General features: G+C 56.2%; 54 protein-coding genes, 2 tRNA genes and 1 other RNA gene (2 of these 57 cut by a window edge). 33 read left to right on the top strand and 24 right to left on the bottom strand.

What is annotated here, in order from left to right:
- Both aroH and ppsR read right to left on the bottom strand, forming a co-directional pair.
- A protein-coding gene (gene aroH, locus ACJBF3_RS06900) for a 3-deoxy-7-phosphoheptulonate synthase AroH (RefSeq protein ID WP_045327067.1) crosses the window boundary here: on the bottom strand, positions 1-840 show its 5' portion. It extends 207 nt beyond the left edge of the window; the window shows 840 of its 1047 coding nt (coding positions 1-840); it begins with the start codon at positions 838-840; the stop codon falls past the left edge of the window.
- A gap of 151 nt (positions 841-991) precedes the next feature.
- A complete protein-coding gene (ppsR, locus tag ACJBF3_RS06895) occupies positions 992-1825 on the bottom strand; it encodes a posphoenolpyruvate synthetase regulatory kinase/phosphorylase PpsR (protein ID WP_045327068.1) in 834 nt (277 codons plus the stop codon).
- Positions 1826-2160: 335 nt separating this feature from the next.
- Between ppsR and ppsA the strand changes: the two genes are divergently transcribed.
- From ppsA to ACJBF3_RS06880, 3 genes are all read left to right on the top strand, one after another.
- A complete protein-coding gene (gene ppsA, locus ACJBF3_RS06890) occupies positions 2161-4539 on the top strand; it encodes a phosphoenolpyruvate synthase (protein WP_045327069.1) in 2379 nt (792 codons plus the stop codon).
- A gap of 234 nt (positions 4540-4773) precedes the next feature.
- The gene (locus ACJBF3_RS06885) at positions 4774-6174 is read left to right on the top strand and encodes an MFS transporter (RefSeq protein WP_045327070.1); all 1401 of its coding nucleotides are present in this window, start codon (positions 4774-4776) and stop codon (positions 6172-6174) included.
- A 3-nt stretch (positions 6175-6177) separates the two neighbouring features.
- Positions 6178-8553: a glycoside hydrolase family 3 N-terminal domain-containing protein gene (locus tag ACJBF3_RS06880; protein ID WP_045327072.1), complete on the top strand. Its 2376-nt coding sequence runs from the start codon at positions 6178-6180 to the stop codon at positions 8551-8553.
- 5 nt (positions 8554-8558) lie between these two features.
- Here the strand turns inward: ACJBF3_RS06880 and rprA are convergent.
- Both rprA and ydiK read right to left on the bottom strand, forming a co-directional pair.
- Positions 8559-8666: antisense sRNA RprA (rprA, locus tag ACJBF3_RS06875), an RNA gene on the bottom strand.
- Positions 8667-8874: 208 nt separating this feature from the next.
- Entirely contained in the window at positions 8875-9990 is a 1116-nt protein-coding gene (gene ydiK / locus ACJBF3_RS06870; RefSeq protein ID WP_045327073.1) for an AI-2E family transporter YdiK, read from the bottom strand.
- A gap of 199 nt (positions 9991-10189) precedes the next feature.
- On the opposite strand from ydiK, the gene ACJBF3_RS06865 reads away from it, so the two are divergent.
- The 3 genes from ACJBF3_RS06865 (at position 10190) to ACJBF3_RS06855 (ending at position 13933) form a co-directional block, all read left to right on the top strand.
- Complete coding sequence (locus ACJBF3_RS06865) at positions 10190-13246, top strand: FAD-binding and (Fe-S)-binding domain-containing protein (protein WP_045327074.1); 3057 nt, start codon at positions 10190-10192, stop codon at positions 13244-13246.
- Positions 13243-13653 (top strand): 1,4-dihydroxy-2-naphthoyl-CoA hydrolase, encoded by a 411-nt coding sequence (gene menI / locus ACJBF3_RS06860; protein ID WP_045327075.1) that lies wholly within the window; start codon positions 13243-13245, stop codon positions 13651-13653. Before ACJBF3_RS06865 ends, menI begins: the two co-directional genes overlap by 4 nt.
- 85 nt (positions 13654-13738) lie before the next feature.
- Positions 13739-13933, top strand: a complete 195-nt coding sequence (locus tag ACJBF3_RS06855; protein WP_003857766.1) for a YdiH family protein — start codon at positions 13739-13741, stop codon at positions 13931-13933.
- 50 nt (positions 13934-13983) lie between these two features.
- On the opposite strand, the gene ACJBF3_RS06850 is transcribed toward ACJBF3_RS06855, so the two are convergent.
- Positions 13984-14613 carry a helix-turn-helix domain-containing protein gene (locus ACJBF3_RS06850; RefSeq protein WP_045327076.1) on the bottom strand — a complete coding sequence of 210 codons (630 nt, stop codon included), beginning with the start codon at positions 14611-14613 and terminating at the stop codon, positions 13984-13986.
- 69 nt (positions 14614-14682) lie between these two features.
- Entirely contained in the window at positions 14683-15342 is a 660-nt protein-coding gene (locus ACJBF3_RS06845; RefSeq protein ID WP_045327077.1) for a helix-turn-helix domain-containing protein, read from the bottom strand.
- A 412-nt stretch (positions 15343-15754) separates the two neighbouring features.
- On the opposite strand from ACJBF3_RS06845, the gene ACJBF3_RS06840 reads away from it, so the two are divergent.
- From ACJBF3_RS06840 to ACJBF3_RS06805, 8 genes are all read left to right on the top strand, one after another.
- Complete coding sequence (locus ACJBF3_RS06840; protein WP_045327131.1) at positions 15755-16285, top strand: fimbrial protein; 531 nt, start codon at positions 15755-15757, stop codon at positions 16283-16285.
- A gap of 79 nt (positions 16286-16364) precedes the next feature.
- Complete coding sequence (locus ACJBF3_RS06835; RefSeq protein WP_045327078.1) at positions 16365-17042, top strand: molecular chaperone; 678 nt, start codon at positions 16365-16367, stop codon at positions 17040-17042.
- A 44-nt stretch (positions 17043-17086) separates the two neighbouring features.
- The gene (locus ACJBF3_RS06830; RefSeq protein WP_406544855.1) at positions 17087-19615 is read left to right on the top strand and encodes a fimbria/pilus outer membrane usher protein; all 2529 of its coding nucleotides are present in this window, start codon (positions 17087-17089) and stop codon (positions 19613-19615) included.
- Between the two features lie 10 nt (positions 19616-19625).
- Positions 19626-20573 carry a fimbrial protein gene (locus ACJBF3_RS06825; RefSeq protein WP_045327080.1) on the top strand — a complete coding sequence of 316 codons (948 nt, stop codon included), beginning with the start codon at positions 19626-19628 and terminating at the stop codon, positions 20571-20573.
- A gap of 11 nt (positions 20574-20584) precedes the next feature.
- Positions 20585-21097: a fimbrial protein gene (locus ACJBF3_RS06820; protein WP_075210018.1), complete on the top strand. Its 513-nt coding sequence runs from the start codon at positions 20585-20587 to the stop codon at positions 21095-21097.
- Positions 21098-21122: 25 nt separating this feature from the next.
- Complete coding sequence (locus ACJBF3_RS06815; RefSeq protein WP_153247015.1) at positions 21123-21281, top strand: hypothetical protein; 159 nt, start codon at positions 21123-21125, stop codon at positions 21279-21281.
- A gap of 54 nt (positions 21282-21335) precedes the next feature.
- On the top strand, positions 21336-21968 hold the full coding sequence (locus ACJBF3_RS06810) for a LuxR C-terminal-related transcriptional regulator (RefSeq protein WP_045327082.1): 633 nt from the start codon (positions 21336-21338) through the stop codon (positions 21966-21968).
- 14 nt (positions 21969-21982) lie between these two features.
- Entirely contained in the window at positions 21983-23419 is a 1437-nt protein-coding gene (locus ACJBF3_RS06805) for a capsule assembly Wzi family protein (RefSeq protein WP_048994331.1), read from the top strand.
- Positions 23420-23476: 57 nt separating this feature from the next.
- Here ACJBF3_RS06805 and fdhF read toward each other — a convergent pair whose 3' ends face one another.
- From fdhF to ycgZ, 4 genes are all read right to left on the bottom strand, one after another.
- The gene (gene fdhF / locus ACJBF3_RS06800; RefSeq protein WP_045327083.1) at positions 23477-25627 is read right to left on the bottom strand and encodes a formate dehydrogenase subunit alpha; all 2151 of its coding nucleotides are present in this window, start codon (positions 25625-25627) and stop codon (positions 23477-23479) included.
- Between the two features lie 189 nt (positions 25628-25816).
- Positions 25817-26095, bottom strand: a complete 279-nt coding sequence (locus tag ACJBF3_RS06795; RefSeq protein ID WP_045327084.1) for a biofilm/acid-resistance regulator YmgB/AriR — start codon at positions 26093-26095, stop codon at positions 25817-25819.
- Between the two features lie 29 nt (positions 26096-26124).
- Positions 26125-26445 carry a hypothetical protein gene (locus ACJBF3_RS06790; protein ID WP_045327085.1) on the bottom strand — a complete coding sequence of 107 codons (321 nt, stop codon included), beginning with the start codon at positions 26443-26445 and terminating at the stop codon, positions 26125-26127.
- Between the two features lie 4 nt (positions 26446-26449).
- Entirely contained in the window at positions 26450-26689 is a 240-nt protein-coding gene (gene ycgZ, locus ACJBF3_RS06785) for a regulatory protein YcgZ (protein ID WP_045327086.1), read from the bottom strand.
- Positions 26690-27026: 337 nt separating this feature from the next.
- On the opposite strand from ycgZ, the gene ACJBF3_RS06780 reads away from it, so the two are divergent.
- From ACJBF3_RS06780 to ACJBF3_RS06730, 11 genes are all read left to right on the top strand, one after another.
- Positions 27027-28241, top strand: a complete 1215-nt coding sequence (locus tag ACJBF3_RS06780) for a diguanylate phosphodiesterase (RefSeq protein WP_045327087.1) — start codon at positions 27027-27029, stop codon at positions 28239-28241.
- A gap of 187 nt (positions 28242-28428) precedes the next feature.
- Positions 28429-29157 carry a MerR family transcriptional regulator gene (locus ACJBF3_RS06775; RefSeq protein ID WP_045327088.1) on the top strand — a complete coding sequence of 243 codons (729 nt, stop codon included), beginning with the start codon at positions 28429-28431 and terminating at the stop codon, positions 29155-29157.
- 197 nt (positions 29158-29354) lie between these two features.
- Positions 29355-29723, top strand: a complete 369-nt coding sequence (locus ACJBF3_RS06770; RefSeq protein WP_045327089.1) for an NlpC/P60 family protein — start codon at positions 29355-29357, stop codon at positions 29721-29723.
- The gene (locus ACJBF3_RS06765) at positions 29723-30220 is read left to right on the top strand and encodes a YbjP/YqhG family protein (protein ID WP_045327090.1); all 498 of its coding nucleotides are present in this window, start codon (positions 29723-29725) and stop codon (positions 30218-30220) included. Before ACJBF3_RS06770 ends, ACJBF3_RS06765 begins: the two co-directional genes overlap by 1 nt.
- 499 nt (positions 30221-30719) lie before the next feature.
- Positions 30720-31088 (top strand): Fe-S cluster assembly scaffold SufA, encoded by a 369-nt coding sequence (gene sufA, locus ACJBF3_RS06760; protein WP_008500631.1) that lies wholly within the window; start codon positions 30720-30722, stop codon positions 31086-31088.
- Between the two features lie 8 nt (positions 31089-31096).
- Positions 31097-32587: a Fe-S cluster assembly protein SufB gene (sufB, locus tag ACJBF3_RS06755; protein ID WP_045327091.1), complete on the top strand. Its 1491-nt coding sequence runs from the start codon at positions 31097-31099 to the stop codon at positions 32585-32587.
- Positions 32588-32596: 9 nt separating this feature from the next.
- The gene (gene sufC / locus ACJBF3_RS06750) at positions 32597-33343 is read left to right on the top strand and encodes a Fe-S cluster assembly ATPase SufC (protein ID WP_045327092.1); all 747 of its coding nucleotides are present in this window, start codon (positions 32597-32599) and stop codon (positions 33341-33343) included.
- The gene (gene sufD, locus ACJBF3_RS06745; RefSeq protein ID WP_045327093.1) at positions 33318-34589 is read left to right on the top strand and encodes a Fe-S cluster assembly protein SufD; all 1272 of its coding nucleotides are present in this window, start codon (positions 33318-33320) and stop codon (positions 34587-34589) included. The genes sufC and sufD overlap by 26 nt, the downstream gene beginning before the upstream one ends.
- The gene (gene sufS / locus ACJBF3_RS06740; RefSeq protein WP_045327094.1) at positions 34586-35806 is read left to right on the top strand and encodes a cysteine desulfurase SufS; all 1221 of its coding nucleotides are present in this window, start codon (positions 34586-34588) and stop codon (positions 35804-35806) included. Before sufD ends, sufS begins: the two co-directional genes overlap by 4 nt.
- A gap of 14 nt (positions 35807-35820) precedes the next feature.
- A complete protein-coding gene (sufE, locus tag ACJBF3_RS06735) occupies positions 35821-36237 on the top strand; it encodes a cysteine desulfuration protein SufE (protein ID WP_045327095.1) in 417 nt (138 codons plus the stop codon).
- A 97-nt stretch (positions 36238-36334) separates the two neighbouring features.
- Positions 36335-37348 (top strand): L,D-transpeptidase family protein, encoded by a 1014-nt coding sequence (locus ACJBF3_RS06730; RefSeq protein ID WP_045327096.1) that lies wholly within the window; start codon positions 36335-36337, stop codon positions 37346-37348.
- Positions 37349-37409: 61 nt separating this feature from the next.
- On the opposite strand, the gene lpp is transcribed toward ACJBF3_RS06730, so the two are convergent.
- The 4 genes from lpp to ACJBF3_RS06710 all read right to left on the bottom strand — a co-directional run bounded on the left by lpp (position 37410) and on the right by ACJBF3_RS06710 (position 42273).
- On the bottom strand, positions 37410-37646 hold the full coding sequence (lpp, locus tag ACJBF3_RS06725; protein ID WP_010430241.1) for a murein lipoprotein Lpp: 237 nt from the start codon (positions 37644-37646) through the stop codon (positions 37410-37412).
- Between the two features lie 309 nt (positions 37647-37955).
- Positions 37956-39368 carry a pyruvate kinase PykF gene (gene pykF, locus ACJBF3_RS06720; protein ID WP_045284943.1) on the bottom strand — a complete coding sequence of 471 codons (1413 nt, stop codon included), beginning with the start codon at positions 39366-39368 and terminating at the stop codon, positions 37956-37958.
- Positions 39369-39745: 377 nt separating this feature from the next.
- Positions 39746-40891 (bottom strand): PLP-dependent aspartate aminotransferase family protein, encoded by a 1146-nt coding sequence (locus ACJBF3_RS06715; RefSeq protein ID WP_045327097.1) that lies wholly within the window; start codon positions 40889-40891, stop codon positions 39746-39748.
- An 11-nt stretch (positions 40892-40902) separates the two neighbouring features.
- Positions 40903-42273: a cystathionine beta-synthase gene (locus tag ACJBF3_RS06710; RefSeq protein ID WP_045327098.1), complete on the bottom strand. Its 1371-nt coding sequence runs from the start codon at positions 42271-42273 to the stop codon at positions 40903-40905.
- A gap of 400 nt (positions 42274-42673) precedes the next feature.
- Here ACJBF3_RS06710 and ACJBF3_RS06705 point away from each other — a divergent pair, with 400 nt between their 5' ends.
- The 4 genes from ACJBF3_RS06705 (at position 42674) to fumD (ending at position 45517) form a co-directional block, all read left to right on the top strand.
- Positions 42674-43696: a methionine ABC transporter ATP-binding protein gene (locus tag ACJBF3_RS06705; RefSeq protein ID WP_045327099.1), complete on the top strand. Its 1023-nt coding sequence runs from the start codon at positions 42674-42676 to the stop codon at positions 43694-43696.
- Positions 43689-44357 carry a methionine ABC transporter permease gene (locus ACJBF3_RS06700; RefSeq protein WP_045327100.1) on the top strand — a complete coding sequence of 223 codons (669 nt, stop codon included), beginning with the start codon at positions 43689-43691 and terminating at the stop codon, positions 44355-44357. The genes ACJBF3_RS06705 and ACJBF3_RS06700 overlap by 8 nt, the downstream gene beginning before the upstream one ends.
- A gap of 27 nt (positions 44358-44384) precedes the next feature.
- Positions 44385-45197: a MetQ/NlpA family ABC transporter substrate-binding protein gene (locus tag ACJBF3_RS06695; protein WP_045327101.1), complete on the top strand. Its 813-nt coding sequence runs from the start codon at positions 44385-44387 to the stop codon at positions 45195-45197.
- A gap of 110 nt (positions 45198-45307) precedes the next feature.
- Positions 45308-45517 carry a fumarate hydratase FumD gene (gene fumD / locus ACJBF3_RS06690; RefSeq protein WP_023343959.1) on the top strand — a complete coding sequence of 70 codons (210 nt, stop codon included), beginning with the start codon at positions 45308-45310 and terminating at the stop codon, positions 45515-45517.
- On the opposite strand, the gene ACJBF3_RS06685 is transcribed toward fumD, so the two are convergent.
- From ACJBF3_RS06685 to ACJBF3_RS06670, 4 genes are read right to left on the bottom strand one after another with little or no spacing between them, the layout of a single operon-like run.
- Positions 45498-46184 (bottom strand): amino acid ABC transporter permease, encoded by a 687-nt coding sequence (locus tag ACJBF3_RS06685; RefSeq protein ID WP_045327102.1) that lies wholly within the window; start codon positions 46182-46184, stop codon positions 45498-45500. The genes fumD and ACJBF3_RS06685 overlap by 20 nt on opposite strands.
- On the bottom strand, positions 46168-46944 hold the full coding sequence (locus tag ACJBF3_RS06680; protein ID WP_045327103.1) for an amino acid ABC transporter permease: 777 nt from the start codon (positions 46942-46944) through the stop codon (positions 46168-46170). The genes ACJBF3_RS06685 and ACJBF3_RS06680 overlap by 17 nt, the downstream gene beginning before the upstream one ends.
- On the bottom strand, positions 46944-47759 hold the full coding sequence (locus ACJBF3_RS06675) for an amino acid ABC transporter ATP-binding protein (protein ID WP_032639958.1): 816 nt from the start codon (positions 47757-47759) through the stop codon (positions 46944-46946). Before ACJBF3_RS06675 ends, ACJBF3_RS06680 begins: the two co-directional genes overlap by 1 nt.
- Before the next feature lie 2 nt (positions 47760-47761).
- On the bottom strand, positions 47762-48592 hold the full coding sequence (locus ACJBF3_RS06670) for an ABC transporter substrate-binding protein (RefSeq protein WP_161799251.1): 831 nt from the start codon (positions 48590-48592) through the stop codon (positions 47762-47764).
- Positions 48593-48838: 246 nt separating this feature from the next.
- Here ACJBF3_RS06670 and ACJBF3_RS06665 point away from each other — a divergent pair, with 246 nt between their 5' ends.
- Positions 48839-49006 (top strand): hypothetical protein, encoded by a 168-nt coding sequence (locus ACJBF3_RS06665; protein WP_014831607.1) that lies wholly within the window; start codon positions 48839-48841, stop codon positions 49004-49006.
- 92 nt (positions 49007-49098) lie between these two features.
- On the opposite strand, the gene ACJBF3_RS06660 is transcribed toward ACJBF3_RS06665, so the two are convergent.
- Positions 49099-49239, bottom strand: a complete 141-nt coding sequence (locus tag ACJBF3_RS06660) for a hypothetical protein (protein ID WP_032639964.1) — start codon at positions 49237-49239, stop codon at positions 49099-49101.
- A 125-nt stretch (positions 49240-49364) separates the two neighbouring features.
- Here ACJBF3_RS06660 and ACJBF3_RS06655 point away from each other — a divergent pair, with 125 nt between their 5' ends.
- Both ACJBF3_RS06655 and ACJBF3_RS06650 read left to right on the top strand, forming a co-directional pair.
- On the top strand, positions 49365-50147 hold the full coding sequence (locus ACJBF3_RS06655) for an MBL fold metallo-hydrolase (RefSeq protein WP_045327104.1): 783 nt from the start codon (positions 49365-49367) through the stop codon (positions 50145-50147).
- 72 nt (positions 50148-50219) lie between these two features.
- Positions 50220-50855 (top strand): carbonic anhydrase, encoded by a 636-nt coding sequence (locus ACJBF3_RS06650; RefSeq protein WP_025758321.1) that lies wholly within the window; start codon positions 50220-50222, stop codon positions 50853-50855.
- 28 nt (positions 50856-50883) lie between these two features.
- Here ACJBF3_RS06650 and ACJBF3_RS06645 read toward each other — a convergent pair whose 3' ends face one another.
- The 4 genes from ACJBF3_RS06645 to mdtK form a co-directional block, all read right to left on the bottom strand.
- Positions 50884-52479: an FAD-NAD(P)-binding protein gene (locus ACJBF3_RS06645; RefSeq protein WP_406544850.1), complete on the bottom strand. Its 1596-nt coding sequence runs from the start codon at positions 52477-52479 to the stop codon at positions 50884-50886.
- A gap of 117 nt (positions 52480-52596) precedes the next feature.
- Positions 52597-52673: transfer RNA gene (locus tag ACJBF3_RS06640), tRNA-Val, on the bottom strand.
- Positions 52674-52677: 4 nt separating this feature from the next.
- Positions 52678-52754 (bottom strand) — tRNA-Val (locus ACJBF3_RS06635).
- 153 nt (positions 52755-52907) lie between these two features.
- Positions 52908-54281, bottom strand: coding sequence for an MdtK family multidrug efflux MATE transporter (gene mdtK, locus ACJBF3_RS06630; RefSeq protein WP_045327106.1), 1374 nt, complete (start codon positions 54279-54281; stop codon positions 52908-52910).
- A gap of 225 nt (positions 54282-54506) precedes the next feature.
- Here mdtK and ACJBF3_RS06625 point away from each other — a divergent pair, with 225 nt between their 5' ends.
- Complete coding sequence (locus tag ACJBF3_RS06625) at positions 54507-55148, top strand: riboflavin synthase (protein WP_045327107.1); 642 nt, start codon at positions 54507-54509, stop codon at positions 55146-55148.
- A gap of 31 nt (positions 55149-55179) precedes the next feature.
- Here ACJBF3_RS06625 and cfa read toward each other — a convergent pair whose 3' ends face one another.
- Positions 55180-55643 carry the end of a cyclopropane fatty acyl phospholipid synthase gene (gene cfa, locus ACJBF3_RS06620; protein ID WP_045327108.1) on the bottom strand. It continues 685 nt past the right edge of the window, so 464 of the gene's 1149 nt are visible here — the last part of the coding sequence; its start codon lies beyond the right edge, outside the window — the gene reads right to left on this strand; it ends in the stop codon at positions 55180-55182.

Here is a 55643-nt window from a genome sequence, read left to right as displayed (position 1 = left end):
GACGTCCAGCTGGCGGCGATGCTGCTTCTGGCAGTTGCCGTGGCTGAAGTCCACCACCAGATGTTCCGGCAGGTCGAACTCGGCCAGCGTTTCACAGGCCGCCGCAATATCTTGGGCATGGTAATTGGGTTTCTTGCCGCCGCGCATAATGATGTGCCCGTACGGGTTACCGCTGGTCTGGTAGATGGTCATCTGGCCGCTTTTATCCGGCGACAGGAACATGTGGCTGGCGCGTGCCGCGCGGATGGCATCCACCGCGATGCGGGTATTGCCATCGGTGCCGTTTTTAAAGCCGACCGGACAGGAGAGGGCGGAGGCCATTTCGCGGTGGATCTGGCTTTCGGTGGTGCGCGCGCCAATCGCGCCCCAGCTGATCAGATCGGCGATAAACTGCCCGGTCACCATATCGAGAAACTCGGTCGCCGTCGGTACGCCCAGCTCGTTGACCTGCAAAAGCAGCTTGCGCGCCAGCTCGATACCGTGGTTCACGCGGTAGCTGCCGTTCAGGTCAGGGTCGGAAATCAGTCCCTTCCAGCCCACCACGGTACGCGGTTTTTCAAAGTAGGTGCGCATCACAATCTCAAGGCGATGCTGGTACTTATCCCGCAGGCCCTGAAGCCGTTTGGCATAATCCATCGCGGCATCCAGATCGTGGATGGAGCAGGGACCAATCACCACCAGAAGACGCTTGTCTTCGCCATTGAGGATTTTTTCAATGCGGCGGCGGGAAGCCGTCACGTGTTCCGCGACGGCGGCGGAAACAGGATGCCGCTGGGCCAGTTCAGCCGGCGTGACCAGGCTGTCAATGCGCGCAGTGCGGAGTTCATCGGTTTTATTCATGGAATGTCTCAGAAAATTTTTGCTTCATCGGCAGACTACCGGGAAGTGATGGGCATCACCTTAAACCAATCCCTGCTGATTTCAAGTCGGGGCGACACCGCCCCGTGGTTGCCGATGATGATACCTGAATCTGAGTTAATGTACTAGCATATTAGTACATGCGGCGATTAAGCCCCATGATGTCGAGAATTTTGGTGGCAATTTCTTCTACCGAATAGTTGGTGCTGTTCAGCCACGGGATCTGGTTTTTACGGTACAGCGCTTCCACTTCGGAGACCTCCATCCGGCACTGGCGCATGGAGGCGTAGCGGCTGTTCTCGCGGCGCTCTTCGCGGATGGCTGCGAGACGCTCCGGGTTGATCGTCAGGCCGAACAGCTTGTGCTGCAGCGGCTTGAGGGCGGCGGGCAGCACCAGGTTATCCATATCGTCAGCGATGAACGGATAGTTGGCGGCGCGAATGCCAAACTGCATCGCCAGGTAGAGGCTGGTCGGAGTTTTGCCGCAGCGGGAAACGCCAAGCAGGATCACCTGCGCCTGGTCGAGATTACGCAGCGAGATACCGTCGTCGTGGGCAAGGGTGTAGTCAATGGCGGCGATACGCGCGTCGTACTTGGTCAGGTTGCCGGGGTTCAGCCCGTGGGTACGGTGGGCGATGGGGGTCGGGTCGAGCTTAAGCTCGCTCTGCAGCGGCGCCACCAGCGCCTGCACGATATCCTGACAGAAGCCTTCGCTTTGCAGGATGATGGCGCGAATTTCGGGGATCACGATAGAGTAGAAGACCAGCGGGCGAACGCCGGTCTGCTGGTAGATGGCATCAATCTGGTCCTTCACCGCTCTGGCGCGGCTCTCATTTTCGACAAACGGCAGCGTAATGCTGTTGATCGATACGGGAAACTGCGACATCACCGCGTGGCCCAGCACCTCGGCGGTGATCGCCGTACCATCAGAAATATAAAAAACGTGACGATCGACAGCATTATCCATTTTACCCACCCTGAATATCAGACGTAATTGTCTGAAAGCATAAATTAAAAAAGTAATTTACACAGCAAAGAACTTATCTGAATTATGAATGAAACGCTGTTTTTGGTTTTCCTGAAAAGCGGATTTCATTTTTCAAATAGCGACTTTATTTTTGGGGTTTCTCGCTGAATATACAGGAATCATCGGGTTAATCGTTGATGGGAAAGTATCCGAAAAGTTGAAAATTTAAATTGCTTACACGATTCACCGTTTTTTTAGCGCAAACAAATATGCCAGTATAAATACGTAGTCAGGTGTTTCTTACTCCGATCAAATATCACAAAAGGATTGTTTCGATGTCCAACAATGGCTCGTCACCGCTGGTGCTTTGGTATAACCAACTCGGCATGAATGATGTAGACAGAGTTGGGGGCAAAAATGCCTCCCTGGGTGAAATGATTACAAATCTGTCGGGTATGGGTGTCTCCGTACCGAACGGGTTTGCCACCACCGCCGATGCCTTTAACCTGTTTTTAGACCAGAGCGGTGTTAACCAGCGCATTTACGACCTGCTGGATAAAACGGATATTGATGACGTTACCGAGCTTGCGAAAGCCGGGGCGCAGATCCGCCAGTGGATCATCGACACACCTTTCCAGCCGGAACTGGAAAAAGCCATTCACGACGCGTACAGCCAGCTCTCTGCTGACGATGCGCAGGCCTCCTTTGCCGTGCGCTCCTCTGCCACCGCAGAAGACATGCCGGACGCCTCGTTTGCCGGGCAGCAGGAAACCTTCCTGAACGTCCAGGGTTACGACGCGGTGCTGGTGGCGGTGAAGCACGTGTTTGCTTCCCTGTTCAACGACCGTGCTATTTCCTATCGCGTGCACCAGGGCTACGACCATCGCGGCGTGGCGCTCTCCGCTGGCGTGCAGCGCATGGTGCGCTCCGACGTGGGCTCATCCGGCGTGATGTTCTCCATTGATACCGAATCCGGCTTCGACCAGGTGGTGTTTATCACCTCCGCGTGGGGGCTGGGTGAGATGGTGGTGCAGGGCGCGGTCAACCCTGACGAATTCTACGTGCACAAGCCGACGCTGGCCGCTGGCCGTCCGGCGGTGGTCCGCCGCACCATGGGCTCGAAAAAAATCCGCATGATCTATGCTCCGACCCAGGAGCATGGCAAGCAGGTGAAAATTGAAGATGTACCGCAGGAGCAGCGCGATCGCTTCTCGCTGACCGACGCCGAAGTGCAGGAGCTGGCGAAGCAGGCGGTGCAGATTGAAAAACACTACGGCCGTCCGATGGATATCGAATGGGCGAAGGACGGTAACACCGGCAAGCTGTTTATCGTGCAGGCGCGTCCGGAAACCGTCCGCTCGCGCGGCCAGGTGATGGAGCGTTACACGCTGCACGCCCAGGGCAAAATCGTCGCGGAAGGCCGCGCCATCGGTCACCGCATCGGTGCCGGTCCGGTCAAAGTGATCCACGACATCAGCGAGATGAACCGCATCGAGCCAGGCGACGTGCTGGTAACCGACATGACCGACCCGGACTGGGAACCGATCATGAAGAAAGCGGCGGCTATCGTCACCAACCGCGGCGGACGTACCTGCCACGCGGCGATCATTGCCCGCGAGCTGGGTATTCCTGCGGTTGTCGGCTGCGGTGATGCCACCGAACGCATGAAGGACGGGCAGAACGTAACCGTCTCCTGTGCCGAAGGCGACACCGGCTACGTGTACGCCGATATCCTCGACTTCAGCGTGAAGAGCTCCAGCGTGGATACCATGCCGGACCTGCCGCTGAAGATCATGATGAACGTCGGCAACCCGGACCGCGCTTTTGACTTTGCCTGCCTGCCGAACGAAGGCGTGGGCCTGGCGCGTCTGGAATTTATCATCAACCGTATGATCGGCGTTCACCCGCGCGCGCTGCTGGAGTTTGACGATCAGGATCCGAAGCTGCAGAACGAAATCCGCGAGATGATGAAAGGCTACGACTCGCCGAAAGAGTTCTACGTTGGCCGTCTGACCGAGGGGATCGCCACGCTGGGTGCCGCCTTCTACCCGAAACGCGTGATCGTGCGTCTGTCTGACTTTAAGTCTAACGAATACGCCAACCTGGTGGGCGGCGAGCGCTACGAGCCGGAAGAAGAGAACCCGATGCTGGGCTTCCGCGGGGCCGGACGCTACGTGTCCGACAGCTTCCGTGACTGCTTCGCGCTGGAGTGCGAGGCGGTGAAGCGCGTGCGCAACGACATGGGGCTGACCAACGTCGAAATCATGATCCCGTTCGTGCGTACCGTGGATCAGGCGAAAGCGGTGGTGGACGAGCTGGCGCGTCAGGGGCTCAAGCGCGGCGAGAACGGGCTGAAGATCATCATGATGTGCGAAATCCCGTCCAACGCCCTGCTGGCCGAGCAGTTCCTGGAGCACTTCGACGGCTTCTCTATCGGCTCAAACGACATGACGCAGCTGACGCTGGGTCTGGATCGCGATTCCGGCGTGGTTTCCGAGCTGTTCGACGAGCGCAACGAGGCGGTAAAAGCGCTGCTCTCGATGTCCATCCGCGCGGCGAAAAAGCAGGGTAAATACGTTGGGATTTGCGGTCAGGGTCCATCCGACCATGAAGACTTTGCCGCCTGGCTGATGGAAGAGGGGATTGATAGCCTCTCCCTGAACCCGGACACCGTGGTGCAAACCTGGCTGAGCCTGGCGGAACTGAACAAGTAACGCCACGCTGACCGTAAAAGGCGAGGAAAGTATTCCTCGCCTTTTTTATTTCCCCCTCTTATTTGCGCCCCATCACAAATAAAGTAAAAAACCAAATATCATAATTTGTCTGTCAATTTAGACAATTGTTAGCGCGCAAACCGTTGCTAATACTTGGGCCTTACTGCGCATTTCCCTTAAGAATTTGCGCAACTGGTTGAAATACGTTTTAACCTGATAAAAAGGCCAATAACAATGACACTCTCCTCTGTACTGCATACCAAAGATAAAATAGGTTATGGCTTAGGCGATATGGCCAGCGCGCTGGTCTGGCAAACGGCCACGTTATTTCTCGCCTATTTCTATACGGACGTTTTCGGTTTACCCGCGGCCATTATGGGTACCATGTTTTTAGTGGTGCGCGTGGTCGATGCGTTTGTCGACCCGTGCATTGGCGCGCTGGTTGACCGCACCCGGACGCGACACGGGCGCTTTCGTCCCTGGCTGCTGTGGTTTGCCATCCCGTTTGGCGTGAGCTGCCTGATTACCTTCTACGTGCCGGACGTCGGGCCGACGGCAAAAATTGTCTATGCCTGCCTGACCTATGCCCTCTTGAGCCTGATCTACTCCGCCATTAACGTGCCTTACTGCGCCATGCCGGGCGCGCTGACGCTGGACCCGCGCGAGCGTCACTCCCTGCAGTCGTGGCGCTTTGGCCTGTCGTTTATCGGTGGGTTGATTGTGACGGTGATTGCCCTGCCGCTGGTTTCGTTGCTGGGCCAGGGCAACGTGCAGAAAGGCTATTTCTTTGCCATGAGCCTGATGGGGCTGCTGGGCATTGTGCTGTTCTTCTGCTGCTTCCTGATGACCCGCGAGCGTTATTCTCCGCGCAACGATTCCTCTGGCTCCATGCTTACCGATTTAAAACTGCTGGGCCGCAACAGCCAGTGGCGCATTGTGTTTCTGTTTAATATTTTGCTGTTAACCGCGGTGGTGACGCGCGGCTCCGCCACGATGTATTACGTGAACTATGTGCTGCTGCGTCCGGATCTGGTTTTTGCCTTTATTGTTTCCGGCATGGTGGCCTCCTTAAGCGGCGCATTATTATCCGAACGGCTGCTGGGGAAATTTGACCGCGTCCGCGCCTATCAGTGGACGATTATTTCCTTCGTCATCTTCGGTGCGCTGATTTTCTTCCTGCCGCCTTCGCAGGTGTGGCTCATCTTTGGCCTCAACATCGTCTTTAGCTTTGTGCAAAACCTCACCACGCCGCTGCAGTGGACCATGTTCTCCGATGTGGTCGACTACGAAGAGCACCGCAGCGGTCGTCGCCTGGACGGCCTGGTCTTCTCCACCGCGCTGTTTGCCATCAAGTTTGGCCTGGCGCTGGGCGGGGCGGTGGTCGGCTGGGTGCTGGGCATGGTGGATTATGCCCCGGGCCAGGCAACCCAGACGCCGCAGGTGCTCTCGACCATCAACGCGCTGTTCACCCTTATCCCGTGCGCGCTGTTCCTCTGCATGGTCGCGCTTCTCGCCATCTACAAGCTTAACAGCCGGCTGGTGGATGCCATCGCCCGGGAGCTGGCCAGCAAGCGTGACGTCAGACCCGATGCGGGGCAGCTCAGCCCGGCAACCCCTTCCGCACTACAGGAGTAAAACATGACGGCTATCTATAAGGACGCGGGACGTCCCGTGCACGAGCGCGTTGCCGATTTACTGGCGCGCATGACCCCGGAAGAGAAGTTCGCCCAGATGCATGCGTACTGGCTGATCCTCGATGAAAACGGCAACCACCGCGAGCGCAGCGATCTCAGCGACGAATTCGCTGGCGTGAGCGAACAGGCGTCGCTGAGCGAAAGGCTGAAGCTGGGCGTCGGGCAAATTACGCGCCCGCTGGGTACCCACATCGTTGACGCGAAAACCGGCGTGCGCGCTGCCAATCGCCTGCAGCGCATGATGCTGGAAGAGACGCGCCTCGGCATCCCGGCGCTGTTCCATGAAGAGTGTCTGGTGGGGCTGCTGTGCAAAGACGCCACGCTGTTCCCGTCGTCGCTGAACTACGGATCGACCTGGGATCCGGAGCTGGTACAGCGCGCGGCAGAGCAGATAGGCAAAGAGGCGCGATCCGTGGGCTGCCAGCAGGGGCTGGCGCCGGTGCTGGACGTCTCCCGCGACGTGCGCTGGGGGCGAACCGAAGAGACCTTCGGGGAAGATCCCTGGCTGGTGGGGGTAATGGCAACCGCCTACGTGAAAGGGTTGCAGGGCGACAAGCGCGACCTGCTGGCGACGCTCAAGCACTACGTGGGCCACTCGTTCAGCGAAGGGGCGCGCAACCATGCCCCGGTCCACCTGGGGTTTAGCGAGCTGAACGACACCTTCCTGCTGCCGTTTGAAATGGCGATCAGGCTGGCTAACGCCGGTTCGGTGATGCCTGCTTACCACGACATCGACAATCAGCCGGGGCACAGCGACAGCTTCCTGCTGACCACCGTCCTGCGCGAACGGTGGGGCTTCGACGGCATCATTGTGGCCGACTACGGCGGCGTCAGCCTGCTGCACCAGCACCACGGGATTTCCCACGATGCGGCCGAATCCGCCGCGCTGGCGTTTAACGCCGGGCTGGACGTCGAGCTGCCGAAAGACGACTGCGCGCGCCATCTGGCGGACGCGGTTGAGCGTGGGCTGATCGCTATGGAAAAAGTGGATGAGATTGTGACGCGCGTGCTGACCGAAAAATTCCGCCTCGGGCTGTTTGAGAAGCCGTATACCGATGAAAACGGTATCGATCTGCAAAATGAGAGGACCCGCCGGGTAGCGCGAGACGTGGCGACGAAATCGCTCACGCTGCTGGAAAACAACGGCATTTTACCGCTTGGCGGCAAACCCCGCGTGGCGGTGGTGGGGCCGACGGCAGACGATCCGCTGGCGTTACTCAGCGGCTACAGCTTCCCGGTGCATTTGATCATCAGCGATATGGTTGAAGAGACCTCGCAGGTGACGACTCCGCGCGCGGCGCTGGAACACTACCTCGGCGCGTCGCAGATCCGTTACGCTAAAGGGTGTCACATCATCGAGAAACGCATGGCGGGCGCGCCGGTCTTCCCTGGCGACAGCGGCGGCAAACCGATGCAGCAGTCGCCGGTCTCGCAAAGTACCGCCCTGATCCCCGAGGCGGTAAACGCGGCGCAGGAGAGTGACGTGGTGGTGGCCTGCGTGGGGGATCTCGCCGGGCTGTTCCAGAGCGGTACCGTGGGGGAAGGTTCCGACACCGACTCCCTGAACCTGCCGGGCGTGCAGCAACAGCTGCTGGAGGCGCTGGTGGCGACGGGTAAACCGGTGATTGTCGTGATGACCGGCGGGCGTCCGTACAACCTGCAGGGGCTGGAGGATAAGGTCGCGGCGCTGCTGATGGCGTGGGCGCCGGGGCAGGAAGGCGGCTGGGCGATTGCTGACGTCTTAACGGGACGGGCGGAGCCGCAGGGGCGCCTGGTGGTGAGCGTGCCGAAAAGCGCCGGGGCAATGCCGTATTACTACAATCACAAGCTCAAAAGCGGCGGCACGCCGTTTGCGTTCCACTTCGGATCGCGTTACCCGTTTGGCTTCGGCCTTGGCTGGACGACGTTTAGCTGGGGTGCTGCCCGCGTCGCCGAAAGCCGCGTGCCGGTCGACGGCGAGGTGACGCTGAGCGTAGATATCACCAACACCGGTGAGCGCAGCGGCAGCGAGGTGGTGCAGGTTTACGTCAGGGATAAGGTCGCCACCCAGGTGCGGCCGCTCCGGGAGCTGAAGGCCTTCCAGCGCGTTACGCTCTCGCCGGGCGAAACCGCCACGCTCACCTTTACGCTGCCGGTTGAGATGTTCAACTTCACCCGTCGGGACGGGAAACGCATCGTTGAGCCGGGGGAGTTTGAGCTGCAGGTTGGCGCATCGTCGGCGGATATCCGCCAGGCGGTGACGGTGAATGCAACGGGGGAAACGCGGGTGTTGCCCGCGAAGTGGCGGATGCTGAGTACCTGTGAGGTGAAGCGCGCGTAGTCAGGACAAAAAAAAGCCCATCGTGGGAGATGGGCAAAGACTACACACAGCAATTCGTTGTTTCACTCAGGGGATTTCCATGCTTATAAATCAAGGTGTTGATCTATAACCGTGCCCTAATAGTAGGCATGTCATCTTTTAGCGTCGATCGGATTCGTCTCAATAGTTTAAGAGACGTAAAGATTTCTTGAGATTTATGGCGCGGTAAATGCTGAAACAGCGGGTCTGACCAGTGTGCAACGAATAAATACTTTAGCAGCGTTAAAGTATTGTGAAGGAGTATGTAGGCCGGGTAAGCGTTAGCGCCACCCGGCAAAAAACTCAATGCGTGTTCTTCTCTTCCAGCTCTTCCAGTTCGCTCAAAATCACGTCCGGATCCGTCCCCGGCGGCGGAATTTCATGCACCCAGGCTGAGAACAAACGCCAGGTGACGGCGAGCAGCACGGGGCCGATAAACAGGCCAATCATGCCGAAGGCAATCAGACCGCCAATCACCCCGGAGAGGATCAGGATCAGCGGCAGGTCTGCACCCATGCGGATAAGGATCGGGCGAATGACGTTATCCATGGTGCCGACCACGCAGCTCCAGACCAATAGCACCGTTCCCCAGGTGGTATCCCCCGTCCAGTAAAGCCAGATAATGCAGGGAACCAGCACCAGCAGCGGCCCCAGCTGCGCAAGACAGGTCATCAGCATGACTACGGTGAAGACGGTGGCGTACGGTACGCCGGAAATCGCCAGACCGATACCGCCCAGCACCGCCTGCACCAGCGCGGTCACTACCACGCCCAGCGCAACGGCGCGCACGGCCTGCGCTGCCAGCAGGACCGCCGCGTCACCGCGCTTGCCCGCCAGGCGGGTGGCAAAGTGACGAACGCCTAACGCCACCTGCTCGCCGCGCCAGTAGAGCAGGGCGCTAAAGAGCAGCATCAGGGTACAGTGCATCATAAAGCGGCCGATGTGCGCCGCCTGGCCGACAAACCAGGTGGTGGTGGTGCCGATATACGGGCGGACTTTTGCCATCAGCGCGCTGCCGCCCATCTCCAGCAGGCCGTGCCAGCCGCTGTAGAGCTTAGCGCCCACCACCGGGATGCCGTTCAGCCAGGCGAGATCCGGCAGGGTCAGGTCACCGCTGCTAATGGCGCGAATAACCGGACCGCTGGAATCCACCAGGCTGTTAACCAGTAGCGCAATCGGAATAATAAACAGCAGGAACAGCAGGAGCGTCATGACCAGCACGGCGAGCCCGCGACGGCCAAACAGCAGCTTCTGCAAACGCAGCAGCAAAGGCCACGTGGCAACCACAACGGTTGCGGCCCAGGCAAAGCCGAGGATAAAGGGTTGTACGATCCACAAGCAGGCAACAATCATGAGGGCCAGGAACAGCACCGACAGCAAAATTTGCGCAACATCCCTGGGCTGGCGAACATTGACCATAAATGAAACTTTCCTTAAAAGAACGCCAGTACAACTGGCGGAAACGTAAACCGCGTCTCTGTCATCATTAACGATCTCAGCGGTTTTTGACAGGCGGATTTTGCCTGTAATTCTACGAAGCACATAAGAAAAAAATGTGATAAAACTTTCCGGACACAACGCAAACGATTTCACATTACTCTAATTAGGGTCGACGGTCATGATCCCACAGATTTCTCAGGCACCTGGCGTCGTTCAGCTGGTGCTTAATTTTTTGCAGGCACTGGAGCAACAGGGTTTTACGGGTGATACCGCCACGAACTATGCCGACCGGCTGACGATGGCGACCGATAACAGTATCTACCAGCTTCTTCCCGATGCCGTGGTTTTCCCTCGTTCAACGGCTGACGTCGCGCTTATCGCCCGGCTGGCCACGCAGGAGCGCTTTGCCCCGCTGGTCTTTACGCCGCGCGGCGGCGGCACCGGGACCAACGGGCAGGCTCTGAACCAGGGCATCATTGTTGATATGTCGCGCTACATGAACCGCATCATTGAGATTAACCCCGAAGAGGGGTGGGTGCGGGTCGAGGCGGGCGTGATCAAAGATCGGCTTAACCAGTACCTGAAGCCTTACGGCTACTTTTTTGCCCCGGAGCTTTCCACCAGTAACCGCGCGACCCTGGGCGGGATGATCAACACAGATGCCTCCGGCCAGGGCTCGCTGGTCTACGGTAAAACCTCCGATCACGTGCTGGGCGTGCGTGCGGTTCTGCTGGGGGGCGATATCCTCGATACCCAGCCGATGCCGGTCGAACTGGCGGAAACGCTGGGCAAAGATAACACGGCCATTGGGCGCATCTATCGTACCGTGCTGGAACGCTGTCGCGACAACCGCCAGCTGATCCTCGATAAATTCCCCAGGCTGAACCGCTTCCTGACCGGGTACGACCTGCGTCACGTCTTTAACGACGATCTGACCCAGTTTGATTTAACCCGCGTGCTGACCGGCTCCGAAGGGACGCTGGCGTTTATTACCGAAGCGCGGCTGGATATTACCCGGTTGCCGAAGGTGCGCCGTCTGGTGAACGTCAAGTATGACTCGTTCGACTCCGCGCTGCGCAATGCGCCGTTTATGGTCGAGGCGAAAGCGCTGTCGGTAGAGACCGTCGACTCCAAAGTGCTCAATCTGGCCCGGGAAGATATTGTCTGGCATTCCGTCAGCGATCTCATCACCGACGTGCCGGATAAAGAGATGCTCGGCCTCAATATCGTGGAGTTTGCCGGTGATGATGCGGCGCTGATTGAGCACCAGGTCACCGCACTTTGCCAGCGTCTGGATGAGCTGATTGCGCAGGACGAAGGCGGCGTCATCGGCTGGCAGCTCTGTAACGATCTTGCCGGGATTGAGCGTATCTACGCGATGCGTAAAAAAGCCGTCGGCCTGCTCGGGAATGCGAAAGGCGCAGCGAAGCCGATTCCCTTTGCCGAGGATACCTGCGTGCCGCCTGAGCATCTGGCGGACTATATCGTTGAGTTTCGCGCCCTGCTGGACAGCCACGGCCTGAGCTACGGCATGTTCGGCCACGTCGATGCCGGGGTATTGCACGTGCGTCCGGCGCTGGACATGTGCGACCCGCAGCAGGAGATCCTGATGAAGCAGATCTCCGACGACGTGGTGGCCTTAACCGCCAAATACGGCGGCCTGCTGTGGGGCGAGCACGGGAAAGGGTTCCGGGCGGAATACAGCCCGGCCTTCTTCGGCGAACGGCTCTACGCGGAGTTGCGCAAGGTGAAAGCGGCTTTCGACCCGCATAACCGCCTCAACCCGGGGAAAATCTGCCCGCCTGAAGGCGTGGACGCGCCAATGCTGCAGGTGGATGCCGTCAAGCGCGGCACCTACGACAGACAGATCCCGATCGCGGTCCGCTCCTCCTGGCGCGGCGCGATGGAGTGTAATGGCAACGGCCTGTGCTTTAACTTCGACGTGAAAAGCCCGATGTGCCCGTCAATGAAAATCACCAGCAACCGGATCCACTCGCCGAAAGGGCGGGCGACGCTGGTGCGCGAGTGGCTGCGTCTGCTGGCCGACCGCGGGGTGGATCCGCTCAGGCTGGAACAGCAGCTGCCGGAAAAACGGGCCAGCCTGCGCTCGCTGATTGAGCGCACCCGCAACAGCTGGCACGCCAACAAGGGCGAGTATGATTTCTCCCATGAGGTAAAAGAGGCGATGTCCGGCTGTCTGGCCTGTAAAGCCTGCTCCACCCAGTGCCCGATTAAAATCGACGTGCCGGAGTTCCGCTCGCGCTTCCTGCAGCTGTATCACACCCGTTACCTCCGCCCGGTCCGCGATCATCTGGTGGCGACGGTGGAAAGCTACGCCCCGCTGATGGCGCGCGCGCCGAAGACCTTCAACTTCTTTATCAACCAGCCGCTGGTGCGCAAGCTCTCCGAAAAACACATCGGCATGGTCGATCTGCCGCTGCTGTCGGTGCCGTCGCTGCAGCGCCAGCTGGTCGGGCACCGCTCGGCGAACATGACCCTGGAGCAGCTTGAGGCGCTTACCCCTGAGCAAAAAGCGAAGGTGGTGCTGGTGGTGCAGGATCCGTTTACCAGCTACTACGATGCGCAGGTGGTGGCTGACTTCATCCGCCTGAGCGAAAAGCTGGGGTATCAGCCGGTGGTGCTGCCGTTCTCGCCCAACGGCAAGGCGCAGCACATCAAGGGCTTCCTGACGCGTTTTGCGAAGACCGCGCAGAAAACCGCTGACTTCCTGAATCGCGTGGCGCAGCTCGGGATACCGATGGTCGGCGTCGATCCGGCGCTGGTGCTGTGCTACCGCGATGAATACAAGCAGACGCTGGGCGACAGGCGCGGCGATTTCAACGTCATGCTGGTGCACGAGTGGCTGCCGACGGCGCTGGAAGATAAGGCTGTTCAGGACGTCAGCGGCGAACCGTGGTATCTGTTTGGACACTGCACGGAAGTCACCGCGCTGCCGGGCGCACCCGCGCAGTGGGCGTCCGTCTTTGCCCGCTTCGGGGCGAAGCTGGAGAGCGTCAGCGTGGGCTGCTGCGGGATGGCCGGTACCTACGGGCACGAAGTGAAAAACCACGCCAGCTCGCTCGGCATTTACGAGCTGTCCTGGCATCAGGCGATGCAGCGTTTGCCGCGAAACCGCTGTCTGGCGACGGGCTACTCCTGCCGCAGCCAGGTAAAACGGGTTGAAGGTAACGGCGTACGCCACCCGCTGCAGGCTTTACTGGAGATAATTGGATGATCTGGAAACGTGCCGTGACGCTGCAGGCGCTGAACGCCATGGGCGAGGGGAATATGGTGGGGCTGCTGGATATCCAGTTCATCCGCATAGGCGACGCTGAAATTGAGGCCACGATGCCGGTCGACAGTCGCACCCACCAGCCGTTTGGCTTATTGCACGGCGGCGCGTCCGTCGTGCTGGCCGAAACGCTGGGCTCGGTGGCGGGATATCTCTGTACCGAAGGGGAGCAGAAGGTAGTCGGGCTTGAGGTGAATGCTAACCACATTCGCTCGGTGCGCAGCGGGCGCGTGCGCGGCGTTTGCCGCGCGCTGCACGCCGGAAGCCGCCACCAGGTGTGGCAGATCGATATTTTCGACGAGCAGGATCGCCTGTGCTGCTCGTCGCGTCTGACCACGGCGGTTGTGTAAAGTTTTCAGATGTTTTGCCTTTGGTCAAAAACTAGCCAGCAGGTTGTGATATACTGGTCAGGTTTTGTACATAAGCGAGGACATCATGGATACTGAAATAACCCCAACACAGCTGGCAATTGAATATTTACGTCGCGATAAGAGCAACCTGTCTCCGGCGCAGTATCTGAAAAAGCTAAAACAGCTTGAGCTGGAATTCACAGATTTGCTGGCGCTCTCTTCAAACGAGCTGAAAGAAGAGATCTACTTTGCCTGGCGGTTGGGCGTTCACGTCCATTGAGTATATGAGAATAAAAGGGCCGCGAGTGCGGCCTTTTTTGTGCCTGACATTCAGTATCGGGCGGGAAGCTTGTTGATTTTAATGAGCCTGCCTTCTTCCATTTCGATAAACCCGCCGGTTTTTAAATCCGCCAGAATGCGCATCACGCCGCTGCGGGAAAGCTGGGTTTTCTCCCTGATATACCTTTCCGCCGTCACGCTGAGTCGATAACCCTCATCCTCTTCCATCAGCTTGAATAGCTGCTGGCGAATCATCTCATACGCCGTGGGCGCGCCCTGCGGCATCACGTTGTTATAAAGACGGCTATACACAAACATGAGCTGTTGAGAAAGCAGGCCCCACAGCGCCTTCTCCTGGATAATGTCATTCACCCGCTCGGCGGTGAGCGTCCCTATCAGGCACGGGCTGACGGTCTTAATATAATCGTTGAAATAGATGTCGGTCAGGTTAGCGAGGCCGAACACGGCGGGGCTGCGGGCCGTAGACAGCATCATGTCATCGCTTCTTCTGTAGATAGCGATCGTCCCCTCAAGAATTAAATAGCACATACCCTGACCGTTAATTTGCAGGTCAAACCGCTCGCCGCGGGCGGCGCGTTGCGTTGTGCACTCGGGCAGCAGGTATGAAATAAGTTCTTGCGCGTAGGGAGAACCCCGTTGAGACTTTTCTGGAAGGGACATGGTCGCCGACAACCTTAAAAATAACCTGGCTAATTATAGCGCTTCTCCTGGGGACAGGCACGCTGGCTATCAATATTTTCGCGGCAGATGGTGAATCTCCAGAAGCACCCCGCGCTCCATGGTGATGTACTTCCCGGTCCTCAGTTCTGCCAGAATACGCATAATTCCACTGCGCGAAAGATAGGTCCGGCTTTTGATCCAGGCGGCCGCCGTCGTATTTTTCCGTATGGCATCGGGCGCCTGCATGAGCTCAACAAGCTGGAAGCGAATGATGTCGTAGGCAGACATTTGCGATATTTGCGCACAGTGCTCATACACCCGTGAGGCCGTATAAATAAGCAGCTTTGAAAAGTGCTCCCATAAATCCTGCTGGGAAACGATCTGGTTAAACGTCTCCAGCGACACGCGGGCGATTTCTGCCGTCTCCAGAGCCCTGACGTAAAGATGTTCCGAAGAAAATTGACTGCTGACGCCAAGAATAAAAGGCGCTGATTCAGAGTTTAAAACAATACCGTCGCCGCGACGATGAAGCGCCACGCTGCCCTGCAGAAGTAAAAAACACTGCCGCACGTCATCTTTATAATAATGTACGGTTTCTCCCCGACAGACGATCGTCCTTTTCGCCGCAGGTAGCACTGAGTTAATCAGCGTATCTATATGGATAAGCGGTTTTAAACCAAGAACGGTCGAGCCGTGGTTATTCAATGACGTGGTTAAACGCGTATTCATACGATACCTCACAGCGACTACGGGCGATCATTTTTTTACCTGGTGGAGAATTATCTTAAAAGAGAAGGGCTCAGGGAATGTTTCTGCGAGGTCTAAAAGTAGACCAACGAGTTCGTGATAACTAAGGTGTTGAATGAAAACACAAAGGCGTATGGGTCTACTAATAGACCAGAAATATATGACCCGGCGAGGCTGCAAGAAATGTTGAATTTACGTTAAATCAGAGTCTACAGCTAGACCATTAAAGAGTTGTATTCACCAAAATGATTATATAAATTTTAACCAGTCAGTCAGAAAGACCTTATGAATTTAATTAAAAATAAATGAATTCCCGGTGATTCATTTATCAACTTTCTGCTGCGTGAGTTTCAATAATAAATAAAGTTATCCCGTTAACAGGAAAATGAAGATGATGAAAAAGAATATTATTTTAGCGATGGTAGCGACAGGTTCTGCCCTAATGATGGGCAATGCACTTGCTGCTGCAGGAACCGTTAATTTTAACGGTAACATTCTGGATTCCGCCTGCGATGTTGCGGTTGCCTCTCAAAACCAGGTGGTGGTATTAGGCGATTACAATAAAACAGAGTTTCCGGCAACAGGCTCCAGAACGGCGGCAACGAAATTCGATATCGTCCTGAAGAACTGCCCGGTCACGGTCACCAGTGCCAAAGTCCGTTTTGACGGCACGCCTGACCTGACTAACGCCGATCTGCTGGCGATTGATACCTCCGTCGCCGGCGCGGCAACGGGCGTTGCTATCAATTTGATGACCGCCGATAAGGCGGACCTGCCGCTGCACGGCAGTAACAGCTATAGCTATGCGTTAAGCAGCAGCGCCGATAATACGCTCAATTTCTATGCGCAGTATATTTCAACGGCGGCATCGGTGACTGCCGGTCCTGCAAACTCCGTGGCTAATTTCTCCGTTGTTTATAACTAGTCATTAAGCAGAATTCAAGTCGGTTCCACGACGTTCTGCGTGGGGGCAGCAGCTGCCCCCGTGTTTCAAGAGGTGTAACATGAATTTTATTAGCAAGGCCCTGCTCATTACTGCCGCCCTGACGGCAGCGTGTTCGAACGCTTTTGCCGGGGTCATTATTGGCGGAACCCGCGTCATTTTTGACGGGGGAAAAAAAGAGGCGTCAATCAGCATTAATAATGCCGACAGCGTGCCTTACTTGATCCAGTCCTGGGTTGAGATGCCAGAGGGCAATGCTAATAAAACGCCTTTTATTATTACGCCGCCTTTATATCGACTGGAGGGCAGTCAGCAAAATATTGAGCGTATTTTACTTTCGGGTTCGCTGCCTCAGGATAAAGAAAGCCTTTTCTGGCTGAATATTAAGGCGATACCGTCTGCCTCTAAACAGGCAAACTCGCTGCAAATTGCCGTGAAAACCCGCATCAAGCTGATTTATCGTCCGGCAGGTCTGAAGGCGTCAACACCGGAAGACCAGGCAAATAAGTTAAAGTGGTCGCGTAGCGGAAATCAACTGATGGTCACCAACCCCACGCCCTATGTCATCAACTTTAATGAAATAAGCGTCGGTAATAAAAAGCTGGATCAGGTTTCGTGGGTGGCGCCTGGCACAATGGCGGCATTTACTTTACCCGCAGGTGCCGAGGGTAAAAATATTTCATTCAAAGTCATTAATGATTACGGCAGCCCGGGAATATTACATCAGGCCAACTTTTAATTTATCAAAAGCGGCGACCCTCATATCAGATCAGGTTAATGATGATGGCAATGAAAACGAGAAAAATGCAGCCTGCGCGTCTGGCAATCTCTATCGCCTTTGCGCTGGTGAATGCAGTGCAGACGGTTTATGCCCGCGATTCTTTCAACGCCGAACTGGTTGAACTGGACAACCCGGGCGCGGGTAAAGCTGATTTATCTGCTTTTGAATCAGGTTCGCAGGCACCAGGGAAATACCACGTTGACATCATCCTTGACGACCAGCTCATTGAGACCCGCGATATTGATTTTACCCTGGAGAAAGGTGGGGAAGAGGGCGATAGCCTCCGGCCCTGTCTGAGTATTGAACAGCTCAACGGATGGGGCGTCAAAACCGCGCTTTTTCCCGACTTAGCCAGCAAGGGGGGATCCTGCGTCAACCTGCGTGCGATCCCTCACGCCAGCACCGATTTTCAGTTTGCCGCCCAGCGGCTGATTATCAGCATTCCCCAGGCCGCCATTGACCTGCCGGCACGCGGGTATGTCTCGCCCGCGCTGTGGGATGAAGGGATGACCGCCGCCATGTTGAATTACAGCCTGAGTGGCGCAAACAGCTGGGCAAAACAAAACGGCAGCGAAAACAGCCACGGTCAGTATGCCAACCTGCGCCCGGGCCTCAACGTTGGCCCCTGGCGACTGCGAAATTACACCACCTGGTCGCGGGATGAGTCCGGTCAGGACAAATGGGATACCGTCTACACCTACGCACAGCGGGCCATCATTCCGCTGAGGGCGCAGCTCACTCTTGGGGATAGCGCCGCGCCAGCCGACGTGTTCGACAGTATGCCGTTTCGCGGCGGACAGCTGGCTTCGGATGACGACATGCTCCCGGATTCGCTGAAAGGCTATGCGCCCGTGGTACGGGGAATCGCGCGTACCAATGCCCAGGTGGTGGTGCGCCAGAACGGCTATCAGATTTATCAAACCTACGTGGCACCGGGCGCTTTTGAGATTGCCGATATGTACCCCACGGGCGGGGCCGGGGATCTGGACGTCACCGTAAAAGAGGCCGACGGCAGCGAGCAGCATTTCACCCTTCCGTACGCCTCATTACCGGTTTTACAGCGCGAGGGACGGTTCAGGTATGCGCTAACCGGCGGGCAATACCGTTCCTATAACGGCAGCGTGGATAAGACGCCTTTCGGGCAAATCACGGGCATTTATGGTTTGCCCTATGGGCTCACGCTCTATGGCGGGCTGCAGGAGTCGAGCAAATATCAGTCGATCGCCACAGGGGTCGGGAAAAACATGGGGGATGTCGGCGCCATTTCTGCGGACATGACCCAGGCCTGGTCCACTCCGCAGGGCGGTGAGAAATCCAACGGTCAGTCCTGGCGCGCGCGCTACAGCAAAAGCGTTGTGGCTACCGGCACCCATTTTTCGATTGCGGGCTACCGCTACTCGACCCGCGGTTACTACGGCATGCAGGAGATCCTCGATTCCTGGGGTGACAGCGCCGCGCTTCAGGACCGCCGCCGCAACCGGGCCGAGCTGACGATGAGCCAGACGCTGGGTACCGGCCTGGGCTCGCTGACGCTGAGCGCGGCCCGCGAAGACTACTGGAATTCCGGTAAAACGATGGCGTCATACAGCCTGGGTTACAACAACGACTGGCACAACATCAGTTACGGCATCACCTGGACCTACAGCAAAAACGGCAGTGCGGGCGCAAGTGATGGCAACAAACGCTACGACCACGACCAGCTCCTGGCCTTTAACGTCAGTATTCCGCTTGAGACATTTTTGCCGCAAACATGGGCTAACTATGGCGTGAGCACCGGCAAGAATAGCGGCACCACGCACAATATCGGTCTGAACGGCGTGGCGCTGGAAAACCACGCCCTGAACTGGAACGTGCAGCAGGGATACGGCTCGGACGGCGTTGGCTACACGGGCAATATGAACGGTGATTATAAGGGCACCTACGGTGAAGTCACTGCGGGCTACAGCTATGACAAACACAGCGAGCGTCTTAACTACGGCCTGCAGGGCGGGATCCTGGCCCATCAGGACGGAATGACGTTCTCCCAGCCCCTGGGTGAGACCAATGTTCTGATTCGCGCCCCGGGCGCGCGCGGCGAAGATATTCGCAATCAGCCGGGCGTCAAAACCGATTACCGCGGGTATACGGTGGTCAGTCATCTCTCCGTTTACCGTAAAAACGACATCACGCTTGCCCCGGAAAGCCTGCCGGATGACGTTGAGCTGGATATTAACACCCGGACGGTGACCCCAACGCGTGGCGCGCTCGTTTTGGCGGACTATACGGCGAAGGTGGGGCGGCGGGTGTTATTTAACTTAATGCATAACGGCCATGCTGTTCCCTTTGGCGCAATGGCAAGCCTGAAAGGCGCCGACGGCAGCAGCGTTATTGTTGGCGATAAAGGCCAGGCCTATCTCACCGGCCTGGCGAGTCAGGGCACCGTCCTCGTCGCCTGGGGAGCGGAAAGCGATCGGCAGTGCCATGCGCCTTACGCACTTTCCCCAGCGCCGTCGGCGGGGGGAATTACCGAAATTAACGTCACTTGCCTTTAGGGTTTTTAAAATGCGCTTAATTTACATGCTATTCCTGCTGTCGATCGCAGCAGGCTGGAACAGTGCCCGGGCAGGAACCTGTACGACAATTACGCCACAGGAATCCACGCTGTCCATCGGCACCCTGACGGTACAGCGCGATGTCGCGGTGGGCACGGTGATTTTTTCGCGCAATGCGACGGTGACATCGTCATATTTAACCGGCTGCACCAATCCATTAATGCTGGGATTTAGCATGCGATACCTTAATGCGACGCCGAGCGCGTATGGTAATCACGTCTATGACACCAACGTAAGCGGCATTGGCGTGCGTTTTTCTTCGGGGAATTATTTTGAAAACCCGACCAATGCCTTTTCCTATAACGCGCAGGCCAGTTATGTCGAATGGTGGGGCGGTAAAATAGAACTTATCGTGACCGGACCGGTCGCGTCAGGAGCGCTGACGCCGGGCGTGCTGGGCGTGGTGATGCTGCAGGGCAGTGACGGCGTTTACCGTGATGGCCTGACGACCACCCTGCTGGGCGGAACCATTAACGTACTGGCCTGCACTATTACAACGCCGCAGCTGACGTTTCCGATAGGGGATATCTCCGCCGCGGTTTTTGGCTCAACGGTAGGCACCACGCCTGCGGGGGCCCAAAATACGCAGAATCTTGGGCTTAACTGCGATGCGGGAGCTAACGTCAACGTATCGCTCAGCGGTATTCAGCATCCTGACGTGGCGACGACGAGCGTGCTGGCGCTGACGGGGCAAGGCAGCACCGGCACGGCGAAAGGCGTTGGCGTTCAGCTGCTCTACAACGGTACGCCTCTTTCACTCAACGCGCGTCTGCCGTTAAAACTCGCGGCTGGCGTCCAGGAAGCGTTCCCCTTAACGGCGCGGTATTACCAGACGCAAACGACGGTAGAGCCCGGCACCGCAAATGCGTCAGCAACCTTAAATTTGACCTACCAGTAAAGGGGATGACGATGAATATCATGCGCACGGCAGCGTTCCTCGCGGCGGTAATAAGCGGCCATGTTATTGCCGCGGACAGCGTTAACGTCAGCGTCACCGGCAATATTGTTGCCTCTCCCTGCGTATTTAATGGAGGGAATTCCCGTCTGGACGTTAATCTCGGCAATATTCAGGCAACCAATATGGTTACGCCGGGATCGCTTTCCGATCCGGTTGCCTTTGATTTGTTGTTCACTCTTTGCCCGGTGGGCACCCGCAGCGTAACCGCAACCTTTAGCGGAACGCCCGATCCGGTTGCCGGCGCTGGCTACTACAAGAACAGCGGCACGGCGGAAAACGTAGCCATTGCGATGATGGCGATGGGCAGCGATGTGCCCCTGGGGACGGGATCAAGCCTCACGCAAAATATTGCTGCAGACCGAACGGCGACGTTACCCATGCAGGCGAGGGTTAAATCGGTTGCGGGTGGTGCAACGCCGGGGACGATTAGCGCGGCTGTCGTTCTTACCCTGCAGTATAACTGATACGCTTTTGACTAATGGAGATAACATGTCTTTTATCCGCCTTATGTTGAAGGGATGTATCGTTCTGGTCCTGCTGTCGTCAATTATCTGGGCCTTTAAAGAGCCGGTGATTAAAACGACCGACTGGGACCAGAGCGATAATGCGCTTGCGAAAATTGAGTGCCATGCGATCGCCGACCTGTAATCAACTAAAACGTCTACCTTAACTCTTTATTTTTAACGATGCCGTGGCATAAAAATGGTCAATATTTTAATAAGCGAGACTGACATATTGTTCCAGTCTGGCCTGCAGTATTTATTTAGGGATTTTTTCTCACATGTCGCGCAGCAGGACGTAACATTTACATTTGATTTTACAGCGGACAGCATCAGCACGGCTGATGTCATTGTGCTTGCGCTGTGCCAGGGTGAATACTTTACCTGTTTTCCCGAGCTGCAGGCGCGCCGACAGGGCATCATCATCGGGATTGTCGAAGAGGATGCCGGGGTAAAAGCGCTGCCATCCTGCTTTCAGGATATTATTTTCATTTCAAGAAGAGCGTCCCTGTCGCAGGTACGTCTGGTGCTCCTTAACGCCTGGAGGATAGCCCTGTTAAATAAATACCGGCATCCTTCCTTTTCATGTTTTGAATGCCAGCAGAAAACATTATCACCCCAGCAGGTTCGCATTATGATTGGCTTCTATAAAGGGTTGACGGTGACCGACATAGCGAATGAGTTATGCATCAGTGATAAAACGGTTTTTACGCATAAATATATGCTGATGCATAAATTTCATTTACGCAGTGATTATGAATTAATAAAGCTGCTTAACAGAATGGCAGAGAAGAATAGCTGGGAAAATATCTTTCACCAGTATCTGAACCGATAATATCCAGGATTGATATGTTGACTCGTCTCGCTGATAACACGGTGGCGCTAGCCCTTTGTCTTTTTTGCTGTCCGGCATTTTCTGCGGGGCTGGTGGTTAATGACCGCGCCCTGCGTGACGATCTGGCATGGTTGTCCGACCGCAAGTTAATCCGCCTTGACCTCTCAACGTGGCCCCTGAGTGAGGCCGCAATACAAAATGCGCTGTTAACGCTCGGTGACAGCGAGGATCCCGTTAATCAGCGGGTTACTCACCGGATTCAAAAACGGTTACGGCAGCTCAAATCGTCGGTACAGGTTTCGGCTTTTGCCGCGACGGGTCGCGACCGGCTTCCGGCGGGTATGGACGCAGAGCATACCGCGGGACAGTCGTTTAGCGCGGCTATCGGCATGAATGAGAGTGACTGGGATATTACCCTGAAGGGAAATGTTGAGAGAAGGCAGTGGATTGCCGACGCGTCCAGCGTTAACCCAAACGGCAGCTATGCGGCGTGGCGTCTGGCTAACCAGTGGTTAAGCTTCGGCGAGATCCCGCAGTGGTGGGGCCCTGGAAATGATGCCAGCCTGATCCGCTCTGATTCAGCACGCCCGGTGGTGGGGGTGATGATGCAGCGTGATGAGCCCCAGCCGTTTGAGAGCCCGTGGCTTGCAGGGTTGGGAGCATGGCAATATCAAATTTTTACGGGACAGATCCGACAATATTCGCATCCGGAGCATCCGAAGCTTTCAGGAGCCAGAGTGGCCTTTGCGCCAGGTAACGCGCTGGAACTGGCGCTTTCCCGCGAGATAATGTGGGGAGGTAAGGGGCGCCCGGAAAACTACGCGTCCTTCCGGGACGCGTTATTCGGGCAGGATAATACCGGAAACCAGAAAAACGATCCGGGAGACCAGCTTGGCGGCATCGATTTTCGCGTGCATTTAGCCAGCCTGCTCGCTATGCCGGTGAGCCTGTATGGCCAGGTTGTGGGTGATGATGAAGCGGGATTTTTGCCCTCCCATAATACCTGGCTGGGCGGCATAGAAGGCCACAATGTCGCGGGAAATAGCCAGATGAACTGGGCGCTTGAAGCGGCGGATACCCGTTCGCAAATGAAAGAGACCGGGACGATCTATTATCACTACTGCTATCACGGCGGTTTTTATCAGCAGGGCTGGCCGCTGGCCGATGCGCTGGGCGGTGACGGCACGCAGTTCGCGGCGCGCGTGGAGTGGGTTTTTGAGAACGATCGGCGGTTTAGCCTGCGTGGCATAAGGGCTCGACTGAACCGTACGTCTCAGTCGTTTAACCAGGCTTATCCCCGTAACGAGACGCTGCAAGGGATCGAGGCGTCCTGGCTGACGCCGATCTCCGATGGCGTGACGGTATCTTCAGGAGCATGGTTCACGCAGAGCGACCGGGAGCGTAACGATACGGGCCTCCGGCTGCAGCTTTTCTTCTACAGTGAACCCTGATTTATCGCGAAGCCGTCGTCCGTGCCGGGCAGGCGACACCGCCGCCCGGCATTTTACTCAGACATTTACGGCATTAATCAACCGCGTTTTCATCGTTTGATAAGAGGAAGCGGCAAAATCCTCCGCCCAGCGCTGGTCCTCTATCGCCTCCAGCTGCACCGCGCAATACTTTGTTTCCGGCGTTTTGGAGATGGGATCGAGATTATCCTGAGTCAGCTCGTTGCAGGCGCCAATCCACCACTGATAGGTCATATAGACGGCCCCGGCGTTGATGCGCTCGCTGATGCTGGCGCGGGTAATCACTTTGCCGCGACGCGAACGCACCCAGACCAGTTGACCCTCCTCTATGCCCCGTTTTTCCGCATCGGCAGGATGCAGCTGCACCCGACCCGGCTCGTCGGCCAGGCTCTGCAGCGCGGCGCAGTTCCCGGTCATCGAGCGGCAGGAGTAGTGTCCCACTTCACGTACCGTACAGAGCACCAGCGGGAAATCCGCATCCGGGGTTTCCGCCGGCGCGCGCCACGGTGCGGCGAAGAGCTGTCCTTTACCTGTTGGGGTGTCGAAATGATTGCCTTTGTACAGATACGGCGTGCCGGGATGATCCAGCGTCGGGCACGGCCACTGCACGTGACCCATCTCGCCCATTTTTTCATACGTCACGCCGTAGAAGAGCGGGCACAGCTCGCGCATCTCATCCCAGATCTGCTGATCGGAGTCGTACTGCATCGGGTAGCCCATCTCGGTGGCGAGCAGGCTGATGATTTCCCAGTCGCGCTTGACGTTGCCGCTGGCTTCAATGGCTTTGCCAAAACGCTGGAATCCCCGGTCGGCGCAGGTAAAGACGCCGCCGTGTTCACCCCAGGAGGTGGCAGGCAGCAGAACGTCCGCCACTTCTGCCGTTTTGGTCATAAAGATGTCCTGAACCACGACAAAGTCGAGCGCCTCAAAGCCGCTGCGCACCAGGCCGAGATCGGCTTCGGTCTGAAGCGGATCTTCCCCCATGATGTAATAGGCCCTGATCTTGCCTTCCAGCGCCAGGTGCGGCACTTCGGTAATGCGCGTCCCGACCCGATCGTCCATTTTATTGACGTCGATTCCCCAGGCGTCGGCGAACTTCTGCCTGACCGCCGGGTCGGTCACCTCCTGATAGCCGGGGAACATGTTCGGCAGTACGCCCATATCGCAGGCGCCCTGGACGTTGTTTTGGCCTCGCACCGGCCCGACGCCGACGGCAGGGCGGCCGAGGTTGCCGGTCAGCAGCGCCAGGCTGGAAAGCCCTTTGACCACATCCACAGCTTGACCAAACTGGGTCACGCCCATCCCCCACATCACGGTAGCGGAAGGGGCCGCCGCGAAGGTGCGCATCGCCTGGCGAACGTCGCGGGCGGGAATGCCGGTAAGATGCTCAACCTTTTCAGGCGCATAGTCCTTAACCGTTTGCCGGTAGGCCTCCAGTCCTTCCGTAAAGCGCGCCACGTAGTTCTTGTCGTAAAGCTCCTCTTCCAGCAGCACGTAGCCAAAGGCGTTAACCAGCGCCATGTTGCTGCCGTTTTTCAGCTGCAGATGCTGGTCGGCGATACGCGCCGTTTCGATGCGTCGCGGATCGCAGACGATAATCTTTGCGCCGTTTTCACGCGCTTTCAGCACCCGGCGGGCAACGATAGGGTGGGAGTCCGCGCAGTTATAGCCGAATACCAGCAGGCATTTTGAGTGTTCAATATCGTTGATGGCGTTGCTCATTGCGCCGTTGCCGAGCGTTTCCTGTAAACCGGCCACGGACGGGCCATGGCAGACGCGCGCGCAGCAGTCCACGTTGTTGGTGTTCAGCACCGCGCGGGCAAATTTTTGCATCACGTAGTTCGTTTCATTACCGGTTCCACGGGAGGATCCGGTGGTCATGATCGACCGCGGACCGTGCTGTGCTTTAATGCTGCCGAGCCTGTGGGCGGTGTAGCGGATAGCCTCTTCCCAGGTAACGGGGGTGAATGCCTCGCCCTTGTGGTAGCGGATCATCGGCTGGGTCAGGCGTGGGGTGAGCAGACGGGTATCGTTAAGGAAGTCCCAGCCGTAAAATCCTTTCAGACAAAGGGTGCCCTGGTTTGTGACGCCCTCTGCGGCTTCGGCACGAATGATACGGTTATTTTCAACGACAAGGTTTAATTTACAGCCTGCACCACAGTATGGGCAGACGCTGGCGATCTTTTTCATCAATAACAGACCTGTTAAGAAATGAAGCAAAGTTGACTGGTGGATCCAGTCCCGTAAGCGGAGGTAAGCAGGAAGCGTGCCAGCTTGATTTTGCTTGTTTTACAGGGCGTGATGGGGGAGGTCGCGTGTCATCGTCAGAGCGATCGTCAGTTTTGACGATGACACGTGGGGGGAGTGGAGAGAATGAGCTTACAGATCGTCCATCGTGTAACCCACCACGATTTCCAGCGTTTTACGAATTACATCCGCCTGAACCACGTCGTGGGTGGCTTCGAGCGTCTGGATCAGCCAGAGGATGATCGCTTTATTGGACAGATGGCCTTCTGAGGCCAGGACACAGCGTACTGCAGTAGAAAAAACAGCGGACTCTTCAGCAAAACGATCGCCTGCGTGACGGAAATATTCCGACAGCGCACTGTCCAGGAAAGCAGAGTGGAATTCGGGTTGAAGCTGAATATTTTGTCTCATTTGTTCTCACCGTAGCTGTTAAGTTGCAGTCAATGTATTTTTTTGGGGTCGGACGGTTTTCCACTTCCAAATAACGGCACTACATTGTCTCTGTTATCGTTGAGAGGTCCCTCTCTTTTCGTTCGTCCTTGCGCGGTTCTGCGACGTGTAAAGGCGGTGCTGTTTGAGCCGATCTCGGCAATCACCACCGCAAGTGTCTCCCGCCGCCGGGGATCCTTTTCATGATCTTTCATTACCCGCAGACGCTGCAGCAATCCTTCGGTTGTCACTGGCCCCCGCTCTTTCAGGAGTGAAAGAACGGCCTCACCGATTAGCTGGTCGATCAGTCTTTCTGCGTCACTGCTATTCATAACCTCACCGTTCGAAGAGCAGACCAAGCAGCATGTGGTAATGCTCTTCCTCTTCCGGCCCATCGGCCTTTTCGAGGCGGCTGAGCAGTTTGGTACAGAGCGATTTGCGATTAAGGTTTCGCCCGTCGCTGAGAATTTCGACAACTACCTGGCCCAGCGTCTCCTGTTGGGTAGGAAGCGTCGCCTTTTCGAAGTACTGTGCGATCGCTGCTGCCGAATCTGAGACGTAACCTTTCTGCTGCATGTTTCGCTCCTGTAAAATTTTGTAATTACTAACGTTACAATTAAGGTATACATAATTTCTAAATCTGTACATAGAAAATGTACAGATTTTTAATATTTTTATGATATATTTTATAAAATCCTTATTTTTCATAATATTAAAAGCGTGTCACGAAGCGGTAACGTTACAGAATATATTGTACAAAAAGGCTGGTCGCTGATAAGTTGTACATCGCAGAAAAAAGTATCATTAACTGCCGTAAACGATTGAGATGTAAATTATTTGTCGGCCAATTAATGTGCTATAAATGATTCTTATCCACCTTTTTGGTGGTCAAAACCCTAACCCCAGGAAAAGCATGCTCACTACCATCATTTACCGCAGTCATATCTGCGAGGACGTTCCGGTGAAAGCGCTGGAATCAATGGTCGCTGCTGCAAATAGTAAAAATCGGCAATCCAATGTCACGGGGATCCTGCTGTTTAACGGCACACATTTTTTTCAATTGCTTGAAGGGCCAGTGGAACACGTGTCTGCCATCTATGAGCAGATCTGCAACGACCCGCGCCACCATAACGTGGTAGAGCTGATGCGCGATCACGGGCCTGTCCGACGCTTTGGCAACGTGGGTATGGAGCTTTTTGATTTGCGCAACTTCGACAGGGACGAGGTACTGCAGCAGGTGCTGAACAAAGGCACGACGCGCTACCAGCTGACGTATAACGATCGCCCTCTGCAGTTTTTCCGCACCTTTGTTGAGGCCACGGAAAAAGCCAACTACTTTGAGCTGCCGCCGGCGGATTCATGGGATTTCGTTCCCGAAGAGACGGCCTTGTCCGCGCAGCCGGAGGTGGTCGCGAAGGGGGCAGACTGCAGCTTTGCGTTTCAGCCGATAGTTGACCCGTTTATGCAGCAGGTCGTCTCCTGGGAGGCGCTTATCCGCACGCCTGACGGCGACTCGCCGGGAGCCTATTTCGCTCATCGCCCCGACGTCTATGCCTCGGATTTACAAAGCAAACAGGTGGCGCTCGCCATGGCCAGCGCGCTGGGGCTGCAGAACCAGACGCTATCCCTGAACCTGCTGCCCATGACGCTGGTTAACATCCCCAACGCCGTGGATTTTCTGCTTACCGCGATTGAGGCAAACGGGTTTGTACCCGAGCAAATTGTGGTGGAGTTTACCGAAAGTGAAGCCATTTCCCGTTTTGACGAATTCACCGATTCGGTCAGGCAGCTTAAAAGCGCCGGCATCAGCGTGACGATCGATCACTTTGGCGCCGGTTTTGCGGGGCTCCAGCTGCTGGCCCAGTTCCAGCCGGACAGAATTAAGATTAATCGCGATCTGGTGGCAAACGTGCATAAAAGCGGTCCCCGGCAGGCCATCATTCAGGCGATTATCAAATGCTGCTCCTCGCTTGAGATCCAGTTCTGCGCGGTGGGCGTGGAGAAGGCGGAAGAGTGGATGTGGCTGGAATCTGCCGGAATTTCCCAATTCCAGGGCCATCTTTTTGCCAGCCCCCGGCATGGCGGTATTCCGGCGATTGCGTGGCCTGAGAAAAAGTTCGAATTCTGATAAAGCTGTACATGCCAGGCAGAGTTAACTGTACGAATGGCAAATTTTATACAACAATGTATTAACAGGTGAAGGGGCAAGCAGCCCGTTCACCTGAGCAAAAAGCGGTCTTAGTTATACAAATGATATGTACAATCTGATAAGGTTGGTGTAGTTAGGTATGGAAGTTCTGAGCGTGAGGGAGTTAATGGCCTATTACAGTATCGGCGAAGTGGCCGAACGATGCGGTATCAACCCCGTTACGCTGCGTGCCTGGCAGCGCCGTTATGGATTGTTGAAGCCGCAGCGCAGCGAAGGGGGTCATCGTCAGTTTGACGATGAAGATATCCTGCGTATTGAAGAGATCAAACGCCTGATGAAAAGCGGCGTTTCGGTCGGAAAAGTGAAAGCCTTGCTGGAAAACAAGGAAGTGGTGACGCAGGGCAACTGGGTCTCTTTCCAGGAAGAGATGATGACCGTTCTGCGCTACGCCAGCCCGGCAAAGCTGCGTGCCAAAATAGCCGAGTTCCGCCGCGATCACGCGACGGACGCGCTGATTGACAATATCATCTCACCCGTCCGTCAGCGAATGAACCAGGATCAAAATACCGTGCGTCACATGGCGAGCCTGCTCGACGGCGTTTTGATTGAATTCGCGATCGCCATCCTGGCGGAGTCCCGAAAAAAAGCCGGTAAAGACGCTCTCCTGATTGGCTGGGAATGCGACGATCGCACCCACCTGTGGCTGGAAGCCGCGCGTCTGTCACAGAAAGGCTGGCACATTGACGTCCTGGCAGAACCCATTGATTCGCCGCGTCCTGAACTGTTCCCGGGGCAAAAAATCTTTGTCTGGACGGGAAAATCCCCCACGCCCCGTCAGCAGGAACAGCTCGATCACTGGCGTGAGCAGGGATTTGCTGTCACCTTTCATCACTGAGTGTAAGAGGCCTTGAGGGCCTTTTTTTATATCCGGCGATACGACAAGAATATTTGCGAAGAGGTATTGCACAAGTGCTCCTGTCATATCGTCGATATTTTCCTGGAGAGTAAAATCAAATTTAAGTATTTTTAATCCCACAAACTATCAGTGGTTAATATCATAATTTCCTACTTACTTGCTTAAAGGAACTAAGAATGAGTTGGAATAAAGACGCTGCTGTTTCACACCTCCGGTCACGCGCCCTCGGTCGCTCCCATAATGAATGTGCTACCTTTACCAGGGAGGCTATAGCTGCTGGCGGTATACGGCTCGAGAGAACGCTAAATGCAAAAGACTATGGGCAATCATTATTGCGAGCGGGATTTCGTGAAGTTCCGCCGGGTTCAACGTTATTGAGCGGTGATGTCGCTGTTATCCAACCCTATCCGGGAGGGAACGCCAGCGGGCATATGACCATGTATGATGGGACGCAATGGATCTCCGATTTCCGACAGCACAGCATGTACCCCGGCCCGGGATATCGCGCGGCTCAACCGGCCTTCAAAATTTACAGGATGAATTGATGCGAGCCGCAATAGTTTTATGCACCTGCTTGCTATCCGCTTGCTCAGTTAAGCCGGAGCAGAGTGCTCAGAAGCGAGTGCATTCTTTTTACTCCACTTATCTGATGTCACTTACCCGTAGCGATAATGCATATTCGCCGTCAGAGCTGCGCGAATATGTCTCTGCCGACACGCTCAAAAGACTGGGTGATATTGAGTCGATCCCTGAACAGGATCTTATTGGATCTGATTACTTCGCCTATGCGCAGGACTATGATCCATCGTGGGTATCGGCACTCACTGTCGGTGACGGCAAACCTTTCATGGGCGGCGAAATTTTACCCGTATGGATTGGCAAGGAGTACGGAGGTAAGTTAGCCCTTCAGGTATTCGTTCGGCGTGAATCTGGCCTATGGAAGATATACAGGGTTCGTGATGTGACCGATAACTATGAACATCCAATATTTAATGCTGGAGCGATCGCGCGCGCCAAGTCGGCTGCTGAAAGCGGCTTATAAACGGTAAGCATCATAAGCCCCGGTATCCGCGGGGCTTTTTGTTTCCTGCTCCGGCCAATTCGCCCGAAAAATTCACGCTTGAATCTACAAAGAACAACATTGGTTTTGGCAAGGCAAACGATGGGTTAGAGAATTTGTTGATGCATAAACATACGATATGGAAAGTTATTGTCTGATGTTTGATAGCAGTAAGTCTTTGATTTTACGATAATCACCTGCTTTGATAGGGATAAAACAATCTATCTCAAAAATAGGCATTTCCGATGCATATTTTACCTTTCTTCTGTTCACCTTAAACCACATAACAAAATGCATTATTAATCAATGCATTGAACAATTAAATCCAACCTGCCTGCATCCTGCCACAGCGTCTATGCTTAATAAAAGTAGCCAAAAAGGGCGGTTTAGCCGAAAGCCCCTGCTGACAGGGGGTTGAAGTGATAATCGTTATCACTAACATGGTGTTATGCCCTGATGGCTTATCCGATGAGGTGGACCTATGGAACTGCATTCAGAAACCTTTAATCCTGCCGATTTTGCCTGGCGCGGTTTAACGCTCACGCCAGCGGCGGCGGCACATATTCACGAGCTGGTGGCGAAAAAGCCCGAGATCCTCGGCGTGCGCTTGGGCGTCAAACAGACCGGCTGCGCGGGTTTCGGCTACGTGCTCGATACCGTCACCGAACCTGAAAAAGATGACCTCGTGTTTGAGACCGACGGCGCGAAGCTGTACGTCGCGCTGCAGGCCATGCCGTTCATAGATGGTACCGAAGTGGACTACGTCCGCGAAGGCTTAAACCAGTTATTCAAATTTCATAACCCGAAAGCCCAGAACGAATGCGGCTGCGGCGAAAGCTTTGGGGTATAGGCGGAACTATGTCTCGTAATACTGAAGCAACGAGTGAAGTAAATACCTGGAGCGGCGGGCACCTCAACTATAAAGAGGGGTTCTTCACCCAGCTGCAGACCGATGAGCTGGCAAAAGGCATCAACGAGGACGTCGTGCGGGCGATCTCGGCGAAACGTAACGAGCCCGAGTGGATGCTTGAGTTTCGCCTGAGCGCCTTCCGCGCGTGGCTGGAGATGGAAGAGCCGCACTGGCTGAAAGCGCATTATGACAAGCTGAACTATCAGGACTATAGCTACTACTCGGCGCCGTCCTGCGGCAGCTGTGACGACACCTGCGCCTCGCAGCCCGGCGCGGTGCAGCAAACCGGCGCAGACAACAGTTTCCTCAGCAAAGAGGTGGAAGAGGCCTTTAACCAGCTGGGCGTGCCGGTGCGCGAGGGGAAAGAGGTGGCGGTAGACGCTATTTTCGACTCGGTCTCGGTGGCGACCACCTACCGCGAGAAGCTGGCAGAGCAGGGGATCATTTTCTGTTCCTTCGGCGAGGCGATTCACGATCATCCTGAACTGGTGAAAAAGTACATCGGGACCGTGGTGCCCTCAAACGACAACTTCTTTGCGGCGCTCAACGCGGCGGTGGCCTCTGACGGCACCTTTATCTACGTGCCGAAGGGCGTGCGCTGCCCGATGGAGCTCTCCACCTATTTCCGCATCAACGCGGAAAAAACCGGCCAGTTCGAACGGACGATCCTTGTCGCGGATGAAGGCAGCTACGTCAGCTACATCGAAGGGTGCTCCGCTCCGGTCCGCGACAGCTACCAGCTGCACGCGGCGGTGGTGGAGGTCATCATCCACAAAGATGCCGAGGTGAAATACTCCACGGTGCAAAACTGGTTCCCGGGGGACGGCAATACCGGCGGTATCCTGAACTTCGTCACCAAGCGCGCGTTGTGCGAAGGCGAAAACAGCAAGATGTCGTGGACCCAGTCGGAAACCGGCTCCGCCATCACATGGAAATACCCGAGCTGCATCCTGCGCGGGGATAACTCCATCGGCGAGTTTTACTCGGTGGCGCTCACCAGCGGCCATCAGCAGGCCGATACCGGGACCAAGATGATCCACATCGGCAAAAACACCAAATCCACCATTATCTCGAAAGGGATCTCTGCCGGGCATAGCCAGAATAGCTATCGCGGGCTGGTGAAAATCATGCCGACGGCCACCAATGCGCGAAACTTTACCCAGTGTGACTCGATGCTGATTGGCGCAGACTGCGGGGCCCATACCTTCCCGTACGTTGAGTGCCGTAATAACACGGCTCAGCTTGAGCACGAGGCGACCACGTCGCGGATTGGTGAAGATCAGCTCTTCTACTGCCTGCAGCGCGGGATCGGCGAAGAAGACGCGATCTCGATGATCGTGAACGGCTTCTGTAAGGACGTGTTCTCTGAACTGCCGCTGGAATTTGCCGTTGAAGCCCAGAAACTCCTCGCCATCAGTCTTGAACACAGCGTCGGTTAAGGAAAGCACATGTTAAGCATTAAAGATTTACAGGTTAGCGTAGAAGATAAAGCCATCCTGCGTGGCCTCAATTTTGACGTCAAGCCGGGTGAAGTTCACGCCATTATGGGGCCGAACGGTTCCGGGAAAAGTACGCTTTCTGCGACGCTGGCGGGCCGCGAAGATTACGAGGTGACCCATGGCTCGGTCGAGTTTAACGGGAAAAACCTGCTGGAGATGTCGCCGGAAGATCGTGCGGGAGAGGGCATCTTTATGGCCTTCCAGTACCCGGTAGAAATTCCGGGCGTCAGCAACCAGTTCTTCCTGCAGACGGCGCTGAACGCGGTGCGCAAATATCGCGGGCTGGAGGAGCTGGATCGCTTCGACTTCCAGGACCTGATGGAAGAGAAGATTAAGCTGCTGAAAATGCCGGAAGATCTTCTAACCCGTTCGGTAAACGTGGGTTTTTCCGGCGGCGAGAAGAAGCGTAACGACATCCTGCAGATGGCGGTACTGGAGCCCGAGCTGTGCATTCTGGATGAGACCGACTCCGGTCTGGATATTGATGCCCTGAAGATTGTTGCTGACGGGGTGAACGCCCTGCGCGACGGCAAGCGCTCGTTCATTATCGTCACCCACTACCAGCGCATTCTGGACTACATCAAGCCGGATTACGTCCACGTGCTTTACCAGGGGCGAATTGTGAAATCAGGCGATTTCACGCTGGTTAAACAACTGGAGGAGCAGGGGTATGGCTGGCTTACCGAACAGCAGTAATGCGCTCCAGCAGTGGCACAGGCTGTTTGAAGCCCAGGGCGGCACGCGCTCCGAGCAGGCGCAGCAGCATCTGCAGCAGATGCTGCGTCTCGGCCTGCCGACGCGCAAGCATGAGAACTGGAAATATACCCCGCTTGATGGCCTGCTGAACGCCGAGTTTGTGACCCGTCTGGCGGATCTCTCGCCTGCGCAGCGCGACGCGCTTGCTCTGCGCGTGGATGCCGCGCGCCTGGTGTTTGTCGACGGCGAGTACCGTCCGGATCTGAGCGACGCTCCCGAGGCGAGCGGATTTGAGGTGGAGGTCAACGACGATCGCCAGTCCCTGAGCGCCCCGGTTCAGCCCGAAGTTTTCCTGCACCTGACCGAAAGCCTGGCCCGCAGCGTGACGCACATCCGCGTGAAGCGGAACCAGCGTCCGGCGAAAGCGCTGGTGCTGATGCACGTCACCCAGGGTCTGGACGGCGACGAAATCAACACCGCGCACTATCGCCACCATCTTGAGCTGGCGGAGGGGGCGGAGGCCACGGTTATCGAACATTACGTCAGCCTCAACGATACCCGTCACTTTACCGGGTCGCGCCTGACGATGAACGTGGCGGCTAATGCCCAACTTCACCACGTCAAGCTGGCGTTTGAGAATGCGCAGAGCCATCACTTTGCCCATAACGACATTATTCTGGGTCAGGACGCCGCGGCGTACAGCCATAGCTTTCTGCTCGGCGGAGCGGTGCTGCGCCACAACACCAGCACGCAGCTTAACGGTGAAAACACCACGCTGCGCATCAACAGCCTGGCGATGCCGGTCAAGTCAGAGGTCTGCGACACGCGCACCTGGCTGGAGCACAACAAGGGCTACTGCAACAGCCGCCAGCTGCACAAAACCATCGTCAGCGACAGAGGCCGCGCGGTATTTAACGGCCTGATCAACGTGGCGCAGCACGCCATTAAAACTGACGGGCAGATGACCAACAACAATCTGCTGCTGGGGCGCCTGGCGGAAGTGGACACTAAGCCGCAGCTGGAGATCTACGCCGACGATGTGAAGTGTAGCCACGGCGCGACGGTCGGGCGCATCGACGACGAGCAGATGTTCTACCTTCGTTCTCGCGGCATCGACCAGCAGGCGGCGCAGAAAATGATTATTTATGCGTTTGCCGCCGAACTGACGGAAGCGCTGCACGATGGCGAGTTAAAACAGCAGGTGCTGGCGCGAATCGGTCAGCGTCTGCCTGGAGGCGAAGCATGAGTTTTCCCGTCGAGAAAGTGCGGGCAGATTTTCCGGTTCTGACCCGTGAAGTGAACGGTCTTCCGCTGGCCTATCTGGACAGCGCGGCCAGCGCCCAGAAGCCGAATCAGGTGGTGGATGCGGAGGCCGAGTTCTATCGCCACGGCTACGCCGCCGTGCACCGCGGTATTCATACCCTGAGCGCCGAGGCGACCCAGCGGATGGAAAACGTGCGCACGCAGCTGGCCGCCTTCCTCAATGCCCGTTCACCTGAAGAGCTGGTCTTCGTGCGCGGCACCACCGAAGGGATCAACCTGGTTGCCAACAGCTGGGGCAACGCGCAGGTCCACGCGGGGGATAACATCATCATCACCCAGATGGAGCACCACGCCAACATTGTGCCGTGGCAGATGCTCTGCGAGCGCGTGGGGGCGCAGCTTCGGGTGATCCCGCTGAATGCCGACGGGACGCTGCAGCTCGCGCAGCTTGACGCGCTGCTGGATGACCGCACGCGGCTGGTGGCGGTTACCCAGGTCTCCAACGTGCTGGGGACGGAAAACCCGGTGGCAGAGATCGTCACAAAATCCCATCGGGCGGGCGCAAAGGTGCTGATTGACGGCGCCCAGGCGGTGATGCACCACGCGGTTGACGTCCAGGCGCTGGACTGCGATTTCTACGTGTTCTCAGGCCATAAGCTTTACGGGCCGACCGGGATTGGCGTGCTGTACGTGAAGGAAGACATCCTGCAGGCGATGCCGCCGTGGGAAGGGGGCGGGTCGATGATCGCCACCGTCAGCCTGACGGAAGGCACCACCTATGCCCGCGCGCCGTGGCGTTTTGAGGCGGGCACGCCCAACACCGGCGGGATTATCGGCCTGGGCGCGGCGGTCTCTTACGTCTCTGCAATCGGCCTTGACGCCATTCAGGAGTACGAACAGCTGCTGATGCACTATGCGCTGGCGGAGCTTGCCAGCGTACCGGATCTGACCCTCTACGGGCCTGCTAACCGGCAAGGCGTGATTGCGTTTAATCTCGGGAAGCATCACGCCTATGACGTGGGCAGTTTCCTCGATAATTACGGCGTGGCGGTCCGTACCGGGCACCACTGCGCCATGCCGCTGATGGCGTTTTACCAGGTACCGGCCATGTGCCGCGCGTCGCTGGTGATGTACAACACAACGGAAGAGGTCGACAGGCTGGTGGCGGGGCTTAAGCGCATTCACCAGCTGCTGGGCTAACGGAGAGGCATACGATGGCGGAACTGCCGGACAAAGATAAACTGCTGCGCAACTTCTCGCGATGCGCAAACTGGGAAGAGAAGTATCTGTATATCATTGAGCTGGGACAGCGCCTGCCCCCGCTCGGTAAAGAGGCGCATAGCCCGGAGAACAGCATTCAGGGCTGTCAGAGCCAGGTGTGGATTGTGATGGCGCAGTCGGATGACGGCACTATCGAATTACGCGGCGACAGCGATGCGGCCATTGTTAAAGGGCTTATTGCGGTCGTCTTTAGCCTTTACCAGCAGATGTCGGCGCAGGATATTGTGGCGTTCGATGTCCGCCCGTGGTTTGAAAAAATGGCCCTGACCCAACACCTCACCCCGTCCCGTTCCCAGGGGCTGGAAGCGATGATTCGCGCCATTCGCGCCAAAGCTGCAATCCTTAGCTAGACTTACAGAACAGCATTCATTCTGTTTCGCGAGGTGGTTCCCGCCTCGCTGGTTTTTCAGCTTTCTGGCGTTCTGTCAGTGAATAAGGAATCTCAGCATGAAGCGCGCGTCTCTCATCACTCTTTTACTCCTCAGTTCGCTCGGTGCCCTTAATTCGGCCCGCGCGATGGACTATCCGCTGCCGCCCGCAGGCAGTCGCCTGATTGGGCAAAATCAAACCTACACGATACAGGAAGGGGATAACAAGCTGCAGACCATTGCCCGCCGGTTTAACACGGCGGCGCAGGTGATTCTGGAAACCAACAATACCATTGCGCCGGTCAACCCCGCGCCGGGAACCGTTATTACCATTCCATCGCAGATGCTGCTGCCGGACACGCCGCGCGAGGGTATAGTGGTGAACCTCGCAGAGCTGCGGCTCTACTACTTCCCGCCGGGAGAAAACATCGTTCAGGTTTTCCCGCTCGGCATTGGCCAGCTGGGGCTGGAAACGCCGGTGACGACCACGCGCGTGAGCCAGAAAATCCCTAACCCGACCTGGACACCCACGCCGGGCATTCGCGCTCGCTCTCTCGAGCAGGGAATTAAGCTGCCGCCAGTTGTGCCTGCCGGGCCAAACAACCCGCTGGGACGCTTTGCGCTGCGTTTAGGCGTGGGCAATGGAGAATATCTTATCCACGGTACCAGCGCGCCGGACAGCGTTGGCCTGCGGGTCAGCTCAGGCTGTATGCGGATGAATGCCCCGGACATTAAAGCCCTGTTCGAACAGGTGCGGGTGGGCACGCGGGTGCAGATTATCAATGAACCGGTGAAGTTTTCCGTGGAGCCGGATGGGAAGCGCTATATTGAGGTCCACCGCCCGCTGGCGCAGGCTGAGGGAGAAAACCCGCAGGTCTCGCCCATTACCCATTCCGCAGACTTTGCGACCTTTGTTTCTCAGGCGGGAAGCGATAAGGCACTGATTGAGAAAGCCCTGTCACGTCGTGCCGGGATCCCGGTTGTCGTGTCGTCCGGAAGCAGCCCGTCGGCCAGCAATAGCGTATTGTCGGTGCAGAACAGTCGCGTATCTGTCGCGGTAGCGGAAGAGGAAGGGGAGAAGGTGACACAGTAGCCGTGTAATGCAGGCAAAAAAAAATGGCGCACAATGTGCGCCATTTTATTAACAGGTACTATTACTTACGGTATTTAGTAGCCTGGTTGTCCAGACGCTGGTTAGCGCGAGCTGCGTCGTCTTTAGCAGCCTGAACGTCGGAACGGATTGCGTTCACGTCGTTGCTCAGCTGGTCAACTTTAGCGTTCAGAGTCTGAACGTCAGAAGACAGCTGATCGATTTTAGCGTTGCTGGAGCAACCAGCCAGCAGAGTAGAACCCAGGATTACCGCGCCCAGTACCAGTTTAGTACGATTCATTATTAATACCCTCTAGATTGAGTTAATCTCCATGTAGCGTTACAAGTATTACACAAAGTTTTTTGGGTTGAGAATATTTTTTTGATGGGAATACACCTATTTTTGATCGTTCGCTCAAAGAAGCATCGAATCGGCCCTTTTTGAGCAAAAATCTATGTAAAAAAAGGCATTTATCATCGGATTCATCTTAGATAATTCGCAATTAAATAGAAAAACCCGATTTGCAATCTGAATGACTTTGGCTAATGCCGGGAATAAAAAAAGCGCCCATTGGGCGCTTTTTATCAAAATTAATGCGTTCCTGAATTATTACAGCACGTGAACGGATGCCGTATTGGTCGTTCCGCTTGGTACCAGCGCACCTGAAACCATCACCACAACGTCGCCTTTCTGTGCCAGACCGCTTTCCAGAGCCAGCGCTTTACCCTGAATGTAGAAATCGTCAGTAGAGGCGATCTCTTTGACCAGGTGGGCCACAACGCCTTTGCTCAGCACCAGCTGACGCGCGGTGGTTTCGTTGGTGGTCAGGGCCAGGATAGTGGCATCCGGGAAGTATTTACGCACTGCACGTGCAGATTTACCGCCCTGAGTCGCAACCACAATCAGCGGGGCTTCGAGTTTCTCAGCGGTTTCTACCGCACCGCGGCAGACTGCTTCGGTGATGCGCAGCTTGCGGCTGTCGTTGTTGAAGTCCAGACGGCTGGTCATCACGCGGTCGGTACGTTCGCAGATGGTCGCCATGATGCCGACCGCTTCCAGCGGATATTTCCCTTTGGCGGATTCGCCGGACAGCATAACGGCATCGGTGCCGTCGAGGATGGCGTTAGCTACGTCGCCTGCTTCTGCGCGGGTTGGGCGTGGGTTTTTGATCATGGAGTCCAGCATCTGCGTGGCGGTGATAACCACTTTACGCGCGCGCACACACTTCTCGATCATCATCTTCTGCGCGAAGATCACTTCTTCAACCGGGATTTCAACGCCCAGGTCACCACGTGCAACCATGATGCCGTCAGACGCTTCGAGAATTTCGTCGAAGTTGTTCAGGCCTTCCTGGTTTTCGATTTTGGAGATGATCTGGATCTTCTCGCCGCCGTGCGCTTTCAGATGCTCACGGATCTCAACCACGTCGGAACGCTTACGGATGAAGGACGCTGCAACGAAGTCAACGCCCTGTTCGCAACCGAAGATCAGGTCCTGTTTGTCTTTTTCAGCCAGTGCTGGCAGCGCGATAGAAACGCCCGGCAGGTTAACCCCTTTGTTTTCGCCCAGGTCGCCGTTGTTCAGCACTTTACAGATAACCTTGTTACCTTCGATCGCGGTGACTTCCATACCGATCAGACCATCGTCGACCAGCACGGTGTTGCCGACGGACAGATCGCTGGTGAAGCCCTCGTAGGTCACGGCAACGATTTCGCTGTTACCCACAACGGATTTGTCGGTAGTGAAGGTGAAGGTCTGACCCGCTTTCAGAGAGACGTCGTTGCCGCCTTCCAGCTTGATGGTACGGATTTCAGGACCTTTGGTATCCAGCAGGATGGCGGCTTTTTTACCGGTCTTGCTCATCACGTTGCGCAAGTTCTGGATGCGCTGGCCGTGTTCAGCGTAATCGCCGTGGGAGAAGTTCAGACGCATCACGTTCATGCCGGCGTCCAGCATTTTGCTCAGCATCTCTTCAGATTCGGTTTTCGGGCCGATAGTACAAACAATTTTCGTCTTTTTCATGACAGTCTTAGTCTTTAAGTTGGGAAGGATATGGAAATCTCGCTCCGGGGGCGCACCGCCGCGGAGTCAAACCTGTGTTGCAAAAGAGTATATGACACGCACTAAGGATAGGAGACATCAAATGAGCGTGCAGAAGAAAGTGTGCCTGAGTGACAGCCCAACGAAGGAGAGGAGAAGTTGTACGTTGTTTTTTGTATTCCAAGCGCTGAAACCATTCACCAGGGATTTGGCGCGCATTATACGCTGATTTTAGGATAAAAGGAAAATGGAAACGGTGTTTCAGAAATAATCTGTGCAGTTTCACATAATATTGTTATCAAGGCGTTAAGCCATGATGACAACTTATGGCGGCAGGGGATTGACCTGCCGCAAATTGCTTATTTTTGCAGCGCCTGACTGAGGTCGGCAATCAGGTCTTTGGGATCTTCAATCCCCACGGACAGACGGATCAGCTGCGGCACAATGCCGTTTGCCAGCCGCTGCTCCAGCGGAATTGACGCGTGCGTCATGCTGTAAGGCTGGCTCACCAGACTTTCCACGCCGCCCAGGCTTTCCGCGAGGGTGAACAACTTCAGGCTGCGGATCACCTCCGTGGCGCGTTGCGCATCGCCTTTTACCACCACGGAAATCATCCCACCGGGCAGCGCCATCTGCGTGCGGGCAAGCTGATACTGCGGATGCGATTCCAGACCGGGATAGAACACCTTTTCCACCAGAGGATGCTGCGCCAGCCATTGCGCAATCGCCAGCGCGTTGCTGCTGTGCTTTTCGACCCTTAGCGCCAGCGTGCGAATGCCGCGCAGGGTCAGGAAGCTGCTGAACGGATCCAGGACGCCGCCCACCGCGTTCTGCAGATAGCCGAGCCTGTCCGCCAGCGCGGGGTTATCTCCGACAATCGCCAGTCCGGCCACCACGTCGGAATGTCCGTTCAGGTATTTGGTGGCGGAGTGCACCACGATATCGAAACCGGACTCCAGCGGACGGTGGATTACCGGCGATGCGAAGGTGTTATCCGCCACGCTGATAACGTTATGACGACGGGCAATCGCCGCGATGGCCGCCAGATCGGCTAACTTCAGCAGCGGGTTGGTTGGTGTTTCGACCCAGACCATACGGGTATCCGGGCGGATGGCGGCCTCGAGCCCGGCTAAATCGTCCGGTTTAACCCAGCTGACCTGCAGGCCGGTGCTGCGCTTGCGCACGTTTTCAATCAGGCGATACGTCCCGCCGTAAACGTCATCAATGGCGACGATGTGGCTGTCTTTATCCAGCAGTTCGAGCACCGTTGAGATAGCCGCGAGCCCGGAGGCGAAGGCGTAGCCGCGCGTGCCGCCTTCCAGTTCGGCAATGGCGGTTTCCAGCGCATGGCGGGTGGGGTTGCCGCTGCGGGAATACTCATAGCCGGTATGCTCGCCGGGTGACGGTTGCGCAAACGTCGAGGTGGCGTAAATCGGCGGCATGACGGCGCCGTGCTGGTCGTTAAACTCGCCGCTGTGTACGCTCAGGGTGGCCAGGTTTTTCATCATCTGTTCCTTTATTGCTGAAGACGGTTGCGCCAGGCGGTCAGAACATCGCTGCGCGTAATCAGACCGAGAAAACGGTCGTTGTCATTAATCACGGCCACCAGGCCGCGGTCGAAGATGGCGTGCAGGGCGCTCTCCGGGGCACGTTTATCAAGAAACTCGACCTGACGCGTCATGGCTGCCGTCACCGGGAGCGCGAAGCGATCGCCGTCGCCGCCGATATGCCGCAGGAGATCCCACTCGTCGATAATGCCCACCACCTTGCCGTTATCCAGCACCGGCAGCTGGGAGATGTCGTACAGGCGCATGCGTGCCAGTACGGTGGAAAGCGTGTCGTCCGGGGCGGCGGTCACGGTGGCACCTTCATCGTGGCGCAGAGCGATGTAGTCGGAGAGATCGCCGGCCTGAGGGCGCGTGATGAGCCCCTGCTGGCGCATCCAGTCATCGTTGAACATCTTCGAGAGATATTTATTTCCGCTGTCGCAGGCGAAGGTCACCACGCGTTTCGGCGTGGTCTGCGCCTGGCAATACTTCAGGGCCGCCGCCAGCAGCGTTCCGCTGGAGGAACCTGCCAGAATGCCTTCCGTTTTCAGCAGATCCCTCGCGGTGGTGAAGGCTTCACGGTCGGTGATGCGCCAGGCGCGATTCACCCCTTCGATATGGGCCAGAGGGGGAATAAAGTCTTCGCCAATCCCCTCAACCAGCCACGAGCCCGCGTCGTGATAGCGTCCGGTCTCTACCTGGTCGGCCAGAACCGATCCGGCCGGGTCAGCCAGCACAAACTCCGTGTGCGGAGAGTGCTCGGCGAACCACGCCTGCAGGCCGCCCAGCGTACCGCCTGAGCCGACGCCCACCACGATGGCGTCGATCTTGCCGTCGAGCTGTTCATAGAGTTCCGGCGCCGTGGTGGTGCGGTGCGCCAGCGGGTTGGCTTCGTTGTTGAACTGGTCGATGTAAAACGCGCCGGGCAGTTCGTTCGCCAGACGCTGGGCGTAATCCTGGTAATAGGCGGGATGGCCCTTGTTGACGTCGGAGCGGGTCAGCACCACCTGAGCACCCAGCGCGCGCAGGTGGAAAATCTTCTCGCGGCTCATTTTGTCCGGCACCACCAGGATCAGCGAGTAGCCTTTCTGGGCGGCGATCAGGGCCAGGCCGAGGCCGGTATTGCCCGCCGTGGCCTCAATAATCGTGCCGCCCGGCTGCAGCTGGCCGGTGCGCTCCGCTTCGTTAATCATCGACAGCGCAACGCGATCCTTAATCGAACCGCCCGGATTTTGGTTTTCCAGCTTCAGAAACAGCGAGCAGGGACCGGTATCAAGCTTGTGCAGCTGAATAAGCGGGGTACGACCAATCAGTTCGGTGACGGAGTGATAAATCGTCATGATGTTTTCCTTTCTGGATGTCATGACGGGATGATAGGGCGGTGAAATTTTCGCAATAAAGAACCATTCACTGCGGTTTAGAACAAAAAAGAATATAAATGCCATTTATGGATGGCAGGATAGCAAGACGTAAAGTTGTCTGGATGTGAGGATGGCTATATCGGCACGAAATGCTGCAAAAATGACCGTTTTTCGCGCGTATCAGCCGGCAGATATGCATCCGGCAGATAATCATTGCTGAAATTGGTCTAAATGCCTTCCCCCCTGTAAATCCGCCATTTATTTCCGAAAGTTATAACAAATTCTTTTTTGTTCATTTAAAAGCTGATAACGCCTGTTTACTATCGTTTGGACATCCATACTGCTAAACCGCCAAGGGCGGCACGGATAACGAATAAGAATGATTGTACTGAGCAATATTTCGAAGATTTTTGACAACGGAAAGGTGGCACTCACTGCCGTTGATAACGTCAATTTGACGATAGCACAGGGACAAATTTACGGGATTATCGGTTACAGCGGGGCAGGTAAAAGCACGCTGATTCGTCTGCTCAACGGTCTGGAAAAACCGAGCAGCGGCAGCGTCACCATTAACGGACAGGACATTTCGGCGGCAAAAGGCGAAGCGCTGCGTCAGGCCCGCCTGAAGATCAGCATGGTGTTTCAGCACTTCAACCTGCTGTGGTCGCGCACGGTGAGCGAAAACATTGCGTTCTCGATGCAGATTGCCGGCGTGCCGAAAGCAAAAATCACCGCCCGCGTTGCGGAGCTGGTGGAGCTGGTTGGCCTGAAGGGGCGTGAGAATGCGTACCCGTCCCAGCTGAGCGGCGGGCAAAAGCAGCGCGTTGGTATTGCCCGTGCCCTGGCGAACAATCCTGACGTGCTGCTGTGCGATGAAGCCACCTCCGCGCTTGATCCGCAGACCACCGATCAGATACTCGATCTGCTGCTGGATATTAACCGCCGCTTCAGGCTCACCATCGTGTTGATCACCCACGAGATGCACGTGGTGCGCAAAATCTGCGACCGCGTGGCGGTGATGGAGAACGGTAAAGTGGTGGAAGAGGGCGACGTGCTGAACGTCTTTACCCATCCGCAGCAGCCGATTACCCAGCAGTTTGTCCGCCAGGTAAGCCAGTACGCCGAGGAAGAAACCTTCAATACCGAGCTGGCAAACGATCTGGAAGGTACGGTCATCAGGCTGACCTTTACCGGGCACAGCACGCATAAGCCGATCGTGGGTGAACTGACCCTGCGCTACGGCCTGCCGTTTAACATCCTCCACGGGAAAATGACGCAAACCGCCCACGGCGTTTTCGGGCAACTCTGGGTCCACGTCGTGGCATCTGATGAACAACTGAACAATATCCTCGCCGACCTGCAGCACAGCGATATTGAAGGCGAGGTAATTAAACATGGCTGAGAATCTCTTTCCGCACCTCAAGTGGGATCAGCTCTGGGCGGCGACGCTGGAGACGCTGTACATGACCGCGCTTTCCGGCGTGGCGACCTTTATCCTGGGCATCGTGCTGGGTCTGGCGCTGTTTTTAACCGCGCGCGGCGGGCTGTTCCACAACCGCACGGTCTACAGCGTCATTTCGATCGTGGTGAACGTGTTCCGCTCGATTCCGTTCATCATTCTGATTGTCCTGCTGATCCCGTTCACCAAGACCGTCGTTGGCACCATTCTTGGGGCCAACGCGGCGCTGCCGGCGCTGATTGTCGGCGCCGCACCGTTCTACGCACGCCTGGTTGAAATCGCCCTGCGTGAAGTGGATAAAGGCGTGATTGAAGCGACGCGCTCGATGGGCGCACGGCTGAGCACGCTCGTGTTTCGGGTTTTACTGCCGGAATCATCACCTGCACTGGTATCGGGTATTACGGTGACGCTGATTGCGCTGGTGAGCTACAGCGCAATGGCAGGGGTGATTGGCGCCGGTGGTTTGGGAAATCTGGCTTATCTGGAAGGATTCCAGCGCAACCATGGTGACGTCACGCTGGTGGCAACGGTGACCATTCTGATCATCGTTTTCATTATCCAGTTCTGCGGCGATGTCATTACTTCATTGTTAGACAAAAGATAATCTCTAAAAACACACAGGAACCCCATCATGAAAAAAACACTGACACTGATCGCCGCCGCAACCCTGAGCGCCCTGAGCTTTGCCTCCTGGGCCGACACGCTGACGGTTGGCGCATCTAACACGCCGCATGCGGAAATTCTGGAGCAGGCAAAGCCGATTCTGGCGAAGCAGGGTATCGACCTGGAGATCAAACCGTTCCAGGACTACATTCTGCCGAACACCGCCCTGGCGGGTCATGACATCGACGCGAACTATTTCCAGCACATTCCTTACCTGAACAGCGTGCTGAAGGATCATGCGGGCGATCAAGACTACGACTTCGTCAGTGCAGGCGCGATCCACATTGAGCCTATCGGCATCTACTCTAAAAAATACAAGTCGCTGAAAGACCTGCCGGAAGGTGGCAAGATCATCATGCGTGACGCGGTTTCTGAAGAGGGGCGCATTCTCTCCATCTTTGAGAAAGAGGGCGTGATCAAGCTGAAGCCGGGCATTGATAAAGTGACCGCGCGCATCAGCGACATCGTTGAGAACCCGAAAAAGCTGAAGTTTACGCCTAACGTGGAAGCGTCCCTGCTGCCGCAGATGTACAACAACAACGAAGGCGACGCGGTGGTCATTAACGCCAACTACGCCATTGACGCGGGTCTGGATCCGGTTCACGACCCGATTGCGGTTGAGAGCGGTGAAAATAACCCGTACGCCAACATCATTACCGTGCATCGCGGTGACGAGAAGAAGAAAGATATTGTCGCGCTGGTGAACGTGCTGCACTCCAAAGAGATTCAGGACTGGATCCGCACCAAGTACAAAGGCGCGGTCATCCCGGTAAATAACTAATTTACTGATTTTACTGATGAAGCCCGGCGAGTCTCTCGCCGGGCTTCTTTTTTGTATCCGGCAGGAGAATCATTTAAGCTCAACGTTTACTAGGCAATGGAGTGATGACGATGGGTAACGTGACCAAAGATGAAGCGCTGTATCAGGAGATGTGCCGGGTGGTCGGAAAGGTGGTGCTTGAGATGCGTGATTTAGGGCAGGAGCCAAAGCATATTGTCATTGCCGGGGTACTACGTACCGCGCTGGCGAACCAGCGCGTGAAACGCAGTGCATTGACAACCGAGGCAATGGAAACGGTGGTTAAAGCGCTGGCCGGATAAGGCGCCAGCGTTTTGCAAGCTGCTCGAGCGAGCAGCAGAGCAGGTAGTAGACCACGCCCGTAAAGATAAAAATGGCCGCCGGGTAGATTTGCACCCGGTTGTTGACCTGTCCCGCCACCGTGGTCAGCTCCGGGACGTTGACGATAAACGCCAGCGACGTATCCTTCAGCAGGCTGATAAAAATCCCCACCAGAGACGGCAGAATATTTCTCAGCGCCTGCGGCAGCAGCACGCGCAAGAGGATTTGCCGGGTGCTGAACCCCTGAGACAGCGCCGCCTCGTGCTGCCCGGACGGCAGCGCGTTAAGCCCGGCCAGCACCGAGTGCATCACGGTTGCCGCGGTAAACCAGGCCAGCGCCAGCGTGACGGTCAGCGCCCCCGGCAGATCGCCTCCGGTCATAAGCGGCAGGAGATACCACATCCAGAAAATCACGAAGATGAGCGGGATCCCGCGAATCAGCTCTGCCCACAAAAAGAGGGCTTTTCGCACAAGCCCGGTAAAACGCCAGGCCAGACACGCGAGCACTATCCCTCCGGGCAGCGCGATGACGGCAGCCCAGGCCGCCATCATTAACGAGAGCAACACGCCACCCGGTTCACCCGTCGCCGCGCGTCCCCACAGCAGATAATCGAGGTTATCGGTAATGACGTTAAGTCCGGCAATCATGTTTTTCACTCCCTGTGTTGGCGAAGTTTGGACGCTGACGTTTCGCCTGAGGTCCAAGGCGAACCAGCACCATCCCCATGATCAGGCCGGTCAGCAGGTAGAGTGCGGTACCAAGGGTAAAGGCCTCCAGCGCGTGCGCGTTATAGCTCTCAATCTGCCTGACCTGATAGGTCAGCTCGGCAAAGCCAATCCCGCTGGCGAGCGAGGAGAGCTTCATCAGATTGAGGTACTGGCCCACGACCGGCTGCCAGGCGTTGGCCAGCCCCTGCGGCAGCAGGATGTAACGAAACAGACGCCACGCGGAGAAACCCTGAGCGAGCGCCGCCTCCCGCTGTCCGGCAGGCACGGAGCGTAACCCCGACTCCACCTCTTCGATTAAAAACGCCGAGGTAAACACGCCCAGACCCCAGGCAGAACATAAAAATTCGGGCGTAAACCACCAGACGTCGCCGGGCAAAATGGACCAGCTGTGATCCGCGTTGACCACGTCGCGAAACGCCTGCGGCAGCCCGTTCCAGGCGGCAAAATACCAGAACAGAAGCTGCACCAGCAGCGGCGTATTGCGAAACAGCGACACCCAGCCGCTAACGACCGCGTTCCCGAGTCGTCCGCCGGAAAGGCGCAGGAGCATAAAGAGCAGGGCGAGCAGGCTGGCCAGCATCATCCCGGCAAGCGTTACCCACAGGGTGGTGAGAAATCCGGAGAGTATCCACTGCAGAGGCTGTCCGGTCAGTACTCCCTGCCAGTCGAGCGCGGGCATTACGGATGCTCCTGATGCAGCGGGTCGAGCACTTTTTGCAGGAACCGCTGCGCGCGCGGATGCGATGGCTGACTGAAAAACTGTGCCGGTGGCGCGGTTTCCAGAATTTGCCCGCCGTCGATAAAAACAATCCGGTCGGCAATTTCCCGGGCAAACTGCATCTCGTGGGTCACGACAATCATGGTGATCCCGCTGTGGGCGAGGGCTTTCATTACGTACAGCACTTCACCAATCATCTCCGGATCCAGCGCGGAGGTGGGCTCATCGAACAGGATGATTTGCGGTGAAGAGGCCAGGGCGCGGGCAATCGCCACGCGCTGCTGCTGTCCACCGGAAAGCTCTGCCGGGAAATGGTGAGCTTTTTCCAGCATGCCGACCTTCTCCAGCAGGGCCAGCGCGCGCTCGTGGGCGGGCTGTGGCTTCCAGCCGTGAACGTGTTCCAGGGCCAGGGTGATGTTCTGGCTGGCGGTGAGATGGGCGTAGAGATTGAACTGCTGGAACACAAACCCCACGCGGCTGCGTAACTGACGCAGCCCGGTCCCGGAAAGCGTTCCGGTAGGCTTGTTGTCGACCAGGATCTCCCCGCCGCTCAGGGTTTCAAGCTGGTTAATAAGGCGGATCAGGGTGGATTTTCCGGATCCCGACGGGCCGAGGATGGCAACCACTTCACCCGGCGTGATGGTGAGATTAATGTCGTTTAAAACCTGATGGTCGCCGTAGCGTTTCTCCACATGACGAAATTCGACGCTGGCCTGTTCCAGATGTGAAAAATCCGCGGCACCGGCCGCGGAGTGTGAAAATAAACCTGAGAGCATAATTATCTGGCTTCTATTTTAAAGGCGCGAGGCTGCGGTGCTGGGGTGCCTGGACCAAACCAGACGTCGTAGATTTTTGCCGCCTGACCGCTCTTCTCAAGATTAATCAGCTCGTCGTTAACGGCCTTCAGCAGCGCGGTTTCCCCTTTTTTCACCCCCACGCCAATCTCTTCTTTACTGAGCAGATCGGGCAGGATTTTAAAGTTGGCTTTGTCCGGTGCCTGCGCCAGCAGGCCGGCCAGAATGGTGCTGTCCTGAGTGATGGCCTGTACGTTGCCATTGCGCAGCGCCGTCAGCGCCAGGGGAATATCGTCATAAGAGAGCACACGGGACTGCGGGAAACGCTGGTGCAGCGCCTGCTCGCCCGTTGTGCCTTTGACCGCGCCAATGCGCGCCCGGCTATAGTCATCAAGCTTGTCCGGTGATTTCGCCGGCACCAGGAACTGTTGGCCGGTGACGAAGTAAGGCGTTGAGAAATCAATCACCTGTGCGCGTTCCGGGGTGATAGTGATATCCGCCACGATCAGATCGGCTTTCCCGGACTGCAGAAGAGGAATACGGTTGGCCGGATTGGTGGCAACCAGCTCAAGCTTCACGCCGAGCGATTTGGCCAGCGCCCTGGCAAAGTCCACGTCATAACCCACGATTTCATGCGTTTTAGCATCAATCGAGCCAAACGGCGGGTTGGCGTCAAAGGTGGCCACTTTCACCACACCTGCTGCCTTAATATCCGCCAGCTGATCGGCCTGCGCCTGTGCTGAAAGCAGGCTGCCCGCCGCCAGTAATCCCAGAACCAGTGCCCGTTTGTTAAACCCTTTCATTTTTGCTGCCATAGTCATCCGCCATCCCGTTGTTTTTGTTTTACCCCGCTACGCTCCCATAAGGGAAAGCTATCGCCAAATAAGAAATCGTTCTTTGCTATGAGCAAAAAAGCATTAGTGAACAAGGTGTTAATGAAAAGTGAAAAAGGACAGGGCGCTATTTGCAGATCCTGCACATCAACAGTGGATTTTGGTATTTCACCTGCGCGACGTTTGGGTGTTTAACTGAGATCAGACACGGCGAGAGAGGGTAAGACGATGAAAAAATGGATCAGCACGTTACGGCGGTTTTTTGCGACCCGACCAGTGAATGCGGAGAACAGCGCGCAACGTGTTCTTGAGTCAATCCTGCCCGTCGCCAGCCTGTATGGCGTGGACGTTGCGAACATTGACCCGGAGTGGTTCCATGATAAAACGTCACGCTGAGCTGCGCCGCACGCGCGAAATGTACTGGAATGAGCTGTGCGTGACGTTTAAAGAGTGAAATAAAAAAGCACCGGTTTCCCGGTGCTTTTTTATTAGATTTTGCAGGCATCGCCGCAGTCGTCGTCGGCGACAATCGCCTGGGCTTTTTTATCCGCGTCGTCCAGACGTTCCGCATTACGCTCTTCTGCTTCATCCAGACCGCTAAAGACTAAGTTATCGAGATCAATTTCCATGTGGCACCTGCTCTGTTCAGTTTTTGATACTGGCACAGTATAGGGCAAAAAAAGCCGGCAATGTACCTCGCAGCACATAAGGATAATCCCTGCCATACTCAGTGCTTTATCGCTGAGGAGCGCACATGATTACCCTCTGTAAAACCTGTGGAACCGCCTACGATGCGCAGCCGGACAGCTGCCCTGTTTGCGAGGATGAACGCCAGTATGTGCCCGCCACGGGCCAGGCGTGGACCGATCTCGACACCGTTACCGCTACGCATACCAACAAATGGCAGCTGCTGGCGCCGCGGCTGTTCGGGATCAAAACGGTTCCCGCGTTTGCCATTAACCAGCGGGCGCTGCTGCTGCAAACGCCCCACGGCAATATTCTCTGGGACTGCATCGCCAACCTCGATCCCGCAACCAAAACGCTCATCACCGCCCTTGGCGGCATCAGCGCGATTGCGATTTCACATCCGCACTATTACACCACCATGCAGGAGTGGGCTGCGGCGTTTGATGCGCCTGTGTACCTGCACGCCAGCGACAGAGAGTGGGTGATGCGCCGCAGCCTGGCCATTCATTTCTGGGAGGGAGATGCGCTGGAGATTTTCCCGTCGGTCACCCTGCTGCGTTTAGGCGGCCATTTTGCCGGCGGAACGGTGCTGCACTGGCAGGAGGAGGGCGGGGTATTGCTGGTGGGCGATATTTTGCAGGTCACGCCGGGTAAAGACGCCGTCTCGTTTATGTGGAGCTACCCGAACTATCTGCCGCTCCCGGCCCGCGCCGTGGCGTCGGTCGTGAGTCATCTGGAAGGCAGAACGTTTGAACGTCTTTACGGCGCGTTCGAAGGGCAGAACATCCTCGCCAGCGCGGACGAGATTGTGCAGCGGTCGGGCCAGAAATATATTGCTTGTCTGAAGTGAAGCGCGGTGGGTAAACTTTACGAGTGTGATCGCGATCATACCTAAACGAAAACAGATAAAAGAGACATTGCTATGCAACATATCATTGAAGGTTTTCTCAGCTTTCAAAAAGAGATTTTCCCGCAACGTAAAGAACTCTTCCGCAGTTTAGCGTCCAGCCAGAATCCCAAAGCGCTGTTCATCTCATGCTCCGACAGCCGTCTGGTCCCGGAACTGGTCACCCAGCAGGAGCCGGGACAACTCTTTGTCATTCGTAATGCTGGCAACATTGTGCCGCCGTTCGGTCCGGAGCCAGGCGGCGTGTCCGCTACCATCGAATACGCCGTTGTAGCGCTGGGCGTCACGGATATCGTGATTTGCGGTCACTCCAACTGCGGTGCAATGAAGGCGATTGCCGATAACGCAAACCTGGAGCCGATGCCGGCCGTGTCACACTGGCTGCGCTACTCCGACGCGGCGAAAGCCGTGGTAGAGAAGAAAACCTGGGATAAGCCGATCGATAAGGTCAACGCGATGGTGCAGGAGAACGTGTTTGCGCAGCTGAGCAACATTAAGACCCATCCGTCCGTTGCGGTGGGCCTGCGTAATAATTCCATCCGCCTGCACGGCTGGGTGTACGACATTGAAAGCGGCGAAATTCTCGCGCTGGATAAAGGCACGAAAACCTTCGTTTCGCTGTCTGAAAACCCGGAAGTCTTCTTCGAGTAATCCGCAACAGCAGGGCATGGAAGCCCTGTCAGTCCTCCGTATACGGTAATCTCCGCCGCAATCCCGACGCGGGTCTTTCCGCCGCCTTCGCCATGGCTTTCGCTATTTCCGCACACTCCGCCAGCCCCTGAACGAAGGGACGATCGTGCATCAGCCACGGTATTGCGCCGAAGGCGATGCGCCCGCGAACGGCGTCAGGCGCGTTCAGGGTATAATCTTCGCCGACGTCGGGTATCTCTTCGCCCGTGGCCTCCAGCTGTTTACGCAGCGTCGGAAAGGGCAGATCTCTCGTTTTGAGCGGCTTTTGCCCGCGCGCGTCAATAAAAACGTCGAAACGGTAAGCGGTCTCTTTGGTGGTAATCACCGTTCGATCGCTGCCAATATCCAGCGTGTAATCGTCTCCGAGCGCCGCTACGCTAATGATGCCGGCTTCGCGAAGCGCGAGCAGCCTGCGGATCGACTGCGGAGGAATGGCCGCATAGTTATCGATAAATACCCGCGCCAGCCCTTGTTTGAAGCGCCTGGCGTCTCGCTCGTCAAGATGGGGCACGATTGCCTGGACCACTTCATGCAGCCGAAGCACGGTATAGCGCCAGGCCACGGTGCGGCGCTCGCGCTTATTTTTCTCCACTTCATTCAGGTTATCTTCTGCCCAGGTGAAGGGGCCGTGCCGTTTACGATCCTCAAACCAGGCCTCACGAATGCTGTCCGCGTTAAGCGTATGCAGCGAAATTTTCTCGCACCATGTCGGGTCGGCGAGCTGCAGCTCTTTGACCATCAGGGTGAAGATGCGGTCGAGCAGGCCATCCGATCCTTTGGCAATCTCGCTTTCGACCACGCGTTCGGTCAACACCGACAACGGTTCGTAAGGAATAGGGCAGTAAAAATCAGCTTCCGGCAGTATGCCCGTCCGGGACATCAGGACAATCTTCAGCGCGTCGCTGCCTTTATCCAGCACGAACCTATCGTCGCGAAAGGCACCGTGCTGCATCACGACCGCCATCGCCGCGTCGAGACCGCTCAGGGACGTCCCCATAATGCCAACGCGGCAGGGAGGAATACTGGCATCCATCAGGCCGGACCAGGGGCTTGGGAAGAACGTTCGCGTGGCTTCATCCTCTTCTGGCCAGACGTGGCCGGTGGCGATCGCCGCAAGGTCGAAGCGTTCAGGAAAGGCGCTGCCGTTGACGGAGAGCGTGACGCCTTCTTTGTCGGGCGCGATATCGGTGACCCGGGCGGCTTCATGAACATCAACCTGAAATCCCCGCTTTTTCGCCTCTTTTACGATAGACCGGAAGCTGTCGCGGAAATACTCGCCCAGCAGGAGGCGGGGGAGGAACTGCCGGTCATGCAGGCGGGCTTTATCAACCTTAAAGCGCGCCAGATGGGCGTCGCTCTGGCCCTTAAGCCAGTCGAGGTAGGTCATAAAAATCGGCGGGATTTCAATGCTCGCGATATTTGCCAGCATCAGACGCGAGTTATCGTCGTCGTTATAGGGCATGCCTACGCCCGCTTCATCAGCTTGTTCAAACACGGAGATGGCAAGCAGCTGCGGGTTGTTCAGAAGCGCGTAAAAGGTATAAATCCCTGTTGGGCCGGAACCGATAATGGCGATTTTCTTCATCGACGGTCTTCCTGTTTTTTTCCATGAGGAAAGCGTAGCAGGAGAACAGTGATAAAAATGAAGGATTAGGAAAATTCAGGATATCAGAAGAGGATTTGCACCATTTCAGGACTGAAATGGTGCGTCCGAGTGGACTCGAACCACCGACCCCCACCATGTCAAGGTGGTGCTCTAACCAACTGAGCTACGGACGCAGAATGGTGCGTTCAATTGGACTCTAACCAACGACCCCCACCATGTCAAGGTGGTGCTCTAACCAACTGAGCTATGAACGCAACGTGTTGTCGGTGACAACGGGGACGAATATTAGCGGCACAGCATCGAGGTGGCAAGAGGGAAAATGCAATTTTCTCTCTGATTTCACGCGATTGCTGTATTACCGCGCAAAGTGAAGAGAAAGTAGCCGCCGGGCGGCGGCTACTGCGTATTTAACGTGCAGCGCGTTGCAAAATGATCGTTGATGGCTGGCGCTGCAGGAAGCGCATGCGCATCATCATCATAATCGCCGCCGACGTCAGGCCGATAATAAAGCCCATCCAGAACCCGGCAGGCCCCATGCGGTCTACCACCAGGTCGGTCAACGCCAGAATATAGCCACACGGCAGACCCAGCACCCAGTAGGCGATGAAGGTGATAAAGAAGATGGAGCGCGTGTCTTTATATCCGCGAAGCACGCCGCTGCCTATCACCTGAATGGAGTCAGAAATCTGGTAAATCGCGGCCAGCAGCATCAGGTGCGAAGCCAGCGTGACCACTTCCGGGTTGTCGTTGTAGAGCAGGGCAATCTGCTCGCGTAGGGCAACGGTAAAGAGCGCCGTGCAGACTGCCATGCAGACGCCGACGCCCAGCCCGGTGCGGGCGGCCGTTTGCGCATCCAGCGTTGAGCCCTGGCCCAGGCGGAAGCCCACGCGAATCGTGACCGCCGCCGCCAGCGACATGGGCAGGACGAACATCAGGGAGCTGAAGTTGAGCGCAATCTGGTGACCGGCCACGTTCACAATGCCCAGCGGGGAGACCAGCAGGGCGACGACGGCAAACAGGGTCACCTCAAAGAACAGCGCGAGGGCAATCGGCAGCCCTAGCTGCACCAGACGCGTCATGATGTTCCAGTCCGGCGTGCTGAACCTGTTCTCGTTGCGAATATCGCGCATGGAACGGGCGCGTTTTACAAAAGCGATCATCGCGAAGAACATCACCCAGTAAACGGCGGCTGTTGCCACGCCGCAGCCAACGCCGCCCAGCTCCGGCATCCCGAAATGACCGTAAATAAAGACATAGTTCACCGGAATATTGACCAGCAAACCGATAAAGCCCATCACCATGCCGGGCTTGGTTTTCGCCAGACCCTCACACTGGTTACGCGCCACCTGGAAAAAGAGATAGCCCGGCGCGCCCCACAGCAGCGCGCGCAGATAGCCCACGGCTTTATCCGCCAGAGCAGGATCAATGTTATGCATAGCGCGAATGATGTGGCCCGCGTTCCAGAGCACGACCATGATCAGCACGGAGACAAACCCGGCCAGCCAGAAACCCTGACGCACCTGATGGGCAATGCGCTCGCGGCGGCCCGAACCGTTTAGCTGAGCGATAACCGGCGTGAGCGCGAGCAGCAGACCGTGGCCGAACAGGATGGCCGGAAGCCAGATTGACGTGCCGATGGCCACCGCCGCCATGTCGGTGGCGCTGTAGCCGCCTGCCATTACCGTATCCACAAATCCCATTGCGGTCTGGGCCACTTGCGCGACGATCACGGGTATAGCCAGTGCCAATAACTGGCGCGCTTCATTCATGTACTTCTGCACGTGAACACCTTTATTTTGTAATTATTTGAAAGACTAAAAAAGCCGCCGAAACGGGCAGCAAGAAGAAGATGCAGGGGGGTGCCAGCTATTGTAGCGGGCTTTAGCTATTTATCTAGTGAAAAAATCGCCAGAAAATGCGCTCCGCTGGCAACCTGTTTTTCCAACTGTTATTGTGGTGGGATTAAACGGTGTCACCACCGTCTGGAAAAAACAGGAGTTGTAAGCATGTTTACTGGTATTGTACAGGGCACTGCCAAAGTGGTGTCCATTGATGAAAAACCTAATTTCCGTACGCATGTTGTTGAGCTGCCGGAATATATGCTTGAGGGCATCGAAACCGGCGCATCGATTGCCCATAACGGCTGCTGCCTGACCGTAACCGAAATTAACGGCAACCAGATCAGCTTTGATTTAATGAAAGAGACGCTGCGGATCACCAACCTGGGCGAGCTGGCGGTAGGCGATACCGTTAACGTTGAACGGGCAGCGAAGTTCAGCGATGAAATTGGCGGCCATCTGATGTCGGGGCACATCATGACCACCGCTGAAGTGGCGAAAATCGTCACCTCGGAAAATAACCGTCAAATCTGGTTTAAAATGCAGGATCCGTCATTAATGAAATACATCCTCTACAAAGGATTTATTGGCATTGACGGGATTAGCCTGACGGTGGGGGAAGTGACCCCAACGCGTTTTTGCGTGCATTTAATTCCTGAAACGCTGCAGCGTACTACGCTTGGCGCGAAAAAGCTGGGGCATCGCGTGAATATCGAAATCGATCCGCAAACCCAGGCGGTGGTGGATACGGTTGAGCGCGTTCTGGCGGCAAAAGAAGCCGCAATAATAAAGAGCGTAGAAGAAGAATAAAAAATAACCCCGGGAATCCGGGGTTATTTTTTTAGCGTGCGACCCGCAGGCCGTGTTCAATTCCGCGGCTGAAAACCACCTGCCAGAGCTGAATATCCCGCGCGCGAAATGCCCCCGCGCAGGCATTCAGATAATAGCTAAACATTCGCTTGAATCGTTCAGAATAGTTGTCCGCAATCTCTGGCCAGGCCTCCTGAAAACGCGCATGCCATGCCATCAGCGTGGTGTCATAATCCGCGCCAAAGTTATGCCAGTCTTCCATCACGAAATGGGATTCACTAGCGTTGGCAATCTGGCGAACGGACGGTAAACAGCCATTCGGGAAGATGTATTTGTTGATCCACGGGTCGACGTTATTGTCGGTCCGCTTAGAGCCGATGGTGTGCAGCAGGAAGATGCCGTCCGGTTTCAGATTACGATCTACCACCTCAAAATAGGTATCGTAGTTTTTCGGCCCGACGTGCTCGAACATGCCGACGGAAACGATCCGGTCAA

It is taken from the genome of Enterobacter sp. PP-008-ECC_S150, from assembly GCF_045257065.1.
GTDB lineage: Bacteria > Pseudomonadota > Gammaproteobacteria > Enterobacterales > Enterobacteriaceae > Enterobacter > Enterobacter chengduensis.
The sequence above is the reverse complement of the archived record's forward strand: the minus strand, read 5'-3'. Positions and strand labels throughout refer to the sequence as shown.

Excerpts from the sequence above, each read along its gene's own strand:
- ACJBF3_RS06700 (WP_045327100.1), top strand. The coding sequence starts at position 43,689 with ATGGCTGAGAATCTCTTTCCGCACCTCAAGTGGGATCAGCTCTGGGCG.
- ACJBF3_RS06675 (WP_032639958.1), bottom strand. The coding sequence starts at position 47,759 with ATGCTCTCAGGTTTATTTTCACACTCCGCGGCCGGTGCCGCGGATTTT.
- ACJBF3_RS06880 (WP_045327072.1), top strand. The coding sequence starts at position 6,178 with ATGACGGCTATCTATAAGGACGCGGGACGTCCCGTGCACGAGCGCGTT.
- lpp (WP_010430241.1), bottom strand. The coding sequence starts at position 37,646 with ATGAATCGTACTAAACTGGTACTGGGCGCGGTAATCCTGGGTTCTACT.
- fumD (WP_023343959.1), top strand. The coding sequence starts at position 45,308 with ATGGGTAACGTGACCAAAGATGAAGCGCTGTATCAGGAGATGTGCCGG.
- ydiK (WP_045327073.1), bottom strand. The coding sequence starts at position 9,990 with ATGGTCAATGTTCGCCAGCCCAGGGATGTTGCGCAAATTTTGCTGTCG.
- ACJBF3_RS06810 (WP_045327082.1), top strand. The coding sequence starts at position 21,336 with ATGGTCAATATTTTAATAAGCGAGACTGACATATTGTTCCAGTCTGGC.
- ACJBF3_RS06650 (WP_025758321.1), top strand. The coding sequence starts at position 50,220 with ATGCAACATATCATTGAAGGTTTTCTCAGCTTTCAAAAAGAGATTTTC.
- pykF (WP_045284943.1), bottom strand. The coding sequence starts at position 39,368 with ATGAAAAAGACGAAAATTGTTTGTACTATCGGCCCGAAAACCGAATCT.
- sufA (WP_008500631.1), top strand. The coding sequence starts at position 30,720 with ATGGAACTGCATTCAGAAACCTTTAATCCTGCCGATTTTGCCTGGCGC.
- ACJBF3_RS06705 (WP_045327099.1), top strand. The coding sequence starts at position 42,674 with ATGATTGTACTGAGCAATATTTCGAAGATTTTTGACAACGGAAAGGTG.
- ACJBF3_RS06805 (WP_048994331.1), top strand. The coding sequence starts at position 21,983 with ATGTTGACTCGTCTCGCTGATAACACGGTGGCGCTAGCCCTTTGTCTT.
- ppsA (WP_045327069.1), top strand. The coding sequence starts at position 2,161 with ATGTCCAACAATGGCTCGTCACCGCTGGTGCTTTGGTATAACCAACTC.
- sufE (WP_045327095.1), top strand. The coding sequence starts at position 35,821 with ATGGCGGAACTGCCGGACAAAGATAAACTGCTGCGCAACTTCTCGCGA.
- ACJBF3_RS06665 (WP_014831607.1), top strand. The coding sequence starts at position 48,839 with ATGAAAAAATGGATCAGCACGTTACGGCGGTTTTTTGCGACCCGACCA.
- ACJBF3_RS06855 (WP_003857766.1), top strand. The coding sequence starts at position 13,739 with ATGGATACTGAAATAACCCCAACACAGCTGGCAATTGAATATTTACGT.
- ACJBF3_RS06770 (WP_045327089.1), top strand. The coding sequence starts at position 29,355 with ATGAGTTGGAATAAAGACGCTGCTGTTTCACACCTCCGGTCACGCGCC.
- ACJBF3_RS06685 (WP_045327102.1), bottom strand. The coding sequence starts at position 46,184 with ATGATTGCCGGACTTAACGTCATTACCGATAACCTCGATTATCTGCTG.
- ACJBF3_RS06795 (WP_045327084.1), bottom strand. The coding sequence starts at position 26,095 with ATGAGACAAAATATTCAGCTTCAACCCGAATTCCACTCTGCTTTCCTG.
- ACJBF3_RS06660 (WP_032639964.1), bottom strand. The coding sequence starts at position 49,239 with ATGGAAATTGATCTCGATAACTTAGTCTTTAGCGGTCTGGATGAAGCA.
- ACJBF3_RS06850 (WP_045327076.1), bottom strand. The coding sequence starts at position 14,613 with ATGTCCCTTCCAGAAAAGTCTCAACGGGGTTCTCCCTACGCGCAAGAA.
- ACJBF3_RS06730 (WP_045327096.1), top strand. The coding sequence starts at position 36,335 with ATGAAGCGCGCGTCTCTCATCACTCTTTTACTCCTCAGTTCGCTCGGT.
- ACJBF3_RS06680 (WP_045327103.1), bottom strand. The coding sequence starts at position 46,944 with ATGCCCGCGCTCGACTGGCAGGGAGTACTGACCGGACAGCCTCTGCAG.
- fdhF (WP_045327083.1), bottom strand. The coding sequence starts at position 25,627 with ATGAAAAAGATCGCCAGCGTCTGCCCATACTGTGGTGCAGGCTGTAAA.
- ACJBF3_RS06670 (WP_161799251.1), bottom strand. The coding sequence starts at position 48,592 with ATGGCAGCAAAAATGAAAGGGTTTAACAAACGGGCACTGGTTCTGGGA.
- ACJBF3_RS06645 (WP_406544850.1), bottom strand. The coding sequence starts at position 52,479 with ATGAAGAAAATCGCCATTATCGGTTCCGGCCCAACAGGGATTTATACC.
- ACJBF3_RS06775 (WP_045327088.1), top strand. The coding sequence starts at position 28,429 with ATGGCCTATTACAGTATCGGCGAAGTGGCCGAACGATGCGGTATCAAC.
- sufS (WP_045327094.1), top strand. The coding sequence starts at position 34,586 with ATGAGTTTTCCCGTCGAGAAAGTGCGGGCAGATTTTCCGGTTCTGACC.
- ACJBF3_RS06715 (WP_045327097.1), bottom strand. The coding sequence starts at position 40,891 with ATGAAAAACCTGGCCACCCTGAGCGTACACAGCGGCGAGTTTAACGAC.
- ACJBF3_RS06830 (WP_406544855.1), top strand. The coding sequence starts at position 17,087 with ATGGCAATGAAAACGAGAAAAATGCAGCCTGCGCGTCTGGCAATCTCT.
- menI (WP_045327075.1), top strand. The coding sequence starts at position 13,243 with ATGATCTGGAAACGTGCCGTGACGCTGCAGGCGCTGAACGCCATGGGC.
- ACJBF3_RS06825 (WP_045327080.1), top strand. The coding sequence starts at position 19,626 with ATGCGCTTAATTTACATGCTATTCCTGCTGTCGATCGCAGCAGGCTGG.
- ACJBF3_RS06845 (WP_045327077.1), bottom strand. The coding sequence starts at position 15,342 with ATGAATACGCGTTTAACCACGTCATTGAATAACCACGGCTCGACCGTT.
- ppsR (WP_045327068.1), bottom strand. The coding sequence starts at position 1,825 with ATGGATAATGCTGTCGATCGTCACGTTTTTTATATTTCTGATGGTACG.
- ACJBF3_RS06780 (WP_045327087.1), top strand. The coding sequence starts at position 27,027 with ATGCTCACTACCATCATTTACCGCAGTCATATCTGCGAGGACGTTCCG.
- sufB (WP_045327091.1), top strand. The coding sequence starts at position 31,097 with ATGTCTCGTAATACTGAAGCAACGAGTGAAGTAAATACCTGGAGCGGC.
- ACJBF3_RS06695 (WP_045327101.1), top strand. The coding sequence starts at position 44,385 with ATGAAAAAAACACTGACACTGATCGCCGCCGCAACCCTGAGCGCCCTG.
- ACJBF3_RS06820 (WP_075210018.1), top strand. The coding sequence starts at position 20,585 with ATGAATATCATGCGCACGGCAGCGTTCCTCGCGGCGGTAATAAGCGGC.
- ACJBF3_RS06835 (WP_045327078.1), top strand. The coding sequence starts at position 16,365 with ATGAATTTTATTAGCAAGGCCCTGCTCATTACTGCCGCCCTGACGGCA.
- ACJBF3_RS06840 (WP_045327131.1), top strand. The coding sequence starts at position 15,755 with ATGAAAAAGAATATTATTTTAGCGATGGTAGCGACAGGTTCTGCCCTA.
- ACJBF3_RS06790 (WP_045327085.1), bottom strand. The coding sequence starts at position 26,445 with ATGAATAGCAGTGACGCAGAAAGACTGATCGACCAGCTAATCGGTGAG.
- sufD (WP_045327093.1), top strand. The coding sequence starts at position 33,318 with ATGGCTGGCTTACCGAACAGCAGTAATGCGCTCCAGCAGTGGCACAGG.
- sufC (WP_045327092.1), top strand. The coding sequence starts at position 32,597 with ATGTTAAGCATTAAAGATTTACAGGTTAGCGTAGAAGATAAAGCCATC.
- ACJBF3_RS06765 (WP_045327090.1), top strand. The coding sequence starts at position 29,723 with ATGCGAGCCGCAATAGTTTTATGCACCTGCTTGCTATCCGCTTGCTCA.
- ACJBF3_RS06625 (WP_045327107.1), top strand. The coding sequence starts at position 54,507 with ATGTTTACTGGTATTGTACAGGGCACTGCCAAAGTGGTGTCCATTGAT.
- ACJBF3_RS06710 (WP_045327098.1), bottom strand. The coding sequence starts at position 42,273 with ATGACGATTTATCACTCCGTCACCGAACTGATTGGTCGTACCCCGCTT.
- ACJBF3_RS06815 (WP_153247015.1), top strand. The coding sequence starts at position 21,123 with ATGTCTTTTATCCGCCTTATGTTGAAGGGATGTATCGTTCTGGTCCTG.
- ACJBF3_RS06885 (WP_045327070.1), top strand. The coding sequence starts at position 4,774 with ATGACACTCTCCTCTGTACTGCATACCAAAGATAAAATAGGTTATGGC.
- ACJBF3_RS06865 (WP_045327074.1), top strand. The coding sequence starts at position 10,190 with ATGATCCCACAGATTTCTCAGGCACCTGGCGTCGTTCAGCTGGTGCTT.
- ycgZ (WP_045327086.1), bottom strand. The coding sequence starts at position 26,689 with ATGCAGCAGAAAGGTTACGTCTCAGATTCGGCAGCAGCGATCGCACAG.
- ACJBF3_RS06655 (WP_045327104.1), top strand. The coding sequence starts at position 49,365 with ATGATTACCCTCTGTAAAACCTGTGGAACCGCCTACGATGCGCAGCCG.